Genomic DNA, 56,795 nt, shown 5'->3' with positions numbered 1-56,795 from the left:
CGTGCCGCCCTCCCCGCCTGGCGCCGACAACACCACGGCAAGATCCAGTTCGCCGGCCTTGATCATCGCGCGCAAGTCCAGGTACGTGCCCACGTTCACATCGAGACGCACCGCGGGGAATGCCCGGGCGAAGCGCGACAGCAGTTGCGGCAGCCGCTCGCCCAGGAAGGTTTCCGGCACGCCGAAGCGCACCACGCCGCAAACGGGAGAGGGCTGGAACCGGCGCGACAGAGCATCGAGCGAGGCCAGGATCTGCTCCGCGTGCTGGAGAAAATCGTTGCCGTCCTCGGTCAGGGTCAGGGTGCGCGTCGTACGGTACAGCAACGGCCGGCCCACCTGCTCTTCGAGCCGCCGGATCTGATGGCTGACCGCGGACTGCGTCAGGTGCAGCCGCTGCGCCGCGCGCGTGAAGCCGCCGGTTTCCTTGACGGCGACAAAGGCCCGCAGCAGTGTCGGATCGAAATCCATGGTCCCTTATTTATGATGAATGCTAATGAATTGGAAGAAATTAGATCATTTCTATCATAGCGAGGACTCGCCCACAATGTGCGCCAAGACCGGCGTCGAGCACGACGCCATCCGTTCCCCGCAACCGGATTCGCCTGGAAAGCACCATCGATGCACCTCACTCATTCCCGTAAAAACCAAATGGCATTGGCCGCGGTCTGCCTGGCCGCGCTGATGTTCGGCCTGGAGATCTCCAGTGTGCCGGTCATTTTGCCCACCCTTGAGCACGTCCTGCATGGCGGCTTCGGGGACATGCAATGGATCATGAATGCCTACACCATCGCCTGCACCACGGTGCTGATGGCGGCCGGCACGCTGGCCGACCGCTTTGGCCGCAAGCGCATGTTCATCCTCGGCATTGCCTTGTTCGGCCTCGCCTCCCTGATCTGCGGCCTGGCGCAAAGCGCCGCCGTGCTGATTGCCAGCCGGTTTCTCCAGGGCATGGCCGGCGGCGCGATGCTGATCTGCCTGGTGGCGATCCTGTCGCATCAGTTCCAGGAAGGCAGGGAGCGCAGCAAGGCCTTTGGCGCATGGGGCATCGTGTTCGGGATCGGCCTGGGTTTCGGGCCCATCGTTGGCGGCATGATCGTTGCCGTATCCAGCTGGCAATGGGTGTTCCTGGTTCACGTCCTGCTGGCCATCCTGACCCTGGCGCTGGTCTTCGCGGGCGTGGAAGAGTCCCGCGATCCACAGGCGGGCAAGCTCGATATCGCGGGCATCGTCACGCTGTCGCTGGCCGTTTTCGGCCTGGCATACCTGATCACGCAGGGGCCGGAGGCCGGCGTTTCCCGCGCCGCCGCAATCGGCATGACGGCCGCGACGGTGGCCAGCTTCGTCGCTTTCCTGCTTGCGGAAACATTCAATCCGCATCCGATGTTCGATGTTTCGGTGTTCCGCAGCCGCAACTTCTCGGGCGCGCTGCTTGGCTCCATGGGCATGAACTTCAGCTTCTGGCCGTTCATGATTTACCTGCCGCTTTATTTCCACGGCGGCCTGGGCTACGGCAGCGTGGCCGCCGGTTTGTCCTTGCTGGCTTACACACTGCCCACGCTGTTGTTTCCGCCGCTGGGAGAGCGGCTTGCGCTGCGCTACGGCGCCGGCAGGGTCATTCCCCTGGGCTTGTTCACGATCGGGCTGGGCTTCATGCTGATGAAGCTCGGCAGCGGCCTGGCGCAGGCAAGCTGGCTGACCCTGCTCCCGGGTTCGCTGCTGGCCGGCATCGGCCTGGGCATCACCAACACGCCGGTGACCAACACCACCACCGGCTCGGTCCCCAGCAGCCGCGCGGGCATGGCGTCGGGCATCGACATGAGCGCGCGGATGATCTCGCTGGCGGTCAATATCGCGCTGATGGGATTCATCCTGGTCGCGGGGATCTCTGCGTATCTGAAGCGTGCCTTTCCGGGGGCGTTCGATGCGTTGCAGTTGCGCGCGCTGGCGCAGCGCATTGCCGCGGGCAACCTGGATGCGCCCGGTGACGCCTTCGCGCAACTGCCCGCGCTGGACGCGTCCGGCGCCGCGCTGCATGCGGCGCTGGTCCATGGCTTTGGCTCTGTGATGCTGTATGGCGGGATTGGTGCCTGGGTCCTCGCCTTGCTCAGCCTGATGATGTTCGCCCCCGGCAAACGAGGGCGTCAGGCGGCTGCCGACCCCGCGGGCCGCTGCGCCTAGAAGTCCCCCTGCGGCAGCTACCTGACGCAGGGGGATGCCCGGTACGCTCAGCCGCCTCCCCGGGTCGGCACGCCGGCGATGGCCCAGGCCGACGATTCACGCCGTGCCGGGCATGGAATCGCGCACGCCTTGCGCCCCGCGAACTCGCTGGCCATGCGGGCCAGGTCGATTTCCCAGCCGCGCGCTTCGAGCGCCTTGAGCGTCTTGCGAAAAGCGATCTGCAAGCCGTCCGAGCGCACCGACACTTCCTCCTGCCAGTCGTCGGGCGTGTGCTGGGGGCAAACCCGGGACAGCACGGCATGGTCCTGCTCGAAGATGCGCAGGTTGCCGCGGCGGGTGCGCGCGTCAAGCAGCGCGCTCTTCATGAAGGTACGGCCCATCATCCACAGGGTGCGCGTGCGTTTGGCGTCGACCGGCAGGTGCGCCGAGACGATGCGGATCTCCCAGCCGGGACGGGGCTCGAGCCGCAGCGTGGTGCACGGCCCGGAGAAGTGGTAGCCCGGCGTGGTGTAGACCGGCACCCGGCCACCGTCCGCCCCGCGGGCGAGCCACGCCAGCCAGGAACGGCGCCGTGGGCGGTACATGCGCATGCGCGCTTCGCCCTGCCACTCGCCTGCCTCTACCGTGAAGTCGTCGATCTCGGGATGCGCGGGGTCGCCGAAAGCCGTGCCATGCACGAATGGCGCGTGGGCAAAGTCCAGGCCGTTCTCCATCACGCGGTCCCAGCTGGCATCCCAGTCGAAATGCCCGCGCACCAGCCGGAAACGGGGATCCTCGGCCCAGGACAAATCGGGCAGCGGTGGCCGCTCCGCCGGCGGCAGGTCGCCCAGGAAGGCCCAGACCCAGCCAAAGCGCTCCACCGTCGGGTAAGCGTCCACGCGCGCCCGGGCGGGCACCCGCAGCCCCGGCTGGGCCGGGATATGCGTGCAGATGCCGTTGCCGTCGTAGCGCCAGCCGTGGTACGGGCACGCCACGTCGCCGGCCACCACGCTGCCATGGCTGAGCGAGCCCCCCCGGTGCGCGCAAACGTCGGACAGCACGCAGGCCAGGCCAGCGCTATCGCGAAACAGCACCAGCTTCTGGCCAAGCGCGGTCACCATGACTGGCTCGGCACGCACATCCGTTGAATGGCCCAGCACATACCAGAGATTCTTTAGCATCGGGATTGCCTTGAGAATGGCATTGAGGCTGGCGCCGGGGTCGCGAGATTGCCCTGGCGCCCTGGGAGCCTCGCCGCCGGATCGCGGCGCGCCGCGCCATGGCGGTTCGACCGGATTGGGCGCCGCTGGTTTCGGAAGTGCCGCGACGCAGCATGGATTTGCTGCAGTGCGATAGATACAAACTACCGGAATTCGGGATCGAAAGCCGCTGCTTAATAGGGCGATTCAATTGGCGGGCTTGCGCCTGCGTGCCTAGATTTAGGTTCCAGGCAACAAGACGGCAACGGACGAGGTGACTCATGCGGCGTGATGCAAAGACCCGGTCGGAGTTGATGGCCATCCTGAACCAGTTCCTCAACAACAATCCGGAGTGCGGCGAGTGCGAACTGCATGCCATGCGAGTCCACCAGCCTGACCACACCGGTTGCAACTGGAGCGCGGAAGTCGATTTCCCGCGCGAGGAGGAGGACCATTTGCCAACCCGGCTGGCCGCGGCCAAGTCCATCATCGTCGTGATGCGCGAGCAGTACAACATGCTGCAATAGCGGCAATAGCGGCAACGGGACAGGGCGGGACAGGTTTTCCGGGCCGGCGGAACTGCTTCACAAGCCGGTCAAAAAAACGGGGCTCCAGAGGAGCCCCGTTTTCATTGGGCGGCGGCCGGCGAGCCGGCCGCGCCGCCGGATCAGCGCACCGCGTTGGCTTCGGCCACCGCTACCGCCGTCATGTTGACGATGCGGCGGGTGGTCGCTTGCGGGTTGAGAATGTGCACCGGCTTGGCCGCGCCCAGCAGGATCGGGCCAATGGTGACGCCTTGCCCGCCCGTGATCTTGAGCAGGTTGAAGGCGATATTGGCTGCATCCAGCGTCGGCATGACCAGCAGGTTGGCGCTGCCGGCCAGCTTGGTGCCCGGCAGGAAGTGACGGCGCACGTCCTCGACCAGGGCGGCGTCGCCCTGCATCTCGCCTTCCACTTCCAGGTGCGGCGCCTCGCGGGCCAGGATCTCATGGGCCGCGCGCATCTTCTTGGCCGACGGGCGGTCCGACGAGCCGAACATCGAGTGCGACATCAGCGCCACCTTCGGATGCTGGCCGAAACGCGCGATTTCCTCGGCGGCCAGCTGCGTGATGGCGGCAAGTTCCTCGGCGGTGGGATCGTCGTTGACGAAGGTGTCGGTGATGAACAGCGTGTACTTCTCGAGCATCAGCGCGTTCATCGCGGCGAACACCTTGGCGCCCGGCGCCAGGCCGATCACGTCCCGCACGTGCTCCAGGTGGGCTTCGAAGCGGCCCACGGTGCCGCACAGCATCGCGTCGGCGTCGCCCATATGCATCAGCATGGTGCCGATCAGCGTATTGGAGCGGCGCAGCATCACCTTAGCCACGTCCGGCGTGACGCCGTCGCGGCCGCGCAGGCCGTGGTAGGCCTCGTGGTAGGCACGGTAGCGCGGGTCGTCTTCCGGGTTGATCAGCTCGAAGTCCGTGCCGGCCTTCAGGCGCAGGCCGGCCTTGTCGATGCGCATCTGGATCACGTGCGGGCGGCCGATCAGGATCGGACGGGCCAGGCCTTCGTCCACCACGGTCTGCACCGCGCGCAGCACGCGCTCCTCTTCGCCCTCGGCATAGACCACGCGCTTGGGCGCGGCCTTGGCTGCCGTGAACACCGGCTTCATGATCAGGCCGGTGTGGTAGACGTACTGGGTGAGCTGCTGGCGGTAGGCTTCCAGGTCCTTGATCGGACGGGTGGCCACGCCGGACTCCTCGGCGGCCTTGGCCACCGCCGGCGCGATCTTCTCGATCAGGCGCTGGTCGAACGGCGTCGGGATGATGTAGTCCGGGCCGAACTTCAGTTCCTGGCCACCGTAGGCGGCGGCAACGGCGTCGTTCAGCTCGGCTTCGGCCAGGTCGGCGATGGCCTTGACGCAGGCCAGCTTCATGGCTTCCGTGATCTTGGTGGCGCCGCAATCCAGCGCGCCACGGAAGATGTACGGGAAGCACAGCACGTTATTGACCTGGTTCGGGTAGTCCGAGCGGCCGGTGGCGATGATGCAGTCCGGGCGCGCGGCCTTGGCCACTTCCGGGCGGATTTCCGGCTCGGGGTTGGCCAGCGCCAGGATGATGGGCTTGTCGGCCATGGTCTTGACCATCTCGGCGCTCAGCACGCCGGCGGTCGAGCAGCCCAGGAACACGTCGGCGCCATTGACGATGTCGGCCAGGGTGCGGTTCGAGGTGTCTTGCGCGTAGCGCGCCTTGTTGGGTTCCATGTTGGCGTCGCGGCCCACATAGATCACGCCCTTGGAGTCCACCACCGAGATGTTCGAGCGGGTCACGCCCAGGCTCACCATGGTGTCCAGGCAGGCGATGGCCGCGGCGCCGGCGCCGGAGACCGCCAGCTTGACCTTGGCGATGTCCTTGCCGACCACCTTCAGGCCGTTGAGCAGCGCCGCGCCCGAGATGATGGCGGTGCCGTGCTGGTCATCGTGGAAGACGGGGATGTTCATGCGCTCGCGCAGCTTCTTCTCGATGTAGAAGCACTCGGGCGCCTTGATGTCTTCGAGGTTCACGCCGCCGATCGTCGGCTCCAGCGCGGCCACGATCTCGACGATTTTGTCCGGGTCGTGCGCATCGAGCTCGATGTCGAACACGTCGATGCCGGCGAACTTCTTGAACAGGCAGCCCTTGCCCTCCATCACCGGCTTGCCGGCCAGAGGACCGATATCGCCCATGCCGAGCACGGCGGTACCGTTGGTGATCACTGCCACCAGGTTGCCACGCGAGGTGTACTCGGCGGCCATCGCGGGATCCTTGGCGATCTCCTCGCAGGCGTAGGCCACGCCCGGGGAATAGGCCAGGGACAAGTCGCGCTGGTTGGACAGCGCCTTGGTCGCGTTTACCTGGATCTTGCCCTTGGTCGGGCTGCGGTGGTATTCCAGCGCGGCCAGGCGCAATTGCGCTTCAGGACTGTTGGGGGCATGTTGCGGTGCATCACCGCCGGTCTTGCTGGTCATTATGCTCGTCCAGGAAGTGGCCCTGCCAGTGCCCGCCGAGGCTGCGCCGGTCGTATCCGGCGTGGCTTGCCGGAATCTTCCATTGCAGCTTTCAAAGACGGGCTCCGGCGGCTCGGGCCGAAAAATCGAGCCGTCATTCTAGCTCACCCAAGCCCGGCGCGAAGCCCCTCCCACTGGGGCATCCAGGGATTTGAGGCTTTTCGCCGGGCAATTCAGTTTTTACCGCCGCACAGGCAATGCCTTGCTTGTTGCTTGCTTGTTGCTTGCTTGTTGCTTGCCACCTGCTACTTGTCATTCGGGTCCAGCGGCAATGTCACCCGCCTTGGCCGGCCACTCTCCGCCGGGAACTGCACGAAGGCGCTACGGATCAGGTAAGGCATCGCCGCCTGCAGGGACGACCCCTCCGCGCGGTGGTTCGCCGTGACCTGGTAGACCCGGCGGCCGCTGGCGGCATCCTTGAAAAACACGCGCAGCGTGGACTGGGTGACCGGCACATCGCGCACCGTGGTCACCGGCGGCCAGTAGCCCGGGCCACCCCAGCCATACGGGCCCCAGGGGCGGTAATAAGGCCCCCAGTAAGGGCCGGGATAAAAGCCGGGGCCCCACGGGTCGACGTAGTTGGTCTCCTGGATCCGCACCAGCCGCGAGTTGCTGTCGTACTCCATGCTGACCAGGTAATGCGCCTGCGGCCGGGCCACCTGCTCAAAGCCGATTCCGGAGAGCGCCTGCGCCAGCCACTGCTCATAGGTCTGGTCCTCGAGCTGCGCCTCCTGGCCGCTGGCGCGATCGAAGGCATAGGTGCGCGGCGGATCGTTCTGCCAGTCGCCCTGGCGGAAGGCCGTCACCTCCGTGGTGACGGTGCTGGCGCAGCCGGACAGCAGCGCCACGCCGAGCAGCGCCGCGCTCGCCATCAGGCGGCCGCCGCGCCAGCCTTCGCCGGCTATCCGGCCCCAATCCTTACCAAGCTTCGCCAGCTTCCCGAGCGTTGCCAGCCATCGTTTCGGCATCATGCCCCTCATCGATTCGTTGTCCATTGTGTGACTCAGACCGTGCCGGGACGGCGGAATTCCACCGCGATCCGCCAACGGCGCCGCGCGCCCGAGCCGGGGCGCCCGCGCTTGGCTACAATGGGTTCTTCAGTGCCGTGGCACGCGGCCCGGCAGCGGCTCCCACCCTGCCCGCCTGCCGTGACCATGGCGACCTTGCCGCCCCAAGTGGCCCTCAGAGGACAGGATTCCTTCATGCTGCGCACCGACACGCCCGTTACCGTCCATCGCAAAGACTATACTCCGCCGGCCTTCGCTTTTGAGCACGTCGACCTCACCCTCGAGCTCGACCCGGCGCGCACGGTGGTTACCAATATCCTGCGCTTCACGCGCCAGGCACCCGGCCCGCTGGTGCTGGCCGGCGAGGCACTGGAGCTCGTCGGGGTCCGCCTCGACGGCAAGCCGCTGGAAGGCGCGCAGCAGACGCCCGACAGCCTGACGCTGCCCGAGCTGCCCGCGCAAGGCACGCTGGAAATCGTCACCGCCTGCCAGCCGGCCGCCAACACGTCGCTGTCCGGCCTCTACGTTTCCAACGGCAACTTCTTTACCCAGTGCGAAGCCGAGGGCTTCCGCAAGATTACCTATTACCTGGACCGCCCCGACGTGATGTCGACCTTCCGGGTCACGTTGCGCGCGCAGCGCGCGGCCTACCCGGTGCTACTGTCCAACGGCAACCTGATCAGCGAGCGCGAGCTGCCCGGCGGCCGCTTTGAGGCTGTCTGGGAAGACCCGTTCAAGAAGCCCGCCTACCTGTTCGCACTGGTGGCCGGCAAGCTGGAATGCATCGAGGAGCGGATCCTGTCCGCCTCCGGCAAGGAGAAATTGCTGCAGGTCTGGGTGGAGCCGCAGGACCTGCCCAAGACCCGCCACGCCATGGATTCGCTGATCCACTCGATCCGCTGGGACGAGCAGCGCTTTGGCCTGGAACTGGACCTCGACCGCTTCATGATCGTCGCCGTGGGCGACTTCAACATGGGCGCGATGGAGAACAAGGGACTCAACATCTTCAACACCAAGTACGTGCTGGCCAATGCCCAGACCGCCACCGATGCCGATTTCGGCAATATCGAATCCGTGGTCGGGCATGAGTACTTCCACAACTGGACCGGCAACCGCGTGACCTGCCGCGACTGGTTCCAGCTCTCGCTCAAGGAAGGCCTGACGGTGTTCCGCGACCAGGAATTCTCGGCCGACATGATGGGCTCCGAATCCGGGCGCGCGGTCAAGCGCATCGAGGACGTGCGCATGCTGCGCCAGGTACAGTTCCCCGAGGATGCCGGCCCCATGGCGCATCCGGTGCGCCCCGACAGCTACGAGGAAATCAACAACTTCTACACGGTGACGGTGTACGAGAAAGGCGCCGAGGTCGTGCGCATGTACCAGACCCTGCTAGGCCGCGACGGTTTCCGCAAGGGCATGGACCTGTACTTCCAGCGCCACGACGGCCAGGCCGTGACCTGCGACGACTTCCGCGCCGCCATGGCCGACGCCAATGGCCGCGACCTGACGCAGTTCGGCCGCTGGTACAGCCAGGCCGGCACGCCGGTGGTCGCCGTGCGCACCGCGTGGGATGCGGCCACCGGCACCCTGGCGCTGACGCTGTCGCAGACGTGTCCCAAGGTCGGCATCGAGACGCGCCCCGGCACGCCGGACAAGCTGCCCTTCCATATCCCCTTTGCACTGGGGCTGATCGACGCCAGCGGCGCCGACCTTGCGCTGCAGCTCGAGGGGGAAAGCCAGCCCGGCGCCACCACGCGCGTGCTGGATTTCACCGAGGCCGAGCAGACCTTCCGCTTCATCAACCTGCCGCGCGGCGCCGAGCCGCCGCTGGCGTCGCTGCTGCGCGACTTCTCCGCGCCGGTCATCATCGACGCCGAGTACAGCGAAGCGCAGCTGACCTTCCTGCTCGCGCACGACAGCGATCCGTTCAACCGCTGGGAGGCCGGCCAACGCCTGACCACCCGCGCGCTGCTGCAACTGGTGGCCCAGAGCCAGGCCGGCCACGAGCTCCAGCTCGACCCGGTGCTGGTGGCCGCGCTGCGCACCGTGCTCAACGACCAGCAGCTCAGTCCCGCCTTTCGCGAGCAAGCCTTGACGCTGCCGGCCGAGGCTTACCTCGCCGAGCGCATGGGCGTGGCCGATCCGGCCTCCATCCACCGCGCCCGCCAGTTCATGCGCGAGGCGCTGGCGCGCGCGCTCAAGGCCGACTGGCTGGCCGCGTTCGAGGCCAACGCCACGCCGGGCGCCTACAGCCCCGATGCGGTGTCCGCCGGCAAGCGCGCGCTGCGCAACCTGGCGCTGGGCTACCTGGCCGACAGCGGCGACGCCGCCATGCAGGCGCTGGCCGAAGCGCAATACAATGCGGCCGACAACATGACGGACCGCTTCGCCGCGCTCAGCGCCATGGTCAACACCTTTGCCCCCGGCCGCGAGGCCGCGCTGGCCGATTTCTACCAGCGCTTCGAGCAAGACCCGCTGGTGATCGACAAATGGTTCTCGCTGCAAGGCACGCAGCGCGGCACCGTGGGGCCGCAAAGCGCCGGCCACAAAGGCAAGCACACCATCGACACGGTGCGCGCGCTGATGCAGCACCCCGCCTTCAACCTGCGCAACCCCAACCGCGCGCGCTCGCTGATCTTCAGCTTCTGCGCGGCCAACCCGGCCCAGTTCCATGCCGAGGATGGCTCGGGCTACGCCTTCTGGGCCGAGCAGGTGCTGGCGCTGGACGCCATCAACCCGCAAGTGGCGTCCCGCCTGGCGCGGGTGATGGATCGCTGGCAGAAGTACGCCCTGCCGCTGCGCGACCGCATGCGCGCCGCGCTGGAACAGGTGGCGCAGGCCAGCGAGCTGTCCCGCGATGTGCGCGAGATCGTGAGCAAGGCGCTGGCGCCGTAAGGCTGCGCCGGGCTGGCCTGGGCGCGGCTGGCAGCACCGCGCCCAGGCCGGCCCGACAGTACCCCACAGGCCGGTGGCATTGGCCTGGCGGGCTGGCGCCCATGTAGAATTGCGGCCATTCAAGGAGAATCCCCATGAGTCGCATCAGCCTCACCCGCTACCTGGTCGAGGAGCAGCGCAAGCACAACACGATCGAGCCCGAACTGCGGCTCCTGATCGAAGTCGTGGCGCGCGCCTGCAAGGCCATTTCCAACTCCGTCAGCAAGGGCGCCCTCGCCGGCATCCTCGGCTCGGCCGGCACCGGCAACGTGCAAGGCGAGACCCAGCAAAAGCTGGATGTGATCGCCAACGAAGTCCTGCTCGACGCCAATGAGTGGGGCGGCCACCTCGCCGCCATGGCGTCCGAGGAAATGGACAGCTTCTACGAGATCCCGAACCGCTATCCCAAGGGCGAATACCTGCTGCTGTTCGATCCGCTTGACGGCTCGTCCAACATCGACGTGAACGTGTCGATCGGCACCATCTTCTCGGTACTGCACATGCCCAAGCCGGGCCAGACCGTGACCGAGGCCGACTTCATGCAGCCCGGCAGCCGCCAGGTCGCCGCCGGCTACGCCGTGTACGGCCCGCAGACCACGCTGGTGCTGACGGTCGGCAACGGCGTGCACATGTTCACGCTGGACCGCGAAGCCGGCAGCTTTGTGCTGACGCAATCCGACGTGATGATCCCGGAAGACACCAAGGAATTCGCGATCAACATGTCCAACATGCGCCACTGGGCCCCGCCCGTGCGCCGCTATATCGACGAATGCCTGGCCGGCGACGAAGGCCCGCGCGGCAAGAACTTCAATATGCGCTGGATCGCCTCGATGGTGGCCGACGTACACCGCATCCTCACGCGCGGCGGCATCTTCATGTACCCGTGGGACAAGCGCGAGCCGGAAAAACCCGGCAAGCTGCGCCTGATGTACGAAGCCAATCCCATGGCGATGCTGGTCGAGCAAGCCGGCGGCGCGGCCACCAACGGCCATGAGCGCATTCTCAACATCCAGCCGGAAAAGCTGCACCAGCGCGTGTCGGTGATCCTCGGCTCGAAGAACGAAGTGGAACGCGCAACCCGCTACCACCAGGAAGAGAAAGCGGCCGGCTGATTGCGGGCAGCTTCATCGATCCGACGAAAAAGGGACGCCACGGCGTCCCTTTTTTCATTGCGACTATTACGTCTATTACATCTATTACATCTATTGCATCTATTGCATCTATTGCATCTATTGCGCCCGTGCGGCAACTTTGCGCGATGGCCAGGGCGTAGCGGACGCGCCCAGGACCGGCTTGCCAAGCAGGGGCGTCGACAACGCGTAGGCACCGTTCTCGGTGAAGGCCCAGATGATATTGCGGTCGTACTCCGTGTAGATCGCGAACACGCCTTTGCCGAGCGTGTAATTCGGCAATTCCGTCTCATCCGCCAGCGCAGGCACGAAATAGCCCGCGATCGTCGCCTTTTCCGGATGGCTGACATCAAAGATCTGCACGCCAGCATTGTAGAAAGAATAGGGAACGATGCCTTGACGCCATTGGCCGGGCTGGCCGATGGAGTTCGCGCGCTTCGGGCCGAAATTGCCGCCACGCTGGCAGAAGCTCGTGAATGACGCCCCTTGCGGCACCTTCGGCTGCGGCAGTTTTCCGGCCACCTTCAAGTGCGACGGATCGCGCGCGTCGATGACGAAAATGTCCTTGTATGGCTCATAGCAATCGCGGTTCATCGGATAGCCGCCGGTCAGGACATAGCCCGTGCGCGCGTACTGGCTGACATCGGCGTTGTCATACTCGGTACCAGCGAAGCTGGGCGGCGTATTGACGTTGCCGAGCACCTTTGGCTTTGCCGGGTCGGAAAGGTCGAACGAATAGAGACCGAGGCCACCCATCGCGCCAAAGCCGATCTTGCCACCGTCCTCCAATGGCTTGGGCAGGAAGATTGGAATGCGCGCTCCCATCCACGAGGTACGGTTGCCGGCCCGTTGATTCATCAGGTAAGCCTGCTCATGGGCTTCATTGCCGAGGATCTGCCCCGGCACCGAGATCTGGGAAACAAAGGTCGGATTCGCGGGATCGGACATGTCCCAGACCTGATAACCGGGCGAGTAAAGATAATTGGGATACTCGGTCAGGCCGTACGTGTCATCCGGCGCCGACGCCAGGATCATGTACTTGCCGCCATGGTATTCAGGCGAATCCAGCGACCCGGACCCCTGCTGTTGCCCGATCGGCGCATCGGGGTGCTTGTAGTCGGTGGTGCGGGTTGCCAGCAGCCGCCACTGGCTTGGCAGCGGACCATCCATGGCAAAGACCTTGAACCCTTTCAGCGAATTGTAGCGACGCTGCGCCGCGACCTGGTCCGGCTGCTGGGTCTTGTCAGTCATCAGGCCATAGCGTCCAATCTCAAACGACGCGACGAGCACCGGCTTGCCCAATGTCTTGCTCCAGGCAATGGTCGCGCCGCCCAGGTAGTCGTCGACGTTGCGCGGATCGTATTTCTCGCTCGACCCTTTCGGTCCCCAGACACCGCCCTTGGAATAGACCACCTTGCCATGGGCGGGATCGGTGATGTCCATGATCCGCAGATAGTCCCGGTCATGAATATAGAGGTAACGGCGCCCCTCGAAGTCGGCGATGTTGTTCCAGGCATGGAAGGGTGAGCCAACGGCAGGATAGAAGGCCAGGACCTCCACGTTCTTGGCAAAGCTCTTCTTGTCCCATGTGGTCATTTCACCGGGGAAGCGCTGGCCCTGGTGCACTTCGGGCGTCGCTTTCGGCCAGACGAACTGTCCGGTGGCCGGATCCATCCCGTAGTCGACACCGGGCTTGAGCGGCGCGGGCGAGCGATCGGGTGTCAGCCGCAGCCAGGCGGCGAGATAGGGATCCTGAACATTGGGCGTGCCCGGTGTTGCCGGCGTTCCCTGCGTTGCGGAGGCCCCAGGCGCCGCCGTAGCCGGCACGGTGTCCGCGTTTGCGCAGGCCATCATGAAGATGGCTGCCGAAGCTGTACCTGTTGCCAGGACTGATCTGAACGTTCTGATTCGAAGCATGGCTTCCTCCTTTTGTATCAACAATTTCCTCGCCCGCCGCGGTCTGCGCGCATCGCAGGGCGCACCCCGGCGGACTGCGGCACGGTCCTGGCCACCCTGTCCAGGCCGGGCGCTCAAAACGCGTGGCGAATGCCGATGGCCACGCCGGACGGGTTCTGCTGGCTGGTAGGCGAGGCCGAGAACGTGACCGGATAGCGGATCGGGCTGTCATGCTTGTGCTGCACGTGGGCGTACGTGGCGTAGATCTCGCTGCGCTTGGACAGGCTGTAGATGTAGCCCAGCACGAAGCCGTTGGCGTCCGACAGCTTGGTGTTGTTGTCGTCCTTGCGATGGACGAAGCTGGCGTAGAAACGGTTCGACGGGTTGAGCCTGTAGCGCGCGCCGATCTGGATATCCCAGCCTTTGGACTGGAAGTCCGCATAGGGCGGATACGCGTAGTAGCCGTTGTAGGTGTGGTAAACCAGCGTCGGCTCGAAATCGCCGAACTTGTAGGCCAGCGAGGCGTAGTTGTCGCGCGCCGAAGGCACGCTGCCGGCGTTGTTGATATTGCGCGTGTAGCGCAGGTCGCTGACGAAGCCCGCGTAGAGCTTGTCGTCGCGGTACTCGATGCCGGTACTGAGGTAGCGGCCGGCGCGAGTGGTGTCCTCCAGGCCGGTGGTCACCATGAAGCGCCCCATGAAGCCGTAGAAACGCGGCGTGTTGTACTGGATCGCATTGTCAACGCGGTAGGCCGCGTAGAAGAACTGCATGTTGCTGACCATGCTGTAGTCGGCCGAAAAGCTCGGGTCGGCATAGCCGGCGATCCAGTATGACGGCGTGTTCTGGCGGCCCATGGTCAGCACGCCGAAATTATTGCTGTGCAGCCCGACGAATGACTGGCGCGCCTGCGCCGCCGCCGTGCCGGTATCGGCCGAGAATTGCGGCTCGTAGGTGAAGATGGCCTTCAGGTCGCTGCTGAGCACTTCCTGCCCGCTGAAGTTGATTCGCGACGAGCTCAATTGGCCGCTGGACACGCGATACACCGAGCCCCCCTTGCCCGACTGCGCGAGGCGCTCCACGCTGATGTCGACGAAGCCTGACAGCCGGACCCAGGACTCCTCGGCACAGACCTGCGCGCCCCCCATCGCCAGCGCGCAGGACACCACGGCCCGGGCATACGACACCTTGTCAGCTCTTCTCATTTCCTCTCCTCTTCCTCTTTTGTGGTTGGCCGTCGCGCTGCACTTGCCTATGTGCATGCGTGCATGCGCGCTGGCTGCACCGGCTGGCTCTTGCCGGTGCCCTGGTCATGCGCGACCCGCTTGTTCGGGGCCTTTCTTGCGCAGTGTTCAGCCGCAGTATGGAGAGGGCTGGCATGCGGCGAAAATGAAATATTCCGCCTCCGGGATGCCGTAAATTTATGGCCGGAAACTGCGGAACGAGCGCCTCCGCACCGCCCTCATGCGATGAGAAAACAGCCTCGTTTACGCTGAAAAAACGACGTTACGCCGGCGCACTCCGGCGAGTGCGAATGACACTCGCCCGGGTCCGGCGCAAACGCTGATCTGCCGGCTTGCTCCCCTGCCTGCTTCGCCCTCTCCTTTCTCTTTCCTCTCTTTCTTTTCTCTTCTCACGTGCCACAGCCCTGCCCACAGCCATGCCGCCGTCATCGCGTCGATAGCGCCACGCGCGAACTATGCGCCTCACGGCACACTTTTATCTCTTTTGCACTCACTTTCCACTAAGTGTATACATATATTACGGTATGTTTACAAACGGATAGTATTTGTACCTCAACAATAAGGAGACACCATGACCACGCCCTGCCCTGGCCGGCGCGCCGCGCGCGCCATCTCTCGTTTCGCCGCCCTGCCCGCGCTGGCCGCCCTTGCCGGTGCGTTTCCCGAGCTCGCCCGGGCACAGAGCGACAGCGTGCAGATCTACGGCTTCATCAAGGAAAACGTGGAACAGGTGCGGCTCTCGGGCAACGGCCGTACCGCTTCGGTGTCGCGCCTGTCGAACGATCTGTCAGTGCTGGGTTTTCGCGGCCGCGAGTCGCTCGGCGGCGGGCTGGAGGCCTTCTTCCAGATCGAGACCAACCTGCGCATGGATGGCACCGGCACGTCGCAGATCGGTGACCGCAATACCGGCGTAGGCTTGCGCAGCCCGTGGGGCCAGATCCTGATGGGGCAGTGGGAAATGCCGCTGCGCTACGTCTCCGTGTACAAGGTGGACCCGTTTACCGCGGGCATCTTTGCCTCGAACTCCATCATGGGCAACGGCTTCACCACGGGCGCCAACGGCGCCGCGCCGGAATCGTTCGACCGTCGCCAGAAAAACCTGGTGCAATACAGCACGCCACACTGGGGCGGTGTCTCCGGACGGCTGGCCCTGTCGATGCCCGAGGACCGCACCCCCACCACCAACCCGATCGCCTGGTCCGGCCTGCTGTCCTATGAGGACAAGAGCTGGTATGTGGCGTGGGGGCACGAATATCACGGCGACTACTTCTACAACGGCTCGCGCGACCACGCGGACCGGCTCGGCGTGGTGTACGCCTTTGGCTGCACCAAGCTGCGCGGCGCCTACGAACGGCTCTCCTACGAACCGGCGCCGGGCCAATCCGTGCGGCGCGATGCGTGGCAGGTCGCGGCCACGCATGCCATCGGCGCGCATGAGTTCCGCGCGTCGTACACCTCGGGCGGCAACGCCCACGGCAGCAGCACGGCGGCGGTAGGCGGCATCGGCCTGCCGGGCACGGCTTCCGGCGCCTGGCAGGTTTCGCTGGGCTACGGGTACACGCTGTCGAAGCGGACCGAACTGTGGGCGGCATGGACGCGCCTGGTGAACCACGCGACGGCGCGCTACAACCTCTCCGGCAATTCTGTGCCCGGCCTGAAACCAGGCGACTCCGCCACCGGCGTGGGGCTGGGGATCACGCATAAGTTCTGAGGCAAGGCCGCGCACGGCCGTCTTGCATAAAGAAAGGGCGCACGATGCGGTGCGCCCTTTCTGCTGCCCTTTCTGCTGCCTTTGGTGCTGGCCTGGATGTGCCTAGTTGCGCTTGGCCGCACCGTCGGCGCGCTGCGCCTCGATCAGCTCCATCACATTGAGCGTGAGGCGCGTCGTGTGGCTGCGCATCGCCAGGTAGGCCTCCTCCGGCTGGCCCGCGAGAATCGCCTCGACGATCTTCTGGTGCTCCCGGTGCGAGGTCTCGAAGCGGCGCTCCACGCCGGACTGCGCGGCACGAAACGGTGCCAGCCGGTCGCGCAGGTTCTCGACCGCGGCCATCAGCGTCTCGTTCTGCGTGCCCTGGCAGATCAGTTGGTGGAAGCGGTGGTTGAGCTCCAGGTACGCCTGCACATCGCGGCGCTCGCCCACGGCCTCGGTCTGCTCGTGCAGCAGCTCCAGCTGGCGGCGCTGCATGGCGCTCATGCGCTGCGTGGCGATGCGGCAGCACAGCGACTCCAGCTCGCACAGCGCCTCCAGCATATCGGCCAGCTGCGCGGCGCCCACATTGGCCACCACGCCGCCGCGCCGCGGCACGAGCTCGATCAGCCCGCGCGCGTCCAGCAGGCGCAGCGCCTCGCGCACCGGCGTGCGCGACACCTGGAAGCGCTCCGCCAGCGCGGGTTCCTCGAGCCTCTCGCCGGGGGGCAAGGTGCCAGCGATGATTTCATCGGCAAGCTTCTGGCTGATTTGGGCGGCAATGGTGGTCACTGTTGTCCTTGTGTCCTGGTCCTTGATCGAAGCGTTCGGCATGGCAAGCCCCCGGTTTGGGGCATCGCAAAGCAGCCATTGCCCCGGATATGGGCGCAATTATACGCGGCGCACCCTTCACCTTATCAAGGCGCACCAAAAATGTTCTCGATCACATCTATTGAATACACTTTTCATTGCGTGTATACATATTGACTAACGGCAATGACGCCGTGCCGATAATCAATCGCCAAACGAGGAGCACAAACATGACCAGCAAACTGCGCCACATCGCCCTGTCCGTCCCCGATCCCTGGGCCGCGGCCGAGTTCTACCAAAAGGCATTCGGCTTTCGCAAAGTCGGCGAGACCGACTCCTCGCTCGCGCGCGGCGTCTACCTGACGGACGGGACCATGAGCATTGCGCTGTTGAACTACAAAAGCGACGAGGCGGCCGGAGAGGAGCGCGGCAAGGACTTCATCGGCCTGCACCACATCGGCGTGTGGGTCGACGACATCGCCCAGGCGCGCAAGACCGTGGAAGAAGCGGGCGGCCGCTATTACATGGGCGAAGTGCCGGTCAAGGGCAACATCTTCTACGAGGTGAAGTACCGCGACCCGCATGACATCATTATCGACCTGACCGATCACGGCTGGGGCGGCGCGTCCAAGGAAGGCAGCGGCGGCGACGCCGGCCCGGCGCTGCGCAACCCGGACCTCAAGGCGGATCGCGAAGGCCTGTAAGCGCCTCGCCGCAACCTTCGACGTTTGCGTCCCCGCGCCGCGGGGACGCGTTCAGGCTGACAATGCCACCGGATGTACCGGCTCGCCTCGCAGGAACCATCCATCCAGATTGCCCGCCAGCGCCGTGTGCTGCGCCACCCGTGTTTCGGGGGAGCGGCCGGCCAGGTGCGGCGTCAGAATGACCTGGTCCATCTCACGCAAGGCCGCCGGCACCAATGGCTCCGTCTCGATGACATCGAGCGCGGCACCGGCGATTTCCCCGCGCGCCAGCGCGTCGACCAGCGCTACCGTATCCACCACGCTGCCGCGCGCCACGTTCACCAGCAGGCCGCGCGGCCCCAGCGCGCGCAGCACCGCTGCGTCGACCAGATGATGCGTGGCCGCGCCGCCCGGACAGGTCAGCGCGAGCACATCGCTTGCGGCCGCCAACGCGATCGGATCGGCATACGGCGTGTAGTCCCCTGCGGCCGGCGCGCTGCGCCGCAGGTAGGCCACCTGCATGCCCATGGCCTGCGCCAGCACGGCCAGCTTGCCGCCGATATTGCCCAGCCCGACGATGCCCAGCGTCTTGCCGCGCACGCCCGGGCGCGGCGCGCGCAGGCTTTCCCACTGGCCTGACTTGACGCCACGATCGAGCGCGGCAATCCCGCGCGACAGCGCCAGCATCAGGGTGAGCGCGTGGTCGGCCACTACCTGGCTATTGGTGTCGGGGGCATGGCACACGCGCACGCCGCGCGCCCTTGCCGCGGCCAGGTCGATGTTCTCGTAGCCAGCACCGAAACTCGCCACCAGCTCCAGCGCCGGCAGCGCCGCCAGCTCCGCGGCCGACAAGCCGGTCGAGCCGTTGGTCAGCACGGCGCGCGCGCCGGCACGCGCACCATCGTCGGCCTCGCTCCACGCCATGAAGCGATAGCGCGGCGCCTGCGCCGCCAGCCACGCGGCGTCCAGCGCCAGCCGCGTCAACACCAGTACCTGCTGTTTGCCATGCAATCCGCTAGCCATCTTCCTTTCTCCTCCGTCATCGAATCCGCCTGGAAGCGGTGTTGAACAAAATTATCACGAAGGCGTTGACGTGTATACACATAACACTTAAAGTATTCACATAGACGAAATTGCATGGCAATGAAAAACGATGCATTCCGTCACCCTGAACACAAATGACAAGGAGACAAGGTGAACTGGCACAGCCTCGCAACCTACGAACTCGCCGGCAACAAGCGCGCCGGCCTGGTAGTCGCAGATACCCTGTATGACCTGGCCGCGCTTGGACGTGCGTGCGAGGTCGATCCCGCCAGCCTGCTCGGCGACATGAACCAGGTGTTTGCCCAGTGGGCACAACACGCACCATTGCTGGCCGACATGGCCAGCCGCGCGGCACAACTGGCAACCAGCGGCAAGCTCGCCGCCGTGGATGCGGCCGCCACCTACGCCGTGCCCTACCAGCCGGGCCGCATCTTTGGCGTGGCGTCGAACTTCTACGACCACGCCGACGAGATGGGCACCAAGCTGGCAGCGCGCAGCGAGAGCCAGCCTTATGCCTTCATGAAGGCGGAAACCAGCGTGATCCCCACCGGCGCGACCGTGCTGATGCCGCCGGAAACGGCCAGGCTCGACTGGGAAGTGGAACTTGGCGTGGTGATCGGCCAGCGCTGCCGCCACGTTTCGGTGGAAGACGCGCTATCGGTCATCGCCGGCTATACCGTGTTCAACGACATCAGCGCGCGCGACCTCAACCGCCGCACCGACTATCCCTTCACCCACGACTGGTTCCGCGGCAAGAGCTTCGATACCTTCGGCCCCATGGGCCCGTGGGTGGTGCCGGCGGGCTGCATCGCCGACCCGCAGAACCTGCGCATGTCGCTAACCGTGAACGGTGAAACCATGCAGGACGGCAATACCTCCCAAATGATCTTCTCCGTGGCCGAGCAGATCGCCTACCTGTCACGCATCCTGACGCTGCAGCCGGGTGACCTGATCGCCACCGGCACGCCGGATGGCGTCGGCATGGGGCGCGGCGTGTTCCTGAAACCCGGCGACAACATGGTGGCCTGGGTCGAAGGCATTGGCTCGATCGAGAACGCAGTGGCGCTAGAGGCGCTGGCGGCGCGTTGAACACCACCGCCGTGGCAATGCGCGCGCGGCGCAGGCACACTGCGCCCACACGCATCGCCACGGCGACCTGGAGGAGACTGGCATGAACCCGATACGTACCCGCAAGCTGGGCCACCTGGTGCTGATGGTGCGCGACCTGGAACGATCCACCCGCTTCTATACGGAAGTGATGGGCCTCAAGGTCTCGGACCGCATCGCCGACCAGATGGTGTTCCTGCGCGCCGGCGAGGACCACCACGACTTGGCGCTCTCGCGCCTGCCCGAGGACAGCGCCGAGCGCGACGACCTGCCGCGCTACACGCGCCCGGGCCTGGAGCATTTCTCCTACTACGTGGAGTCCCTGGACGAGATGAAGCGCGCGGTGGACGTGGCGCGCAGCCACGGCGTGGTGATCGAGCGCGGCATCGGCCAGCATGGGCCGGGCGGCAACTGGTTCCTGGTGTTCAAGGACCCGGACGGCAACAACGTCGAGATCTACACCGACATGGAGCGCATCGCCACCGGCACCGAACACGCGCCGCAAACCTGGGAACGCAACCTCGAATCCTTCGACCGCCATCGCCTGGCGCACTTCGTCGTGACCCCACCCGCCGCCATGCTCGCCGCCAAGCATGGCAAGCAACCGGCCAAGGACGAAGAGCAGCCCGCGGACCCGCAAGCCGGGAACGCGCCATGAGCCAGGGTGCCAGCCCGCCGGGTGGCCAGGGCCTGCCAGGCCTGTCGCCCGCGCAGCGCGATGCCATGCGCGCGCTGGGACGTGACTGGGCGCGCGATATCCAGGGCAACCGCAAGCAGGTCTGCGAGATCTATGACGCCGTCCACGCGGCACTGCCCGCCGATAGCGTACGGCGCGTGGACGGCCTGGCCTACGGCAGCGATCCCCGCCAGCAGCTCGATCTTTACCTGCCGCCCGATGCCACGCCGGCCAGCGCGCTGCCCGTGGTGGTGTTCGTGCACGGCGGCGCCTTCCTGCGTGGCAACAAGGACGCCAGCCCCTACATCTACGCCAACGTGCCGCGCCTGTTCGCACGGCTGGGCTATGTCGGCGTGAACCTGGAATACCGGCTTGCGCCGCAGGCGCCCTATCCCGCCGGCGCGCAGGATGTGGTGGCGGCGCTGGCATGGCTGCGCGCGTCGGTGGGCGCCTACGGCGGTGACGCGCGGCGCATCGTGCTAATCGGCCATTCGGCCGGCGGCAGCCACGTGGCCAGCGCATTGAGCGATCCGCTGTTCGATGGCGAGGCCGCGGGCGTAGCTGGCGCGGTGCTGGTCAGCGCGCGCCTGCAGGCCGACACGTTGCCGGACAATCCCAACGCCGGCGGCGTCATCGCCTACTACGGCGCGGACAGCGCGCAGCAACAGCAACGCGCGCCGATGGCGTTTGCGCAGCGGCTCGCGGTGCCGCTGATGGTGGTGTTCGCCGAGCATGAGAACCCCTACCTCGACCTCTACGCCCTGCAATACGCCGCGCGCGTCGCCGAGGCGCAGCGGCGCGCGCCGCGCGTGGTCCAGGTGCCGCACCACAACCATACCTCCGTGGTGGCGCATCTCGGCAGCGCGGATACCGCGCTGGCCGATGCGCTGAGCGACTTCATCGCATCCGTCGTCACGCAACGCGCCGCCTCGAAATAACAAACAGAAATAACAAACAACAAGACAGGAGACTTTCCCATGGCAGCAGACAAACTGCGCGGCGTGTTCGCGCCCGTGGTCACGCCATTCAATGACGATCTCTCGATCAACCTGCCGGCCTTCGTCGCGCACTGCCAGCGCCTTGTGGCCGACGGCGCCGGCGTGGCGATTTCCGGCACCAATAGCGAAGCCTGCTCGGAAACCTTCGAGGAGCGCATGGCGCTGGTCGATGCCGTGATCGATGCCGGCATCCCGGGTGAGCGCGTGCTGGTCGGCACCGGCTGCTGCGCCATTGGCGACGCAGTGGCGTTGACCCGCCATGCCATCGACCGCGGCTGCGCGGGCGTGCTGGTGCTGCCGCCGTTCTTCTTCAAGAACGTGCAGGAGGATGGCGTGTTCGCCTACTACCGCGAACTGATCCAGCGCGTGGACGATCCCGCGCTGCGCGTCGTGCTGTATCACATCCCCGCCATGTCGGGCGTGCCCATCACCTTGTCCTTGATCGAGCGGCTGGTGGCGGCTTTTCCCGCGCAGATCGCCGGCGTGAAGGACAGCAGCGGCGACTGGGACAACGTGGTGGCGATGCTGGAACGCTTCCCCACGCTGTCGATCTTCCCCGCCTCGGAAATCCTGATGCTGCGCAGCCTGGCGCTGGGCGCCGCCGGCTGCATCTCCGCCACCAACAACATCAACGCGCGCGATATCGCGCTGGCCTATGGCTCGGTGACCGAGGCCGCGCGCCTGAACGACAGCATCACCGCGGTGCGCAAGACCGCGGAGCGCTTCCCGATGGTGGCTGCCGTCAAGCACACCTTGTCGCTGCTGGCGGGCGATGCGGGCTGGCGCCATGTGCGCCCGCCGCTGGTGCCGCTCGCCGCCGATGCCGCCCTGCAGCTCTCGCTGGCCATGGCCAGCGCCATGCCGGCACTGCGCGGCATGGCGCAGCCGGCATGAACGCGCCGGTGCGGCAGGATCCGCCACCGCTGGCGCGCTACACGGCCAGCCGCCGCGCCGGGCGGCATGTACATGTCAGCGGCATGAGCGCGCGCACGGCCGATGGCTGCGCCGGCGTCAGCATGGCCGCCGACGGCACGCGCGTGTACGACGTTGCCGCGCAGACGGACTGCGTGCTGGGCAAGATCGAGCGCGCGCTCGCCAGCGAGGGACTGGGCCTGGCCGATTGCGTGGCCATGACCTGCTACCTCATCGACATGGCCGACTACGACACCTTCAACGCCGCCTACGCGCGCCACTTCCCCGCCGCCGTGCCCACGCGCACATGCCTGGCGGTGGCCGCGCTGCCCCACCCCGACATGCGCGTGGAGATCACCGCCACCGCATGGCGCGCAGAGGAGGCCGCATGATCGACACCGCCACGCTCGACACCCTGTTCATGGCGGCCCGCAGCCACAACGGCTGGCTTGAGGGCAACATCGACGACGCCACGCTGGAGCGCCTGTACGCGCTCGTGCGGCAAGGCCCGACCAGCGCCAACTGCTGCCCGATGCGGCTGGTGTTCGCGCGCTCGCCCGAGGCCAAGGCCAAGCTCTTGCCGGCGCTCGCGCCCGCCAATGTGGACAAGGTCATGCAGGCGCCGGTCACCGCCATCGTCGCCTACGACACGCAGTTCCATGCGCTGGCCGAAGCCCTGTTCCCGCACCGCCCGGCGATGTACGAGATGTTCGCCGCCAACGCGGCCTTGTCGCAGGAGACCGCGATGCGCAACAGCTCCATGCAGGGCGGCTACCTGATCCTGGCTGCCCGCGCGCTGGGGCTGGACTGCGGGCCGCTCTCCGGCTTCGACGCCGGGGCCGTCAACCAGGCCTTCTTCCCCGATGGCCGCTGGCGCGTCAACTTCCTGTGCAACCTCGGCCGCGGCGACCCTGCGCGCCTGTTCCCACGGCTGCCCCGGCTCGCGTTTGGGCAGGCCTGCCGCATCGAGTAGATTTCCGAACACAATGCGCGCGGCGCTTCCCCCAGCGAAGAACGCCGGCAACCACCACGGAGGAGACACATGATGAAGACACACAGCGTCCACCGCACATGGACGCAACGGGCAGCAGGCGCGCTGCCAATCGCGCTGCCAATCGCGCCGCCAATCGCGCCGCCAACGCCAACCGCCAGCACGGCGAAAACATGCAAGCGCATCGCAGGCAAACTCGGCGGCCGCCTTGCCGCAAGCCTGGCACTGGCCTTCGCGGCGGCGCTGCCCGCGCTGGTCCACGCGCAGGAGCCCTGGCCCGCGCGTGCGGTCACCATCGTGGTGCCGTTCGCCCCCGGCGGCAATACCGACATGATTGCGCGCTTGCTGGCGGAGCGCCTGGGCAGGACCTTTGGCAAGCCCTTCGTGGTGGACAACCGCGGTGGCGCGGGCGGCCTGATCGCGGCGGAGTATGTCGCGCGTGCGCCGGCCGACGGCTATGTGCTGTTCATGTCGACGATGACGCAGATCGTCACCGCCCCGATGACCAACAAGATCCGCTACGACCCGGTGCGAGACTTCGTGCCTATCGTCAACGTCGGCGGCAACCCCTTCATCCTCGCCGCCAGCACCCGGCACAACTTCAAGACCGTGGCGGACCTGGTGCGCTATGGCAAGGAGAACCCCGGCAAGCTCAACGTAGGCCACGCCGGCAACGGCGGCCTGACCCAGCTCTCCGCGCTGCTGTTCCTGAGCCGCGCCGGCGTGCAGGCCACGATGGTGCCGTACCGCGGCGGCGCGCCGGCGCTGGCCGATGTGCTGGCCGGCCAGATCGACCTGTACAGCGCCAGCGTGTCCGAGGTGATGCCGTACGCGGGCACCGGCAAGCTCAGCCTGCTCGCCGTATCCAGCGACAAGCGCCTGCCGCAGCTGCCGTCGCTGCCCACCATCGCCGAGAGCTATCCCGGCCACCAGGTGGATACGTGGAACGGCCTGGTCGGCCCGTCGAAGATGCCGCCCGATATCGTGGACAAGATCGGCGCCGAGGCGAAGAAGATCATCGCCGAGCCGGAGTTCCGCGCGCACCTGGAGAAGGCCGGCATCATCCCGCTGGGTGAGACGCGCGAGGCATTCGCGCAGCGCATCAAGCGGGACCAGAAGAAGTGGAAGCCGGTGATCGAAGCGGCCGGCATCCAGCCGGAGTAAGCGACCAGCGGCGACAGGCACACCGGCGCGGCCCCGAGCCGCGCCGGCGGTAAACCTCAATATGGCGGCACCGGCGCCCACCCTATAATCGGCGCATGGTCTTCCGCCCCACCAGGCGGTCAAAGCAATGTGCCTCATGTCCAGCCGTCCCACCGTTACCTTGAGCGACGTGATGCTGCGCCGACTCAAGCTCAAGCCCCTGTTGATCTTCGATCGCGTGCTGCAGTCCGGCTCCATCGTGCGGGCAGCGCGTGAGCTGAGCCTGACCCAGCCCGCCGTCACCAAGGCGATCCAGGAACTGGAAGAAGACCTCGAAGTCCCCTTGTTCGAGCGCACCAACCGCGGCGTGGTGCCCACCAGCTACGGCCTGCTGCTGGGCGAGCGCGTGAAGTCGGTCATCGCCGAGCTGCGCTACCTCACCGACGAGCTCAACAGCTTCCGCTCGGGCGACACCGGCAACGTCATCGTCGGCACGCTGATCTCCGCCTCGGCGCGGCTGCTGCCGCGCACCATCGCGCTGATGAAGACGCGCCGCCCTGGCATCCTGGTAACGGTGCGCGAAGCCCCCACCGACCGCCTCTTCCCCGCCCTCGCCACCGGCGAGCTGGATCTGGTCATCGGCCGCCTGCCGGAGAGCGACCTGCCGCTTGCCCGCATGTTCGCGCTCACACACACCGCGCTGTACGACACCGCGATGTGCGTGGTGGTGGCCCGCGACAACCCGCTGGCCACCAGCGCCGGCCTGCGCCTGGCCGAACTGGCCGCGCATCCGTGGATCCTCCCGCTCAACGAATCTCCCGCGCGCCTGGCCGCCGAGCGCATGTTCCTCGACGCCGGCCTGCAGGTGCCCGCCAACCTGGTGGAGTCGCTCTCGCTGCTGACCAATATCGGGCTGATGCAGGATCTCGGTGCCATCGGCCTGATGGCGCGCGACGTGGCCGATCATTTTGTGCGCCTCGGGCTGCTGGCCATCCTCGACCTGGGCGATATCGGGCGCTTTGGCACCATCGGCTATTCGGTGCGCGCGGACCGCGCGCCGGCACCCGCCGCCGCGCATTTCATCGCCTGCCTGCGTGAAGCTGCCGCGCTGTCGCAAGAGCGCTGAGCGCCCCGAAGCCGGCCACCCTGGCCCCTTCCAGACATGCCATTTTGGAATACCTGGGGCCGTCTTCTTCATTATGCAAGGCCGGGGGGCGCTCCATATACTGGTCCTCGCTGCGCACCCTTCCCCCACCCCGCGCAGCACGGAGACCAACCCGTGCCCAAGCAAAACATTCCACTCATCCGGCACTACATCGACGGCGAGTTCGTCGCCAGCGCCGGCACTTTTCCCGACACCTGCCCGGTCGACGGCCACCTTGTCGCCAACGTGTGCGAAGCCGATGCGGCGCTCGTGGACCGCGCCGTGCAAGCCGCGCGGCGCGCGCTGCACGGCCCCTGGGGACAACTCGACGTACAACAGCGCGCCGCGCTGCTGCACCGCATCGCCGACGGCATCGAAGCTCGCTTCGACGCGTTCGTGGCCGCCGAGGTGGAAGACACCGGCCGCCCCGAGCACCAGGCCCGCACGCTGGACGTGGCGCGCGCCGTCACCAACTTCCGCACCTTCGCCGACCTCGCCAAGACCGCCGGCAACGAACTGTACGAGACGCCCACGGCGGATGGCGCGGGCGCGCTCAACTACACCGTGCGCAAGCCCGTGGGCGTGGTCGGCATCATCTCGCCGTGGAACCTGCCGCTGCTGCTGCTGACCTGGAAGGTGGCGCCCGCGCTCGCATGCGGCAACACCGTGGTGGCCAAGCCCTCGGAAGAGACCCCGGCCTCAGCCGCACTGCTGGCCGAGGTCATCCACGAGGCCGGCGTGCCGCCCGGCGTGTTCAACCTGCTGCACGGCTTCGGCGGCGGCTCCACCGGCGAGTTCCTCACCCGCCACGACGGTATCGACGCCATCACGTTCACGGGCGAGTCCAGGACTGGCAGCACCATCATGCGAGCGGTGGCCGACGGCGTGAAGGAAATCTCCTTCGAGCTCGGCGGCAAGAACGCCGCGGTTGTGTTCGCCGACGCCGATTTCGACGCCGCGGTGGCGGGCGTGCTGCGCTCGTCCTTTACCAACGCCGGCCAGGTTTGCCTGTGCTCCGAGCGCGTATTTGTCGAGCGGCCGATCTTCGATGCCTTCGTGGCGGCGCTCAAGGCGCGCACGCAAGCGCTCAAGCTCGGCTACCCCGGCGACGATGGCGTTGACATGGGCCCGTTGATCTCGCGCGGCCACCGCGACAAGGTGGAGTCGTATTTCCGCCTCGCGGTGGAAGAAGGCGCCACCGTGGTCTGCGGCGGCAAGGTGCCGGTGTTCGGCGATGCGCGCGACGAAGGCGCATACGTGACGCCCACCATCTGGACCGGCCTGCCCGACAGCGCGCGCTGCGTCACCGAGGAAATCTTCGGCCCGGTCTGCCATATCGCGCCGTTCGACAGCGAAGCCGAAGTCGTGGCCCGCGTCAACGACAGCGCCTACGGCCTGGCCTGCGCGCTGTGGACCACCAACCTGACGCGCGCCCACCGCGTAGCGCGCCAGGTGCGCGTGGGCCTGACCTGGGTCAACACCTGGTACCTGCGTGACCTGCGCACGCCCTTCGGCGGCGTCGGCCTCTCGGGCCTGGGCCGCGAAGGCGGCCGCCACTCGCTCGACTTCTATTCGGAAGTGGCGAACATCTGCATCAAGCTCTGAGCCATGACGAACGAGACCCGACAACCATCCAACGCCGGCGCCGCCATCCGCACGGCCGCCGACCTGCTGTGGCAGGCGCATGCCGGCCATGCGCCGTGCGCGCCGGTGCGCACGCTGATCGGCGAAACCGATCCGCAGGCCGCCTATCAGGTGCAGGAGATCAACACGCAGCGCTGGCTCGCCGCAGGCCGCCGCCTGGTGGGCCGCAAGATCGGCCTGACCTCGCGCGCCGTGCAACAGCAGCTGGGCGTGGGCGAGCCGGATTTCGGCATGCTGTTCGCCGACATGGCCGTGGCCGAGGGCGAGGAGATCGACCTGCGCCGCGTGCTGCAGCCCAAGATCGAAGCCGAGATCGCGCTGGTGCTGGCGCATCCGCTTGCGCATGAGCGCCACACCATCGCCGACCTGATCCGCGCTACCGCCTACGCCTTGCCCGCTGCGGAGATCGTCGGCAGCCGCGTGGCCAACTGGGATATCCGCCTGGCCGACACGATTGCCGACAACGCATCCAGCGGCCTGTTCGCGCTCGGCTCGCGCCCCGTCAAGCTGGCGGACCTGGACCTCATCGGCTGCGGCATGGTGATGGAGCGCCGTGGCGAACAGGTCTCGCTCGGCACCGGCGCCGCCTGCCTGGGCAATCCGCTGCACGCCGCATTGTGGCTGGCCGACACCATGGTGCGCGTGGGCCGTCCGCTGCAAGCCGGCGACATCGTCATGACCGGCGCGCTGGGCCCCATGGTGCCGGTTGCCGCCGGCGACGTCCTCGACCTGGAGATCGAAGGGCTGGGACGCCTGTCCACCCGCTTCGCCCCGGCCAGCAAGGAGCCCCGCGCATGAGCATGAGCAAGCCATCCCGCACGCGCCTGCGCGCAGCCATCATCGGCTCCGGCAATATCGGCACCGACCTGATGATCAAGATCCTGCGCCACGGCCGGCACCTGGAAGTCGGCGCCATGGTCGGCATCGACGCCGCCTCCGACGGCCTCGCCCGCGCGCAGCGCCTCGGCGTGCCCACCACGCATGAAGGTATCGAAGGGCTGCTTGGCATGCCCGGCTTCGCGGATATCCGCGTGGCCTTCGATGCCACTTCGGCCGGCGCCCATATGCATCACAACGCCGTGCTGCAGAAGCACGGCATCCAGGTAATCGACCTCACCCCGGCGGCAATCGGCCCCTATGTGGTGCCGGTGGTCAACCTGGACGCCCACCTCAACGCGCCCAATATCAATATGGTCACCTGCGGCGGGCAGGCCACGATCCCCATCGTGCGTGCCGTGTCGCAAGTGGCGCCGGTGCGCTACGCCGAAATTGTCGCGTCCATCGCCAGCCGCTCGGCCGGCCCGGGCACGCGTGCCAATATCGACGAGTTCACCGAGACCACCGCCAACGCGATCGTGGAAGTGGGCGGCGCCGCGCACGGCAAGGCCATCATCGTGCTGAACCCGGCGGAGCCGCCGCTGCTGATGCGCGACACGGTGTTCTGCCTGACCGCGGCCGATGCCGACCAGGACGCCGTCCGCGCCTCGGTCGAGCGCATGGTGGCGCAGGTGGCCGCCTATGTGCCCGGTTACCGGCTCAAGCAGCAAGTCCAGTTCGAGCGCGTCGACCCGGCGCGCCCGCTCACGCTGCCGGGCATCGGCCACCTGGCCGGCCTCAAGGTCTCGGTGTTCCTGGAGGTGGAAGGCGCCGCGCACTACCTGCCCGCCTACGCAGGCAATCTCGACATCATGACGTCCGCCGCGCTGGCCGCCGCCGAGCGCGTGGCCGAGCACAAGCTGGCACGTGCGCAAGGAGCAACCCAATGACCGCAGCACCACATCCCGCAGGCAAGGCCGTGAAGAAAGTCCATGTGTCGGACGTGACGCTGCGCGACGGCATGCACGCCATCCGCCATCAATACAGCCTGCCGCAAGCCGTGGCCATCGCCCGCGCGCTGGACGCCGCACGCGTGGACAGCATCGAGGTGGCCCACGGCGACGGCCTTAACGGCTCGAGCTTCAACTACGGCTTTGGCGCGCACACCGATCTCGAATGGATCGCCGCGGTGGCGGCGGAACTCAAGCACGCACGCGTGGCGACGCTGCTGCTGCCCGGCATCGGCACCATACACGACCTGCGCGCGGCCTACGACGCCGGCGCGCGTACCGTGCGCGTCGCCACCCACTGCACCGAGGCCGATATCTCGCGCCAGCATATCGAGTACGCGCGCAAGCTCGGCATGGATACCGTGGGCTTCCTGATGATGTCGCACATGACCACGCCGGCGGCGCTGGCGCAGCAGGCCAGGCTGATGGAATCCTACGGCGCCCAGTGCGTGTACGTGGTGGACTCCGGCGGCGCGCTGTCGATGCGCGACGTGGCCGAGCGCTTCGATGCGTTCAAGCAAGTGCTCGATCCCGCCACCGAGACCGGCATGCACGCTCACCACAACCTGTCGCTTGGCGTGGCCAATTCCATGGTGGCGCTGGAGCACGGCTGCGACCGCGTGGACGCCTCGCTCGCCGGCATGGGCGCGGGTGCGGGCAACGCACCGCTGGAGGTCTTCATCGCGGCGATCGACCGCGCGGGCATTGCGCACGGCACCGACCTCTACGCGCTGATGGACGCGGCGGACGACCTGGTTCGCCCGCTGCAGGACCGCCCCGTGCGCGTCGACCGCGAAACGCTGGCGCTTGGCTATGCCGGTGTGTACTCCAGCTTCCTGCGCCACGCCGAGGCTGCCTCCGCGCGCTACGGCATCGCCACCGTCGACATACTGGTCGAGCTCGGACGCCGCCGCATGGTCGGCGGACAGGAAGACATGATCGTGGACGTAGCGCTGGACCTGTTGCGCCAGCGCGATCCCGCCAATCCCGGCGCCCATCCCGGCGCCGCCCCCACCCACAACCCGATCGCGAGTGCCGCATGATTGCCGATCAGATTACCCAGTACGCCACCCGCCTCGACGACGCCGCGCGCCAGCGTGAAGCCATCGACCCGCTGGGCGGCGCCACGCCCTTTTCCATCGATGACGCCTATGCCATCCAGGCCGGCGCCATCGCGCTGCGCCACGCGCGCGGCGAGCAACCGATCGGCATCAAGCTCGGCTTCACCAGCCGCGCCAAGATGGTCCAGATGGGCGTGGACAGCCTCATCTGGGGCCAGCTCACCGATGCGATGCTGTGCGAGGAAGGCGCCGCGCTCGCGCTCGATGCCTTTATCCATCCGCGCATCGAGCCCGAGGTTTGCTTCCTGACATCACGCGATATCGCCGGCCCGCTCACCTTGCTCGATGCCGGCGGCTACATCGAGGCGGTAGCCCCGGCCATGGAGATCATCGACTCGCGTTATCGCAACTTCAAGTTCTCGCTGGCCGACGTGGTCGCCGACAACTGCTCGTCCGCCGCGCTGGTGGTGGGACCGTGGTCGCGCCCGGACTGCGCGCTGGCCAACCGCGGCGTGCAGCTCGAGATCGACGGCCGCCCGGCGCAGCTGGGCACTACCGCGGCCATCCTCGGCAACCCGCTGCGCGCGCTGGTGCAGGCCTCGCAACTGCTGGCGCGGGCCGGCATGGTGCTGCCGGCCGGCTCGCTGATCATGGCCGGCGCTGCCACCGCGGCCGAGCCGCTGCGTCCCGGCTGCCACGTGCGCACCCGCGTGAGCCGGCTGGGGCAAGTCGAACTGAGCACACGCTGACCACCGGAGACCACGCATGACTACGCTTTCCAAAGTCCTGACCGACAAGGCCACCCCGCGCGGCCGCTTCCCGCACGTGAAGCGGGCCGGCGACTTCCTGTTCGTCTCGGGCACCAGCTCGCGCCGCGCGGACAACAGCTTCGCCGGCGCCTGCGCCGACGCCATGGGCGTGACCGCGCTCGACATCCGCGAGCAGACCCGCGCCGTGATCCTCAATATCCGCGCGATCCTGCAAAGCGTCGACTGCGATCTGTCCGACCTGGTGGAGATCACCACCTTTCTCGTCAACATGAACGATTTCGGCGGCTACAACGAGGTCTACGGCGAGTACTTCGACTACGACGGCCCGACCCGCACCACCGTGGCCGTGCATCAGTTGCCGCACCCGCATCTGCTCATCGAGATCAAGGCCGTGGCCTACCGGCCGCAGCCGCGCTGATGCACTGATGCACTGATGCGCCGGCACGCCCGACATCGCAATCGCAACCTCACCCGCACAAGAGACTCGCGCCATGTTCACCTACGGCATGCCCCTCAACTTCCCGCGCTGGCTGGACGAGCACGCGCACCTGCTCAAGCCGCCTGTGGGCAACCAGCAGGTCTGGCAGGACGCCGACACCATCGTCACGGTGGTGGGCGGGCCCAACCAGCGCACGGATTTCCATGACGATCCGCTCGAAGAGTTCTTCTACCAGTTCAAGGGCAATGCCTGGCTGGACATCATGGACCGCGGCAAGCGCGAGCGAGTGGACCTCAAGGAGGGCGACATTTTCCTGCTGCCCGCGCACGTGCGGCATTCCCCGCAACGCCCCGAGGCCGACAGCCGCTGCCTGGTGATCGAGCGCCAGCGCCCCGAAGGCGTGGTGGACGGCTTCGAGTGGTATTGCCCCGCGTGCAGCGCGCTGGTGCACCGCGTGGAGGTGCAGCTCAAGAGCATCGTCACCGACCTGCCGCCGCTGTTTGCCGGCTTTTACGACAACGCAGCGCTGCGCCGCTGCGGGCAATGCGGCACGGTGCATCCGGGCCGTGCCTCGGCACCGGCCAGCAAGGACCCTAAATGAGCACCAACAGCGTCGTGGATATCCACAGCCACTTCTTCCCGCCCATCACCCGCCAGGAGGCCGCGGCGCTTGACCCCGTCGCCGCGCCCTGGCTGCAGACCAATGGCACGGACACGGCCATGATCATGACCGGCGACCAGCCATTCCGCCCGGTCTACTCCGCGCTGTGGGACCCCGCGCGCCGCATCGAGGAGATGGACCGCTGCGGCGTCGACATCCAGCTGATGTGCGCCACGCCCGTGATGTTCGGCTACCGCTATCCGGCGGACGTCGCGGTGCCCTGGTCGCAGCGCATGAACGACTACGCGCTGGCACTGTGCGCGCACCGGCCCGCGCGGCTCAAGGCGCTGGCCCAGGTGCCGCTGCAGGATATCGACGCCGCCTGCCGCGAAGCCTCGCGCGCCAAGGCCGCAGGCCATGTCGGCGTGCAGATCGGCAACCACCTCGGCGACCGCGACCTCGACGACGAAGGCCTGATCACCTTCCTCATCCACTGCGCCAACGAAGGCATTGCCGTACTGGTGCACCCGTGGGACATGATGGGCGCCCCGCGCATGAAAAAGTGGATGCTGCCGTGGCTGGTGTCGATGCCGGCAGAAACGCAGCTCGGCATCCTGTCGCTGATCCTGTCCGGCGCGTTCGAGCGCATCCCGGCCTCGCTCAAGCTGTGCTTCGCGCATGGCGGCGGCAGCTTCGCCTTCCTGCTTGGCCGCGTCGACAACGCCTGGCGCCATCGCGACATCGTGCGCGAGGACTGCCCGCACCCGCCCTCGTCGTATGTCAACCGCTTCTTCGTGGACTCCGCCGTATTCGACCCGCGCGCGCTCAAGCTGCTGGTCGACGTGATGGGCGAGGACCGCGTGATGCTGGGTTCGGACTATCCCTATCCGCTCGGCGAGCAACAGGTCGGCGCGCTGATCCGCGCGACCGATCTTGCCGACGCGGCGCGCCGCAAGCTGCTGGGCGCCAACGCAGCGGCATTCTTCGGGCTCGGGGATAGCAAGTCATAAACGACGAACAACAAACGACAAGCAACGAACGACAAGCCACAAATGACGCCGCTCGTGCCCGACAAGGCACGGGCGGTGGGCGGGCAAACCAAGGAGGAGACATGGAACAAGGAAACGGGCAACGCCACGCAAGCGGAGGCTTCCAGCAAATCGTCCAGCGCGAGCAAGGCCTGCACCGCAGCCTCAAACCCGCTCAGCTCGCCATGATCGCCATTGGCGGCGCCATCGGCACCGGCCTGTTCATGGGCAGCGGCTTTGCCATCGGCTTCGCCGGCCCCGGCGTGCTGCTCAGCTACGCCATCGGTGCACTGGTCACGCTGCTGCTGATGGGCTGCCTGGCCGAGATGACGGTAGCCCACCCCACCTCCGGCTCCTTCGGCGCCTATGCCGAGCACTATGTCAGCCCGCTCGCCGGCTTCCTGGTGCGCTACGCCTACTGGGCCTCCATCGTGCTGGCGGTCGGCACCGAAGTCACCGCCGTGGCGCTCTACATGGGGTACTGGTTCCCGCAGGTGCCCGCCTGGTTCTGGATCATCTCGTTCTCCGCCGCGCTGATCCTGATCAACCTGGTCGGCGTAGGCATCTTCGGCGCCGTCGAGTACCTGTTCTCGATGGTCAAGATCATCGCCATCGTCGCCTTTATCCTGGTGGCCGCCTACATCGTCTTCGGCGCGCCCGGCAGCACCGGCAGCGGCGCGGCCGGCGCCGGCTTCCACCACTACACGGCGCACGGCGGCTTCCTGCCAAACGGTTTGTGGGGCATGTGGGTCGCGGTGATCGTCTCGATCTTCAGCTACCTCAGCATCGAGATGATCGCGGTCGCCGCCGGCGAAGCCCAGGACCCCGAGCGCGCCGTGCTGCAAGCCTTCCGCTCCACCATGATCCGGCTCGGCCTGTTCTATCTGCTCACGCTCGCGCTGATGCTCGCCATCGTCCCCTGGAACCAGGCCGGCGCGCAGAAAAGCCCCTTCGTCCAGGTGATGGAAGCCATTCACGTGCCGGGCGCCGCCGCCATCATCAACTTCGTCGTGCTGATCGCCGCGCTGTCCGCCATGAACAGCCAGCTCTACATCACCACCCGCACCATGTTCAGCCTGGCGCGCGCCGGGCAGGCGCCGCGCAGCTTCGGCGCAGTCAGCAAGCGCGGCATCCCCGTGCGCGCGCTGCTGCTCTCCAGCATCGGCATCGCACTGGCTACCGGCCTCAACGTGTTCTACCCCGGCGACGCCTTCCTGCTGATGATGGCCATCTCCATGTTCGGCGCCCTCTTCACCTGGTTCATGATCTTTGTCACCCACTACCGCTTCCGTCGCCAATGGGCCGCCGTCGGCAACCGCCCCCTGGCCTTCCGCATGCGCGGCTTCCCCGTGCTCACGCTGCTAGGCGCCGGCATGCTGCTGGCCATCATGCTGACCACCCTGTTTACCGACGCCTTCCGCATGACGCTGCTCACCGGCATCCCCTTCCTGGCAGTGCTCAGCGTGGCCTACCTGCTCCGGTTCCGCCATCGCGCCGAGCCCACGCCACTGCCCGCCAACGACGCCGCCTGAATGACCGCGCCGCCACCCGGCGGCGCGCCTGCGGGGACTCCCGGCAAAAAATTTGCGCCGGGGCTTCCCAGCAAAAAAAAACGCTGCTATGATTGCGGGCTTCATCCAGTTGTTGACGGATGGTGGGCCGAAGTAGCTCAGTCGGTAGAGCAGCTCATTCGTAATGAGAAGGTCGGGGGTTCGATTCCTCTCTTCGGCACCATTAATTAGATCTAAGCCCTTGAATTTCAAGGGCTTTTTTCTTTTCTGGCGTCCACTGCGATTTTGCCGGCGACCCGCGATGCATGGCGCGGCGCAAGCTGCAAGCCAGGCTGCAATCGCGAGACATGCGAAGGCGAGACATGCAGAGAATCGAGCCATGAAGGCCGACGCGGCCTTAGCCTCACGCTCCACGCCTACCTGCCAGGAACAACGATAGCGTGCGCGAATGCTACGACGATAGCGACACCGCAAGCACCCCTCCCCTCACTACCCTCCGCGTTCCCCCACACCGCCCACGTTACGTAACGCGTAACACCGCCGCGCCATCCGCCCGCGCGGCGGCCCACGGTATCCGTCCCGTTCCCCGTCATCGGCAGATCACCCGCAATCCCTTATCTGGCGCGGCTTCCAGCCTGATCCCATCCACCTCGCACCACCACCGCGCCACGTCGGCAAGCGCCGTCGGCCAGATGGCACGGTGATTGCGCTTGTCCTTGTCATTCAAGCGCGAGCGCGCAGCGCCATGCCGCCGCTACTCGGGGAACCCTGTCGCGCGCCGCGCATCGACAGGGACTTGCATGACGGGCCACGAAGAATGAGAGAGCAAATGACATCAGTTTTCAGCAGCGAGGAGTTGGACGCGTATTTCTCTTCGTACGCCGGCATGGAGGGGGGGAACATCGGCGCGGCGGTCTGGATATGCGATAAGGAGCCGCACCTGCTGGCGTCTACGCCGGGTGCCTCGCTGGCGCCGGTGCATGAGCCGCCCGCCTGGGACAGCGCATTCCGCGAGCGCCACCGGCATGACATGCCGCGCTGGCAAACGCACCAGCGCCTCGCCCGCATCATGGCGGCGACGCGCGCGGCAACGCTGCGTGAAACCATGCCGGGGCTGGACTGGCGCGGCTACTTCGACCAGTACCTCTACGCGCCGCGCGGCTGGGAGTTCAAGATCAATCTCTACCCCCTGCCCAAGCCGCAGCAGATGGACCTGTCGCAGATCGAGACCTTTCGCCGCAACCCGTGCCTCAGCCCGAACTGGCGCTATGTGGAGTTCTGCCGCCAGGGCGGGCGCTTCCGCTTTATCGCGGAGCAGCGCCGGCGCATGCGTCCCAAGGTGATTCTCTGCACGGGGCAGGCCGAGGAAGAGGAGTTCCTGCTGGCGTTTGGCTTCCAGGGCGTGCCCTGCTCGGAGCATCATCTGCAGCCGGCGGACCTGGTCAAGACGCTGCGCGTGTATTCGCACGAGGGCACCCACCTGGTTATCTGCCCGAAGGTGGGCGGGCCGACCGGCATCAACTCGGACACGCTGCTCGACGCGATGGGCGCCTTCCTGTCGGTCTGGCTCGACGCAGCGGATTTTCCGGATGTGCGCGCGCAAGCCATGCGTGCGGAGCCGCCCGCCGGCACCGCGCACCTGGCCTGGCGCACGATGACGCACAGCCAGGCTGGTTCCGCCAGCGCGTCTGCCGTATGACCTGACCCAAGCGCGCATCGTCAAACGCGTGTTTGCCTGATTGCGCCATGCCCTGGCGCTGCCGCATGGCAGCCGCCAGCGGCATATCAACCCTCCCCCTGCCTGCCTGCGCAAGCTCGCGGAACGTGCCGTATACCGGAACGTTGACATCCGCTTGCCCTCCAATCCCCTCCATAGGCTTACGGCATTCGATGGATTGAATCCCTCGCGCCGAAGCACCAGACTGGTAACACGATAAATACAAGACCGGCCCGCCGATCCAATTGGCCGCCGGGACTGATGACGAAGCGGCCGCGCAGCACGCGGTACGCGTTCGCACTTGCCACGCAACCGGGGAACATCATGCACACCGCCGCCACCTAGGGCCGCCGGCGCCACGCCGGACTCGCGCAGGATGGCTGCGCCCGCACGCCGATTCGCGTCGCGTCCAGCCAGCTCCCAGCCAAGACAATCGACAAGGAAGCGGCCATGGATGCTTATCCAGTTCCTGGCGCGGCGAGGTATCGCCTTTTTCCGCGCAAGCTCCTGATGGTGTTTGCGCTAGGCGCATCTCTGTGGGCGGCCGCCGCCCGCGCGGATGACAGCACGCCGCCAGACACCCTGGCAGATCCGGCACAGGCTACGCCGGCGCCCGCCTTCAGCCCCCAGGTTTGGCTGAACGCTGGGTTTCTCTCTTACCACTTCAATCATGCGGCGCACTACAACGCGGCCAACTGGGGCATCGGCGCGGATGTCCGCATCACCGAAGATTTCACCTTGTCGGCCGGCGAGTACCGCAACAGCATGCGCTATCACTCCACCTATGCGAGCGTCACCTGGCAGCCTCTGCATCTTGGCCCGGTGCGGATCGGTGCCACGGCGGGCGCGGTGCGCGGATATCCGGATGTCAATCACGGTGGCTGGTCGCCAATGGCGGCGCCCGTCATCAGCATCGAGTATGGGCGCGTGGGAGCGAACCTGATCTACGTGCCGACGATGCGGGGGAAGGTGGATGGCTGCATCTCGCTGCAACTCAAGATCCGGGTCTGGTAGGCGACTCCGTGGTGGGAAGGCAGAGGGAAGGGTAAGGGGACGGCGGAAAAAAAAGGCGCCGCATGCAAGAGCATGCAGCGCCACGGAAGGAGGGCCAAGGGATTAGGCCCTCTCGGGAAAACCACCCCCGGGGAGAGAGCGGTAAGTGACTACTTTAGCGAGCGGAGCCGCATCAACCAATCAGCCACTTCCCAATGCATGCAGAGAAATTTCCGCAAACCCTTCCGTTCCGGCTTATGGCTTATGGCTTATGGCTTGAACGTATCGCCCAGCACCACGCCTTCACGACGCGGATCGGCCCCGCCGACCAGTGCCGTCGACCCGCCCACGGTGGTGCGAATGATGGCGCTCAAGCCGCTGGACTGCGCCGTCACGTTGACCACGTGGCCGAGCCCGCGCAGGCCCTTGACCAGCGGATCGTTGTCGCCGGCCAGGCCGCCGGCCGGCTTGGTGGCATCCACGTTGGGATGCTCGCCGCCGACCATCATGCCGCTGGCGGCGCTGTTTGAGCCACCGAAGTCGATCATCGACACAGCCTGCTGCGCGTCCATCTTCCAGTCCAGCACGCCCACCAGGGTCTTGGCTACGTACTGGATGATGCTGGCGCCGCCCGGCGAACCGGTGGTCATGTAGAAGTCGCCGCGCGAGCCGTCGGCATTGCGCTTGAACACCAGCGTGGGCGCCATCGAGCTGCGCGGGCGCTTGCCCGGCTGCACGCGGTTGGCGATCGGCACGCCGCCGGCATCGGCGGGTGCCGCGTTGAAGTCGGTCAGCTGGTTATTGAGCAGGAAGCCGTTGGTGAAGTGATACGAGCCGAGGCCGGCCTCGATGGTGGTGGTCATCGAGACGACGTTGCCGTACTTGTCGGTCAGCGACAGGTGCGTGGTGCCGTGCTCGTTGATGACCGACGGGGCCAGCGGCACGGCGCCGAGGTCGCCCGCGGCGACCGGCAGCGTCATGGAGCCCACCGTGCTGATCAGGTCCGCCCGCTTGCGCAGGTAAGGCTTGTTCAGCATGCTTTCCCAGGTGCCGCCCGGCAGGCCGATGAAGTCGGTATCCGCCACATACTTGTTGCGGTCGGCATAGGCCAGGTTGCCTGCCTCGGCCATCAGGTGGACGCCGAGCACGTTCGGGCGGCCGCCGTTCTTGTCCATGTTCGACGGCGCATAGCGCGACATCTCGTAGTTCTCGATGATGCCCATGATCTGCGCCACCGCGATGCCGCCGGAGGACGGCGGCGGCATGCCGCAAATCTCGTACTCGCGATACGTCGTGCAAACTGCCGTGCGCTTCTTGGCGACGTAGTTCTCCAGGTCGGCCAGCGTGGTCAGGCCTGGCGTGGCGGTGCCGCCGTAAGTGTTCTGGATCTTGGCGACGATCGCCTGGGCAATCGGGCCGTTCTTGTAGAACGCATCGGCGCCGCCGCTGGCGACCGAGCTGAACACATTGGCCAGCGCCGGGTTCTTGATGATGGTGTTGACCGCGCGCGGGGTGCCATCGGCATTGAGAAAGTATCCGGCCATCTCGGCGTCGCGCTTGATGCTGGGGGCCGTCACCGGGTTGCTGACCGCCGAGGCGATCGCGGCAGCCATGCGCGGCGGAATCGGGAAACCATCGGTCGCCAGCTTGATGGCGGGAGAGAACAGGTCCTTCCAGGCCAGCTTGCCGTGCTCGCCGTGCGCCAGCTCCAGCACGCGCAACGTGCCGGGCGTGCCGATGGAGCGGCCGCTGTGCGTCGCGTTAGGTGCCGGCGTAGTCTGGTCGGCGGCGGACTTCCATTGGATATAGTTGCCGTCGGCGGCGGCCGGCGCCATCTCGCGCCCGTCGTAGGCGGTGACCTGCTTGGTGGCCGCGTCGTAGTACATGATGAAGGAGCCGCCGCCGATGCCGGAGGATTGCGGCTCGACCAGGTTGAGCACCATCTGCGCCGCTACCGCGGCGTCCACTGCCGTGCCGCCGTTCTTCAGCACGTCGCAGGCGGCCTTGGTCGAGACCGGGTTGTTGGTCACCGCCATATAGGTCTTGGCGTAGACCGTATTCTTGGGCGCATAGCCGGTGGCGATCTCCGGCGCGTTGGGGTCGCCCGGCAACACCACGGCTTCGCCGCCGGTGGTGCCGTTCAGTTCGCAGCCCGCGACCACCGTCGGGGTGGTCGAAGCCGGGGTGGCAGCAACGGGATCGTCGCCGCCGCAGGCACCCAGGGTCAGCGCCAAGGAGGCGAGCGCGATGGCGCCCAGCCGGGTCGGCGTGAATCGGGGGCCGGCCGGATCCATAGGCGAGGTCACCGCTTCGTGAGCAGCTTTTGGCATGTTCTTCCTGTCTTATGTTGAGGCTTCAGAAAATCGACGCTTCCCTCGTCGATCGCCGCAACCGCCGCTGATGGGGGAGCGGTTGTGACGAAGGATCAACATAGACCTGCCATTCACGATTCTGAATAGCTACATGTCTGGATTTACAGACATGTGAACGTGGTTCATACTTGGGAGTGCTGCAAGATGCGCATCAGGCTGTCGGTGGCATGGACATGTTGACGCCCTGCCCCCGTGGATTGAAGCGCAGCTCAGGCGGCCAGCACTTCGGCTTCGAGCATGCTGCTGATGGCGGCTTCCAGGGTCACAAGGGCTGCGGTCTTGGGCAGGCAGCAGCAGATGCCGTAGCCCATCTCCGGCGGCGGCATGTGCAGCCACATATTGTCCGACAGCAGCAGCACGCGCTGGGCGGGCAGCATGCTCCGCAGCTTGCGCAGCAGGCGCCAGCCGCTGGTCACGTCCTGCGGCATGCCAAACACCAGCAAGCCGGCCTCGCGGATCGTCGTACCGTGCATGAAGAGATCGTCGGGATCCACGCCGTCCACCTGCTCCACGCCAGGCATGCTCTCCAGCATGCGGGCCAGGCCGAGGCGCAGCAGCGCGCATTCGTCGATCACCACCGCCCTGAGCGGCGCCGTGCCATGCGACGCTAGCGGCAGCCTGGCAACCTGCCGCGCCGACATGGCCGATGGCACGCCCGGCGAGACGCCTCGCGCGGTGATGCTGTCTACGCCTGCCCGGCTGGTGAGTGCCATGTCCATGATTCCTCCTTTTGCTTTTTTCTGGAACGGCGCCAGCGGGGACGCCTGACAGGGTACGGTGCAAGGCACGTGCCAGCCGCCAACGCGGGTTCTCGCGCGCGGCTGGGCAGGCCGCCAGGCCTTACGGCGCAAGGGATTGCCGCTTGCGCGGAAGGCGGGCGGCGCGGCCCGGGCGGGGCCGGGGCATGTTACGCGTCACGTAACGTGTTCCGCATATTGTTCCGCAGGGCACAAGCAAAACCGCCGCGCAAGAGCGCGGCGGCCGGCGTGCGACGGGAAGCGAGGGTGACTCAGACCAGCGCGATGCGGTCCTCCACCAGCCGGATATGGCCGCCCGGCTTGTCCTCCATGATCTTCATCGACTTCTGCCCGATATGCAGGCTGCAACCCCCGTGGATGCGCCGGCTCACCTCGATCACCGCCTCGGGAGACGGGCGAAGCTGCTCGGCAAGCTTGGCGAGCCTGGCGTCGAGCGCTATCGAGTCGCGGGTGAGCTTGAACAGTGTGGCGCGCGCTTTCTCGCGCAGGTCGCCCACCGCTTTCTCGGGATTCTTGGCGAAGAAGCTGACCAGTTGCTGCACCTTGGCCTGCTCCGCCTCCAGCTGGCGGCGCTGGGCCTCGAGCTCGGCCTTCTCGGCTTCGGCGTAGGGATTGGTGCCCACCTGCACGGTGGTGGCGGTGCCCGCGGAGGCGCCAAGGGTGGCGGTGCGCACAGCCAGCTGCGCACGGCAGCGCCCGCCGGTGATGTTGCCCTGGCCCCCCTTGGGACTACCGGCAATGATGCTGCGCCCGGCGCAGACGTCGCTCTGGCGGATGCCGCTTTCCACCTTGACCTCGGTGCCGGCCTCGACCACCGCGCTTTCGATGAAGCGCGCATGCAGCGAGCCCTTGCAGGTCACCCGTGCCAGCGCGACGCCCTCGGCGCCCTGTTGTGTGCCTTGATGCGTGCCCTCGGCCTTGCCGATGATGCCGCCCTTCACCACCACATTGCCGCCCGCCTCCACATGCGCAGCCTCGATGGTGCCGGTGACGATCACATCGCCGGTCACGCGCACGGTCATCCCGGTCCTGATATCGCCGTTGACGCGCAGCGTGCCGTCGAAAGTGACGTTGCCGGAATGCATGTCCACCGCTTCCACATCGACCACCGGGCTCACCGATGCGCCCTGCGCCGACAAGGACGGCGAGCCGGAGATCGCCGCCACCAGCACCTCCGGATCGGCGGGATCCGGCGCCACGCCGCTCAAGCCGTCCGCAAATGGCGGATCGGCGGCCGGCACGGCGGGCACGACCTTGCCGAAGACATCAATGCCGTCGCTGCCCTGGCGTGCCGGGATGCGCCGCATCAGCGGCGTGCCGGGATTGACCAGCAACAGCGTGCCCAGGTCGCGCAGGTCGATGCGGCCGCTTTCGTCCTCGGCCACCAGCGGCTTGGGAGGGGCCAGCAGGCTCTCGAAGCGCGCCGGCATGCCGGGCAGCGGCGCGCGTCCCGTGGCAATCTCGAGCCCGTCGCAATATCCCGCCTCGACCGCGCCACGCAGGGCGGCGCTGTCCGGCTCGGCCTTGATGCCGCGCTCGGCCAGCGCGGCGCGGATCTCGTCCCGTGACACCTCGCGCCCGCCTTGCGGCGGCAGCAGGTTGAGCCGCACGCTCAGGTTGTCGCTGCTGACGCTGAGATCGAAGTAGCCGTCGGTCAGCTCGCCGATCAGCGCTTCCACGGGCGTCCCCTCGGTGGCGCGCTGGCATTGCGCGAGAAAGGTGCCGATTGCGGCGGTGTCCAGTTTCGCCAGCGCCCAGCCGCCCCTGGCCAGCGCCTCTTGCAGCACGGCGCGGTCCGGCGCCATGCGGCCCGGCATGGCGGCATACGCCGCGCGCAGCTGCCGCGCGCTGTCGTCCAGGCTAACCCGTAAGCCGCCGTCCCCTGTGTCTTGTCCCCGGTTTTCCATTCGGTTGTTCCATTGATGGATCATGTCCGGACGGCTCCGCCCCGTCCTCGGGGTCGTCCGCAATCCCGGCCTCGGCAGTGCCGCGCCGCCGCTGCGCCATGGCGCGGCCGCCCGGTGCCCATGGCCTGCAAGGCAGGCCCTTGAAGCCGGGGATGTCATTGATGCGCCGCTGGATCTTGGTCCCTTCCGACGCACACAACACCATCGGCCGTTTCGCCGAAAACTTGAGCCGCGCCGCAGCCCGCACCCCACCGCCCGAGGCGAAAAATGTACACTTCTGCCCATCGACGGAACGCCGTGCCGCAATGCCAGGGGATCACAGATGATTGTGCGAGACCGCCCATCGGGACCGAGGTTGTTCCTGGTCCTGCGAGGCTCGATCCTGTCGCGCATCTGGCGCGTGCTGCTGGTGAACTTGCTGGTAGCGGTTGCCGTCACGCTCAGCCACGGCGCGTTCTTCGCGCACAAGATCACGCTCACGGCCATCCCCTTCACGCTGATCGGCCTGCCGCTGGCCATCTTCCTGGGCTTTCGCAATACCGCCGCCTACGATCGCTTCTGGGAAGGGCGCAAGCTGTGGGGAGAGCTGGTGGTGCGCAGCCACAACCTGGCACGGCAATGCCTCAGCCTGATCGCGGACAACGTGCCGGACAGCGCCGGCCATAAACCAGCGGGCCTGAACGACGCGCGCGTGCGCATGATCTCCCGCACGATTGCCTACGCGTACGCGCTGCGCAACCGTTTGCGCGGCGCCAGCGCCGCCACCAGCCTGGACCCCGCGTGGCTGCGCCCGGCGGAGCTCGCCGACGTGCAGCGCACCACCAATGCGCCCGCGTTGCTGATGATGCGCATGGGCGAAGACCTGGGCCAGTGCGTGCGGCAGCACCGCGTCGAGCCCTGCCTCGCCGCCGGCATCGACGACACCTTGTCGGCCATGATGGCCACGGCGGTGGCATGCGACCGCATCCACAACACGCCCATCCCGTTCTCGTACACGCTGCTGCTGCACCGTACCGCCTACCTGTATTGTTTTTTGCTGCCGTTCGGGCTGGTGGATACCATCGGCTTCGTCACGCCCGTGGTAGTGGCCATCGTGGCCTACACCTTCTTCGGCCTGGATGCGCTGGGCGATGAGCTGGAAGAGCCGTTCGGCACCAGCGCCAACGACCTGCCGCTCGATGCGCTCTGCCGCGCCATCGAAATCGGCATGAAGGAAGCGCTGGGCGAGACCGAGCTGCCGCCTCCGCTCGTGCCGGTGGATTACTGCCTGCTATAGCGGGCCTGTTCAGGGGGCTTGTTTAGGGGGCCTCTTCAGGGGGGCCGGCAAGGCGGCGCCGGCATGCGCCGGTTGCACCACTCGCCCGGGCAAGCGCGACTTTCGGTAAACTGCCGCTGTACCGGCGCAGCGTCGTCCGGCTTTGGCGCACGCCTCACCGCTTTTCCCCAGGTTCCAGACATCCCAGATGGCCCAGAAGTCCCCGGCGTCCAAGACGCCCGCCGCACCGGCGCCCAGCCCCCACGAAATCCGTCCCGGCCAGTCCATCGAACTGCTCAAGGCGCTGCATATCCTCACGCGCGATGGCAAGATGAACCAGGACAGCCGCCGCAAGCTCAAGCAGGTCTACCACCTGTTCCAGTTCATCGAGCCGCTGCTGCAAGACCTCAAGCAGGATCACCCGGACGTGACGCTGGTCGACCACGGCGCCGGCAAGTCCTACCTCGGCTTCATCCTGTATGACCTGTTCTTCAAGGCGCAGCTCGACCAGTCGCACATCTACGGCATCGAGACGCGCGAAGAGCTGGTGCGCAGCTCGCAGGAACTCGCCAGCCGGCTGGGCTTCAAGGGCATGTCGTTCCTGAACCTGTCGGTAGCGGATTCGATCACCTCCGATCAGCTTCCGCCCACCATCGACATCGTCACCGCGCTGCACGCCTGCAACACAGCCACGGACGATGCGATCCGTTTCGCGCTGGAAAAGCGCGCCAAGTACATCGTGGTGGTGCCGTGCTGCCAGGCCGAGGTGGCGGGCGTGCTGCGCAAGAACAAGGGCAAGCTGCTGGCCGGCAATCCGCTGACCGAGATCTGGCGCCACCCGCTGCATACGCGCGAATTCGGCAGCCAGGTGACCAACGTGCTGCGTTGCCTGCAGCTGGAGGCGCATGGCTACCAGGTCAGCGTGACCGAGCTGGTGGGCTGGGAACACTCGATGAAGAACGAGCTCATCATCGCGCAGTACAAGGACCTGCCGCGCCGCCGCCCGGCCGAGCGGCTGAACGAAGTGCTGCGCACGCTGGGACTGGAAGAGATGGAAGCGCGCTTCTATACGCAGGAGCCGGCTGCTGCCGGCTGAAGCTGGCTCGCGCCAAGCCAATGGCGCGCTGCTGTGCGCAAGCTCAAACGCGCCGCGTCAACGCGCGTCAACGGCGCGTTTTTTATGTTCCGCTGGCTTCGGTCATCAGCTTGCGCCAGCCATCGTGGCCGAGCCGGCGCATGGTTTCCTGGTTGCGCTCATAGATCTCCGACGCATCGGGAAAAGCCGCCACGGCGCGCGCGATGCTGTCCTCGCGCAGCAGGTGCAGGATGGGGTAAGGCGCGCGGTTGGTGTAGTTCTCGATGTCGTCCGGCTCGCTGCCGCCGAACTCGTAGTGCGGATGGAAGCTGGCGATCTGCAGGATGCCCGCCAGGCGCAGGCTCTTGAGCAAGCGCTCGGCGAAATAGAGGAAATCGTTGTAGTCGAGAAACTCGGCCAGCGCGTGCGGCACGATCAGCAGGGTCGTGTCGATCTCGGCAGGGTCGGCATCGGCGAGCGTGCGCAACTCGGTTTCGAGATCGGCGAGCACGCCCTCGGTATCGGTGGCATCGCTCACCGTGTAGCGGATCTGCCGCTTCACGTGCACGGCCTTGGCGAAGGGGCACAGGTTGAGGCCGATCACTGCGCGTTCCAGCCATTGCTGGGTGGTGTCTACGATGAACTGGCTGGATGGCGAAGCGATGGGCATGGCGATGCGTGACGCAGGGAACGGCGCTAAACGCGCCAAACCGCTATTTTAGCCTCCCGCCCAAGCAGGCAAAGGCGCTCAGCGCCGCGGCCCGTAGATCTGCCTGGCCAGCGCGTCCGCCTGGCGCATGGCCGCATCGCGCTCTGCCGTGCTCAGCTTTGCGCAGACGTACTCCAGGTTGGCGGAGTCCAGGTCGGTGACATGGCGCTCGCCAGACAGCACGATCACCTTGCGCCACATGCAGGCCTTGACGCGGTCACGCTCGAGCCCGAGGCACCCGGACTGCAGGCAGTACGAGAGGTTGCGCTGGGACAGGAAATCGCCTTTCATCGCCTTTTCCTGCAACCCCTGCGCGGTTTCCTGCGCGAGCGCGGGGTGCATGCCGGCTACAAGACCCAGCAAGCCCAGCAAGACCGGCACGAAGGCCCGCGCGGCGGGAAGAGGCAACGACAAGCGGAACGGCAAGGGCATGGAAGGCGCGGGAGACCCGTGGCACGAGGGAAGGCGCGATATTAGCAGTTGCCCCTGCCCTATATAATCCGATCCGCCGCACCCTGCCTTGCGCCCCTTTGCGCGATCGACCGCCTTGCCCCGGATCCAACCCATGTCTGCACCCACCGCCTCCCTCCCTGCCGCCAGCATCGCCGTGATCGGCGGCGGCCCCGCGGGCCTGATGGCGGCGGAGGTGCTGGCCGCGCGCGGCTTTCGCGTGGACGTGTATGACGCCATGCCCTCGGTTGGCCGGAAGTTCCTGATGGCCGGGCGCGGCGGCATGAACCTCACGCATTCCGAAGCGGCGCAGCCCTTCCTCGGGCGCTATGGCAAGCGCAGCGCGCAAATCGCGCCGCTGCTGGCGGGCTTCGATCCGCAAGCGCTGCGCGGCTGGGTGCACGGCCTGGGCATCGAGACCTTCGTCGGCAGCTCGGGCCGCGTCTTCCCCACCGACATGAAAGCCGCGCCGATGCTGCGTGCGTGGCTGCACCGCCTGCGCGAGGCCGGCGTGCGGTTCCATATGCGCCATCGCTGGCTGGGCTGGGACGATGCATCGGGCCAGCTGCGCTTTGCCACGCCGGATGGCGAGCAGCTGGTCCGGCCCGATGCCACGGTGCTGGCGCTTGGCGGCGGCAGTTGGGCACGCCTGGGTTCCGACGGCGCATGGGTGCCGCTGCTGGCCGCGCGCGGCGTGGACATCGCCCCTTTGCGCCCCGCCAACTGCGGCTTCGACGTAGCCTGGAGCGAACACTTCCGCACGCGTTTCGCTGGCCACCCGCTGAAGGCCGTGGCCATCGGGCTGCGCGATCGCGATGGCGTGGAGCACTATCGCCAGGGCGAGTTCGTCATCACGGCCGGCGGCATCGAGGGGAGCCTGGTCTATGCGCTGAGCGCGCCAATGCGCGACCTGCTCGAGGCCACGGAAGAGGCCACGATCCATCTCGACCTTGCGCCGGGCCTGCCGGCCGAACGCGTGGCCGAAGCGGTGCAGCGCCCGCGCGGCGCGCGCTCGCTATCGAGCCACCTGCAGAGCAAGCTGGGCATCACCGGCGTCAAGGCCGGATTGCTGCGCGAGTGCTTGTCAAAGGAAGAATTTGCCGACCCCGCGCGGCTGGCGGCGGCGCTCAAGGCGCTGCCCGTGCGCTTGCTGCGCGCGCGCCCGATCGATGAAGTGATCAGCAGCGCCGGCGGCGTCGCGTTCGAGGCGATGGACGCGCAATTGATGCTGCGCGCCGTGCCGGGCGTGTTCTGCGCCGGCGAGATGCTGGACTGGGAAGCGCCCACCGGCGGCTACCTGCTGACCGCCTGCTTTGCCAGCGGGCGCGCGGCCGGGCTGGGCGCCTCGGCCTGGCTGGAAGCGGCCGGGGCTGCCGGGCGCTAAGCCAGCCTGGGCTCGCTCAGGCCGCCTTGCCGTTGACGATGCTCAACGCCACGGCCTCGGCCACTTCGATGCCATCGATGGCCGCGGAGTAAATGCCGCCCGCATAGCCGGCGCCTTCGCCGGCCGGGTACAGCCCTTCCACGTTCATGCTCTGGTAGTTGTCCTTGCGGCGGATGCGCAGCGGCGACGACGTGCGCGTTTCCACGCCGGTCAGCACCGCGTCATGCATGGCAAAGCCGGCGATCTTCTTGTCCAGTTCCGGCAGCGCTTCGCGGATGGCTTCGATGATGTAGTCGGGCAGCGCGGTGGACAGGTCCGTCGGCGTGACACCCGGCTTGTAGGAGGGCTCGACCGCGCCCATCGCCGTGGACGGCCGGCGCGCGATGAAGTCGCCCACCAACTGCGCCGGCGCGTTGTAGTTGCGCCCGCCAAGTTCGAAGGCGCGCTCTTCCCAATGGCGCTGGAAGGCGATGCCGGCCAGCGGGCCGCCGGGGAAATCCTCCGGCGTGATGCCCACCACGATGCCGGCATTGGCATTACGCTCGGCGCGGATGTACTGGCTCATGCCGTTGGTCACCACGCGGCCCGGCTCCGAGGCCGCGGCCACCACCGTGCCGCCCGGGCACATGCAGAAGCTGTAGACCGCGCGCCCGTTGCTGGCGTGGTGCACCACCTTGTAGTCCGCCGCGCCCAGCAGCTTGTTGCCGGCGAACTTGCCAAAGCGGCTGCTGTTGATCATGCCCTGCGGATGCTCGATGCGAAAACCCAGCGAGAACGGCTTGGCCTCCATGAACACGCCACGCTCATGCAGCATCTCGAAGGTGTCGCGCGCGCTGTGGCCCACCGCCAGGATAACGTGGTCGGCCTGCAGGTACTCGCCGTTGGACAGCTTTAGGCCGCGCATCTTGCCGCCCTCGATATCCACGTCCTCGACGCGGGTCTCGAAGCGGACCTCGCCACCCAGCGCGAAAATCTCGGCGCGCATCTTCTCCACCATGCTGACCAGGCGGAAGGTGCCGATGTGCGGGCGCGCGAGGTAGAGGATGTCCTCCGGCGCGCCGGCCTTGACGAACTCGTCGAGCACCTTGCGGCCGTAGTGCTTCGGGTCCTTGATCTGGCTGTAGAGCTTGCCGTCGGAGAACGTGCCCGCCCCGCCCTCGCCGAACTGCACGTTCGACTCGGGGTTCAGCACGCTCTTGCGCCACAGGCCGAAGGTGTCCTTGGTGCGCTCGCGCACTTCCTTGCCGCGCTCCAGGATGATGGGCTTGAAGCCCATCTGCGCCAGGATCAGGCCGGCGAGCAAACCGCACGGGCCCATGCCGATCACCACCGGGCGCAGCGAGGTGCCCGATGCGCTCGCCTGGGCGACGAACCGGTAGGCCATGTCCGGCGTCACGCTCCAGTTCGGCTTGCCGGCCATGCGCTGGATCGCCGCGGCTTCGTCCTTCACCGCGATATCGAGGATGTAGGTGAGCTTGATATCGGAGCGCTTGCGGGCATCGTGCGCGCGGCGGTACACGGTGAACCCGGTCAGGCCATCGGCCTTGACGCCGAGCTCGGCGAGGCGGGCGAGGACCACGGCCTTGAGATCGCTCTCGGCGTGGTCGAGCGGGAGTTTGACTTCACTTAGACGTAGCATGGGAACCTGGAATTCTGCGGCCGGTGGGTCGGCGCCGGAAGGGGCGCGGACTGCACTCTGGTTGAGCGTCGGGCTGGCCGGACCGCAATTTTATCGTTTTTAGCGCCAGGGTCCGCATTCTCTGCCACGAGCGTGCGAAATTGTGAGATCTTCCGCACCCCGGCAAGATAACCAGCAAGGAAGAAAGATGATCGATGCACTAGTCAGCGGCCGGCTCCACGGCCACGCCAGCGAACGTTCCGGCCAGGGCGGCAGCCAGTACGTGACCGCCAAGCTCAAGGCAGCGATCAACGATGGCGACACCGTCATCGTCAATGTGATCGCGTTTGCCGACAAGGTGCGCGCAGGGCTGCTGGCGCTGGAGGACGGCGAATCGGTCGCGCTGTCAGGCAGCCTCACGCCCAAGGTCTGGACCGACAAGAACGGCGACACGCGGCCCGCCCTGGACCTGGTGGCCCATGCCATGCTGAGCGCGCACGGCCAGCAGGACTGACCGCCCCAGGGCGGCCGTCCCGGCCAAGTGCGCGCCAGGCCTTCGCCGGCTCATCCCCTTCGTTGCGCTCCCGCTATTCATGCCTGCGCCAGCCGCAGCCAGCGAGTCCACCACGGCCCGGCCGCCGGCGCCTGCAATCGCAGCGTGGCCGCCTGCCGGGCCAGCACTTCCACCCAGCCGGGCGACAGCGCCACCACGCTGCCGGCAGGCAGACGGCGCGGCTGCCGCCACACGGCGCCGGCCAGCCAGCGCGGCGCCTCGGTGAGTTCGATTTCGCCTTCCAGCACGCACAGGGTGGTGCCGGCCATGGCATGGAAACGCAGCACGCGGCTGCTTTCGAGGTCGATTGCCTGCGCTTGCGGCTCGGCGCCAGCCGGCATGGCTGGCGTGGGCTGCACGGGCTGGACAGTGGGGATGATCGGGTCTGAACGATAGCTTTGCATGATGCCGGCTCCCTGGCTTTGACAGGATTCCAGACTACCCATGCGGGCCGGACCAAAACAGGCACACGCCCGTGGCTTGTGAACCGTAACAGAGGCATAACAGAGCATCTGTTACGATACAGAAGACCCCGATCTGTATCTGTTGCGCCGGCCGCCGCCGCGCCACCATGCCGCATGGAATCCGCCCCCCTCTACCGCCAGATTGCCCAGCACTACCTGCACGCCATTGAGACGGGCGTTTTGAAGCCGGGGGACCGCGTGCCCTCCGTGCGCACGCTGATGGAGCTGCACGGAGTGAGCGTGTCGACCGCGCTGCAAGCCTGCCGGCAGATGGAAAGCGATGGCCTGCTCGAGGCCAGGCCGCGCTCGGGCTACTTCGTGCGGCACCGCCGGCACAAGCCGCTGGCGCCGATCGAAGAGCCTGCCGCCACGCTGCCGGACCCCGCCCAATATGTGGGCATCCATGAGCGCATCTCCGCCATCACCGCGCGCGGGCGCCAGCAACCGGTCGCGGTGAACTTTGCCGGCGCCTGCGCCGCGCCCGCGCTGTATCCGGCGCAGGGCCTGCGCAGTGCGGCGGCGCGCGCGCTGCGCCTGCACCCGCAGGTGTTCGGCAGCGCGGCCGATTCCGGCGGCCATCCAGCCTTTCGCGCCGTGCTGGCGCGCAACGCGCTGCTCTCGCGCGTCACGGTTGCGCCGGAAGAGATCCTGGTGACCCACGGCTGCACCGAGGCGCTCAACCTCGCCCTGCGCGCGGTGGCACAGCCCGGCGACGTGATTGCCGTGGAGTCGCCCACCTACTACGGCCTGCTGCAGATACTGGAGAGCCTGGGCATGCGCGCGCTGGAGATTCCCAGCAGCCCGCAGACCGGCATCTCGCTCGATGCGCTGGAACTGGCGGCGCAGACCTACGACAACATCCGCGCGGTGGTGGTGGTGCCGAACCTGCAGAATCCGCTGGGCAGCATCATGCCGGATGCCAACAAGGCGCAGCTGGTGGCCTGGTGCGATGCGCGCGCCATCGCGCTGATCGAGGACGATTGCTTCTCCGCCCTGGCGGACGGGGACGCGCCGCTGGCCGCCCTCAAGGCCTGGGACCGCAGCGGCGGCGTGATCCATTGCGCCTCGCTGCACAAGATCCTTGCTCCCGGCATGCGGCTGGGATGGATCGCCGCGGGCAAGTGGCAGGCACGCGTGGAAATGCTCAAGTACAGCCAGTCGCGGCCCAACGAGTTGCTGGCGCAGATGGCGGCGGCCGAGTTCATGGGTTCCGGCGCGTTCGAGCGGCACCTGCGGCGCCTGCGCGAGCAATTGCGCGGCCAGCGCGCGCAGGTGGCGCAGGCGATTGCCGCCGAATTTCCCGCCGGCACGCGTGCCTCCAACCCGAACGGCGGCCTGCACCTGTGGGTCGAGCTGCCGGGATCGGTCCCGTCCGAGGCCGTGTTCGACCAGGCCATGGCGGCCGGCATCCGGGTCGTGCCCGGGGTGATGTTCTCCAACTCCAACCGCTTCGACCATTTCCTGCGGCTCAATTGCGGCACGCCGTTCACGCTGGAGATCGAGCGCGCGTTGCGCACGCTCGCCGCGGTGGTGGCGCGCCTGGCGGACAAGCCGTAGCAGCCGATGGCGGATGGCAGGCGACGGGCATGGCGCGCCACATCCGTCGCTTCGCGCCACCATTCGCTCCTGGCATCGTGCCGTTCATCGCAGCGCGCTAGGCGGCGCCGGACCGGCCCGGCATCCTTGCGAACATTGCCGAAACCGGCAGGCCGCGCTCCCAAGGAGAACCAGATGCCGCACCCCTCCCTTCCGCCCGCCCTCGAGACCGCGGGCTCCGCCCTGCGCCTTTGCACCGCCCGCCGCGCCGACCCGGCGCATCGCCCGGCCCGCGCCGATGCCCGGGCTGGCCAGGACGCAAAAGACAACGCCGCGCGCACGGAGCATGACCAGGGACAAAGCAGGCCCCCCTGGCTTGCCGATACCATCGGCCGGGTTCCTGTCCAGACATTGACTGAGATGACTCATGCCAACTCCGCTGCCAGTGGCAAGCTCGATGAACTGCGCACCCTGGCCTCGCACCTGACCGCCGGATCGCTACTGCAGGCGGCCACGCTGCAATTGATCGCCGAGCAAGAGAACACGCAGCACCGGTACGCTCCCGCGCGCATCGCCGAGCTGTCCCGCCAGGGCTGACGCGCCGGCGGGCGCCATGTGTGGGTTTTTACGCCACACACTACCCATTCCCTCCCCTGCTGCCCTATGCTATCGCTCGTAGCGAGCATGGCGGCGGCCCCGGCAGATCCGAGGCGGCGCAACGCCAGCCGTGCCACACGCGTGCCAGCGCTGGCCCGCGCCGAACGGGATTGGGATGGGGATCGGGATTGGGAAAAGACGCATTGATAGCAACGACCGAAACGTCGCGGAGCGACAACGAGTACAAGGCCTTGTTCCAGCTGGCGCCAGTTTCGCTATGGCTGGAAGACTTCAGCGCCGTGCGCGAGCACTTCCAGGCCTTGCGCGCGCAGGGCGTGACCGACCTGCGCAGCCACCTGCGCGCCAATCCCGAGGAAGTCGCGCATTGCTCGGCACGGATCCGCGTGCTGGACGTGAACCAGCGCACGCTGGACCTCTTCCGCGCCGCCGACCTCGCCGACCTCGTCAATAACCTCGACACCGTCTTTCGCGACGAAATGTTCGACCAGCACGTCGAGGAACTCGGCCAGCTGTGGGACGGCGGATTGCGCTTTTCAAGCCAGACCGTCAACTACACGCTGGAAGGCAAGCGGCTGGACATCCGCCTGGATGCCACCGTCATGCCCGGCCATGAGGCCACCTGGGAACGCGTGCTTCTGTCGATCGAGGACATCACAGCGCGCGTGGCCACCGAACGCGAGCTGCGCCGCAGCGAGCAATACGCGCTGGGCCTGTTCGAGCATTCGCCGGTCTCGCTGTGGGTCGAGGATTTCAGCGCGGTCAAGGTGCTGCTCGATGAAGTCCGCGGCGCGGGCATCTCGGATTTCCGCACCTTCCTCAACGTGCATCCGGATTTCATTTCGCGCTGCATGCAGGAGATCCGCGTGCTCGACGTCAACCAGCAAACCCTGCTGATGTTCAGCGCGTCGACCAAGGAAGAGCTGCTCTCGCGCCTGGGCGACGTGTTCCGCGACAATATGCGCATCCAGTTCGCCGAGCAGCTGATCGACCTCTGGAACGAGAAACTCTGGCAGCAGCGCGAAGTCATCAACTACGCGCTGGATGGCCGGGCCGTGGACGTGTTCATGCAGTGGTCGGTGTTCCCCGGCCGCGAGGCGGAATGGGACCAGGTGCTGGTGTCGCTGACCGACATCACCGCGCGCAAGAAGGCCGAGGCCTATGTCGAATTCCTCGGCAAGCACGACGTGCTGACCAAGCTCTACAACCGCGCCTACTACGAAGACGAACTCGCGCGGCTGGGCCGCAAGGGCCCGTGGCCGGTCAGCGTGATCGCGGTCGACCTGAACGGCCTGAAGCAGGTCAACGACCAGCTCGGCCACGGTGACGGCGATGCGCTCCTGCGCCGCACCGGCGAGGCGCTGAAAAAGGCCGTGGGCGACCAGGCCTGCGTGGCGCGGGTCGGGGGCGACGAGTTCATGGTGCTGCTGCCGGCGCGCGACGAACGCGGCGCGGCCACGGTGGTCGAGCAGATCCACCAGGTGGTGGAGCTCAACAACCAGTTCTATCCGGGCACCGCGCTCAGCCTGTCGATCGGCACCGCAAGCTGCAGCGCAACGGACCGCCTGAGCGACGCCGTCAAGCTGGCCGACGCCCGCATGTACCAGGCCAAGCGCGCCCACTACGAGGCGCTCGATGACGAGCGCGAGCGGCGGCGCCGATAGGCCATCGCCGATGGGCAAAAGAAAGGGCCGGCATCAGCCGGCCCTTTCTTCTTGCGCATTCATGCTTTTCAGCTTTCGCGCTTTCGAGCGTTACAGGTACACGATCAGCGCCACGCCGGCGGCGATCAGGCCAAACTTGACCACGTAGTAGGCCGGCCGGCTCCACGCCTTGAAACGCCGGCGATACTGGCCGCAAATCCAGACAAAGCGGAACAGGCGGTTGATCATGCCGGTCTGGTCGGACTCTTCGTTGGGCGAGCTCGCCGCGGTCATGACCTTGCGGCCCAGCCAGCGGTTGATCTTGCCGGCCCAGCCGAAACGCATCGGACGCTCGATGTCGCAGAACAGGATCAGCCGGTTGCTGTCGCTCTTGTTCTCCGCCCAGTGCAGGTAGGTCTCGTCGAACACCACGCCCTCGCCGTCACGCCAGCTATGGCGCTCGCCGTCGACCTCGATAAAGCAGCGGTCGTCGTTTGGCGTGGCCAGTCCCAGGTGATAGCGCAGCGAACCCGCGAACGGGTCACGGTGCGGGTTCAGCTTGCCGCCCGGCGGCAGCTCGGCGAACATCGCCGCCTTCACGCTCGGCAGGCTGCGCAGCAGCTCCACCGTGCGCGGGCACAGGACCTCGGCCGACGGATGGCGGGCTTCATACCATTTCAGGTAGAAACGCTTCCAGCCGTACTTGAAGAATGAGTTGAAACCGGCATCGTTGTTCTTGTCGGCGGCCTTGATCTTGCGCATGGCTGCCAGGGCCAGGCCTTCGTCTCGAATCTCCGGCCACGCAGCGCGGATCTTCTCCAGCTCGGGAAAACGCTCGACTGGGATGTAGGGCGTGCGCGGCACGCCGGAAAATATGTACATGAAGCAGTTGACCGGGGCCACCAGGGCCGAATGGTCGAGCAACTGGCGCCAGATGCGCAGCCTCACCTTGCCGCGGAAATGCACGTACAGGATCGCTCCCAGGTACGCCGCGACGATTATCCACTTGATCACCCGAAATCCTCCCTATCAGCAGTACCGCGCGCAGTTGCATACGCGTAGCAACGCGACGGTGTCGGGGGCGAAAACCCGTAGTGTATCGAAATGGGACGCGCCCTGCTGGATGATAGCGATACGCCACACGCCGATCCATCGCTCAGGATCGGCGGCGCAAGCGGGCCAAGTGGCCCAAGTGGCCGGAGGGCCTCGCCTCAGGGCGTGCCGCGGGATTGCCGGGCGATGCGCTCGATCAGCGCGTTGGCGTCGCCCGGCATCCCCTGCAGCGTCAGCAAGCGCGCGTTGAGTACCATATTCTCCAGCACCAGCTTGGCGGTGGAAGCCCACATGGTCGCCAGCAACGCGTCCACCGGCATGCCGGCCGTCTCCATGGCGCTGGAGCGCTGCGCCACCAGGCGGCACACCAGCGCGCGCAGCGTAGCGTCGTCGAAGGGCAGGTCGGCATAGTCGATGGGGTCTTCCTTCTCGACTTCCACCATCAGTTGCAGCAGCATGTCTTCGGTCATCGGCAAGCTCCCAGGAAGCCTTCAAGGGTCGGATGGTCCTGTTGATGACGCTAATCCTCGGCCCTTGCCTTGTCAATGTGGTGGCCGACCCGCACTAGCGCATTGACGCAATGACAACAGGCACCGGGCCCGGCACCCGCCGCAGGGACATGGACAGGGACAGGGACAGGGAAAGGAAAGGGACATCCGATGACTCAGGGTAAGCGATAGACAGGTCCCATCAATCAGCACTGAACAAAGCGTGTAAGCTCCGGTCTGATCTTTACTTCCAACCAAACACCAGAGTTCATGACCGAGCGTTTGTTGTCAGCCATGCGTCAATACGCATGGTTCAGTGGTGTCAAGCACCACGTGGTCCAAGGTGTCGAAGCGCTGGCCACCTTGCTCAAATCTCCCGCAGTCGCAGCCCGCGCAGTGGCTGCCATCGTTGCAGAAACCGAACAGGGCGTGCAGGTGTGGGTGTCCTACTTCGGCAAGCCGATGGATCCGCATACCCAATACGTTTTCTGGCCAATGCAGCGCGCGCTCAAGCCCGCGCGACGACGCGTAGCCATGGTCCCGTTACCGCCGCAGCACCGGGATCGCCGTTAGCCTCGTTGCACCATGCATCGCGAATGGCTGGCCGATGCCGGCGATTCGCGAGTATCAAACCGATGCATCAAGCCAAAGCATCAACCAAAGCATCAAGCCGAAGCATCCCCTCCTCCGCTTCGCTCCCTCCCCCGTTCCCTCATTTCCCACGCCGCCGCTCAGGCGTCGGCCCAGCGCCGCAGCAGGTTGTGATACACGCCGGTCAGCCCCACCACGGCCGCGTCCTTGTGCCCCAGAGCCTGGCCGACCCGCTGGATCTGCGTGTCGAGTTCAAACAGTACCGAGCGCTGGCCCTCGTCGCGCACCATGCTTTGAATCCAGAAGAATGACGATACGCGCGCGCCGCGCGTAACCGGGCTGACGTGGTGCAGGCTGGTGGCCGGGTACAGCACCATATGCCCCGCTGGCAGCTTCACGCGTTGCTGCCCGTAGGTATCCTCCACCACCAGCTCGCCGCCGTCGTAGTCTTCCGGCTCCGTCAGGAACAGCGTTGCCGAGAGGTCGCTGCGCACGCGGAAGTTGGTGCCGCGCAGGTGGCGGATCGCGTTGTCGATATGGTTGTCGAACGCGTGCCCGCCCTCGTAGCGGTTGAACAAGGGCGGATAGACCTTGAGCGGCAGCGCGGCCGAGATAAAGAGCGGATTGGCGCCCAGCGCATCCTGGATCAGGTCGCCTACCTGGCGCGCTACCGGAGAGCCTTCAGGCAGCTGGAGGTTGCGCTTGGCCAATGCCGACTGATGCCCGGAAGTGGCGTTGCCGTCGGTCCACTCCGTTGCGTCCATCCACGCGCGGCATTGGGCAACCTGCGCCTTTGTCAGCACATCCGGGATCTGCAGCATCATGATTTCAATTACCTCGGAAAGACGGTTGGCCCGGGCACCTTGCCGTGCCCCCGGACGAGCGCCGATTGTAAGAGAAAGCCACTTATCATACAAATGGGAATCATTATCAGTATCCGCCGGCCT

51 protein-coding genes and 1 tRNA gene (1 of these 52 running past the window's edge) are annotated in these 56,795 nt (G+C 66.8%); 34 read left to right on the top strand and 18 right to left on the bottom strand.

Annotated features, from left to right (window positions below; all coding sequences use genetic code 11):
• Nucleotides 1–468 carry the 5' portion of a LysR family transcriptional regulator gene (locus A9975_RS31275; protein WP_183036122.1) on the bottom strand. 414 nt of this gene lie to the left of the window's left edge, so only the first 468 of its 882 coding nucleotides appear in the window; it begins with the start codon at nt 466–468; its stop codon lies off the left edge, out of view.
• 150 nt (nt 469–618) lie between these two features.
• Between A9975_RS31275 and A9975_RS31270 the strand changes: the two genes are divergently transcribed.
• The gene (locus tag A9975_RS31270) at nt 619–2,178 is read left to right on the top strand and encodes an MFS transporter (RefSeq protein ID WP_183036121.1); all 1,560 of its coding nucleotides are present in this window, start codon (nt 619–621) and stop codon (nt 2,176–2,178) included.
• A gap of 47 nt (nt 2,179–2,225) precedes the next feature.
• On the opposite strand, the gene A9975_RS31265 is transcribed toward A9975_RS31270, so the two are convergent.
• The gene (locus A9975_RS31265; protein ID WP_183036120.1) at nt 2,226–3,338 is read right to left on the bottom strand and encodes an aromatic ring-hydroxylating dioxygenase subunit alpha; all 1,113 of its coding nucleotides are present in this window, start codon (nt 3,336–3,338) and stop codon (nt 2,226–2,228) included.
• A gap of 299 nt (nt 3,339–3,637) precedes the next feature.
• On the opposite strand from A9975_RS31265, the gene A9975_RS31260 reads away from it, so the two are divergent.
• Nucleotides 3,638–3,883, top strand: coding sequence for a hypothetical protein (locus tag A9975_RS31260; RefSeq protein WP_043344643.1), 246 nt, complete (start codon nt 3,638–3,640; stop codon nt 3,881–3,883).
• A gap of 140 nt (nt 3,884–4,023) precedes the next feature.
• Here A9975_RS31260 and A9975_RS31255 read toward each other — a convergent pair whose 3' ends face one another.
• The gene (locus A9975_RS31255; protein WP_183036119.1) at nt 4,024–6,345 is read right to left on the bottom strand and encodes an NADP-dependent malic enzyme; all 2,322 of its coding nucleotides are present in this window, start codon (nt 6,343–6,345) and stop codon (nt 4,024–4,026) included.
• Between the two features lie 284 nt (nt 6,346–6,629).
• Nucleotides 6,630–7,256, bottom strand: a complete 627-nt coding sequence (locus A9975_RS31250; RefSeq protein WP_255504133.1) for a DUF4136 domain-containing protein — start codon at nt 7,254–7,256, stop codon at nt 6,630–6,632.
• 330 nt (nt 7,257–7,586) lie between these two features.
• Between A9975_RS31250 and pepN the strand changes: the two genes are divergently transcribed.
• Nucleotides 7,587–10,286 carry an aminopeptidase N gene (gene pepN / locus A9975_RS31245; RefSeq protein ID WP_183036117.1) on the top strand — a complete coding sequence of 900 codons (2,700 nt, stop codon included), beginning with the start codon at nt 7,587–7,589 and terminating at the stop codon, nt 10,284–10,286.
• 134 nt (nt 10,287–10,420) lie between these two features.
• Entirely contained in the window at nt 10,421–11,437 is a 1,017-nt protein-coding gene (locus A9975_RS31240) for a class 1 fructose-bisphosphatase (RefSeq protein WP_183036116.1), read from the top strand.
• Between the two features lie 117 nt (nt 11,438–11,554).
• Here the strand turns inward: A9975_RS31240 and A9975_RS31235 are convergent, their stop codons facing one another.
• Nucleotides 11,555–13,372, bottom strand: a complete 1,818-nt coding sequence (locus A9975_RS31235; protein ID WP_183036115.1) for a hypothetical protein — start codon at nt 13,370–13,372, stop codon at nt 11,555–11,557.
• Nucleotides 13,373–13,485: 113 nt separating this feature from the next.
• Nucleotides 13,486–14,553, bottom strand: a complete 1,068-nt coding sequence (locus A9975_RS31230; protein ID WP_255504131.1) for a porin — start codon at nt 14,551–14,553, stop codon at nt 13,486–13,488.
• A gap of 610 nt (nt 14,554–15,163) precedes the next feature.
• Between A9975_RS31230 and A9975_RS31225 the strand changes: the two genes are divergently transcribed.
• Nucleotides 15,164–16,303, top strand: a complete 1,140-nt coding sequence (locus tag A9975_RS31225) for a porin (protein WP_183036114.1) — start codon at nt 15,164–15,166, stop codon at nt 16,301–16,303.
• A 102-nt stretch (nt 16,304–16,405) separates the two neighbouring features.
• Here A9975_RS31225 and A9975_RS31220 read toward each other — a convergent pair whose 3' ends face one another.
• Complete coding sequence (locus A9975_RS31220) at nt 16,406–17,113, bottom strand: GntR family transcriptional regulator (RefSeq protein WP_220810954.1); 708 nt, start codon at nt 17,111–17,113, stop codon at nt 16,406–16,408.
• A 206-nt stretch (nt 17,114–17,319) separates the two neighbouring features.
• On the opposite strand from A9975_RS31220, the gene A9975_RS31215 reads away from it, so the two are divergent.
• The gene (locus A9975_RS31215; RefSeq protein ID WP_183036113.1) at nt 17,320–17,793 is read left to right on the top strand and encodes a VOC family protein; all 474 of its coding nucleotides are present in this window, start codon (nt 17,320–17,322) and stop codon (nt 17,791–17,793) included.
• 51 nt (nt 17,794–17,844) lie between these two features.
• Here A9975_RS31215 and A9975_RS31210 read toward each other — a convergent pair whose 3' ends face one another.
• Nucleotides 17,845–18,795 carry an NAD(P)-dependent oxidoreductase gene (locus A9975_RS31210; RefSeq protein ID WP_183036112.1) on the bottom strand — a complete coding sequence of 317 codons (951 nt, stop codon included), beginning with the start codon at nt 18,793–18,795 and terminating at the stop codon, nt 17,845–17,847.
• Nucleotides 18,796–18,966: 171 nt separating this feature from the next.
• Between A9975_RS31210 and A9975_RS31205 the strand changes: the two genes are divergently transcribed.
• The 20 genes from A9975_RS31205 (at nt 18,967) to A9975_RS31110 (ending at nt 37,398) form a co-directional block, all read left to right on the top strand.
• The gene (locus tag A9975_RS31205) at nt 18,967–19,905 is read left to right on the top strand and encodes a fumarylacetoacetate hydrolase family protein (RefSeq protein ID WP_183036111.1); all 939 of its coding nucleotides are present in this window, start codon (nt 18,967–18,969) and stop codon (nt 19,903–19,905) included.
• An 82-nt stretch (nt 19,906–19,987) separates the two neighbouring features.
• Nucleotides 19,988–20,581, top strand: a complete 594-nt coding sequence (locus tag A9975_RS31200; RefSeq protein ID WP_183036110.1) for a VOC family protein — start codon at nt 19,988–19,990, stop codon at nt 20,579–20,581.
• The gene (locus A9975_RS31195; protein ID WP_183036109.1) at nt 20,578–21,537 is read left to right on the top strand and encodes an alpha/beta hydrolase; all 960 of its coding nucleotides are present in this window, start codon (nt 20,578–20,580) and stop codon (nt 21,535–21,537) included. The genes A9975_RS31200 and A9975_RS31195 overlap by 4 nt, the downstream gene beginning before the upstream one ends.
• Before the next feature lie 39 nt (nt 21,538–21,576).
• Nucleotides 21,577–22,491: a dihydrodipicolinate synthase family protein gene (locus A9975_RS31190; protein ID WP_183036108.1), complete on the top strand. Its 915-nt coding sequence runs from the start codon at nt 21,577–21,579 to the stop codon at nt 22,489–22,491.
• On the top strand, nt 22,488–22,901 hold the full coding sequence (locus tag A9975_RS31185) for a RidA family protein (RefSeq protein WP_183036107.1): 414 nt from the start codon (nt 22,488–22,490) through the stop codon (nt 22,899–22,901). Before A9975_RS31190 ends, A9975_RS31185 begins: the two co-directional genes overlap by 4 nt.
• Nucleotides 22,898–23,482, top strand: coding sequence for a malonic semialdehyde reductase (locus A9975_RS31180; protein WP_183036106.1), 585 nt, complete (start codon nt 22,898–22,900; stop codon nt 23,480–23,482). The genes A9975_RS31185 and A9975_RS31180 overlap by 4 nt, the downstream gene beginning before the upstream one ends.
• 69 nt (nt 23,483–23,551) lie before the next feature.
• Nucleotides 23,552–24,664, top strand: a complete 1,113-nt coding sequence (locus tag A9975_RS31175) for a tripartite tricarboxylate transporter substrate binding protein (RefSeq protein WP_255504130.1) — start codon at nt 23,552–23,554, stop codon at nt 24,662–24,664.
• A gap of 136 nt (nt 24,665–24,800) precedes the next feature.
• A complete protein-coding gene (locus A9975_RS31170; protein WP_183036105.1) occupies nt 24,801–25,769 on the top strand; it encodes a LysR substrate-binding domain-containing protein in 969 nt (322 codons plus the stop codon).
• A 153-nt stretch (nt 25,770–25,922) separates the two neighbouring features.
• Nucleotides 25,923–27,392 (top strand): 2-hydroxymuconic semialdehyde dehydrogenase, encoded by a 1,470-nt coding sequence (locus A9975_RS31165; protein WP_150986244.1) that lies wholly within the window; start codon nt 25,923–25,925, stop codon nt 27,390–27,392.
• A 3-nt stretch (nt 27,393–27,395) separates the two neighbouring features.
• Nucleotides 27,396–28,229, top strand: a complete 834-nt coding sequence (locus tag A9975_RS31160; RefSeq protein WP_183036104.1) for a 2-keto-4-pentenoate hydratase — start codon at nt 27,396–27,398, stop codon at nt 28,227–28,229.
• Between the two features lie 2 nt (nt 28,230–28,231).
• A complete protein-coding gene (locus tag A9975_RS31155) occupies nt 28,232–29,197 on the top strand; it encodes an acetaldehyde dehydrogenase (acetylating) (protein WP_183036136.1) in 966 nt (321 codons plus the stop codon).
• Entirely contained in the window at nt 29,194–30,300 is a 1,107-nt protein-coding gene (gene dmpG, locus A9975_RS31150; RefSeq protein WP_183036103.1) for a 4-hydroxy-2-oxovalerate aldolase, read from the top strand. Before A9975_RS31155 ends, dmpG begins: the two co-directional genes overlap by 4 nt.
• A complete protein-coding gene (locus A9975_RS31145) occupies nt 30,297–31,067 on the top strand; it encodes a 2-keto-4-pentenoate hydratase (protein WP_183036102.1) in 771 nt (256 codons plus the stop codon). The genes dmpG and A9975_RS31145 overlap by 4 nt, the downstream gene beginning before the upstream one ends.
• A 16-nt stretch (nt 31,068–31,083) precedes the next feature.
• On the top strand, nt 31,084–31,506 hold the full coding sequence (locus A9975_RS31140) for a RidA family protein (RefSeq protein ID WP_183036101.1): 423 nt from the start codon (nt 31,084–31,086) through the stop codon (nt 31,504–31,506).
• Between the two features lie 73 nt (nt 31,507–31,579).
• Nucleotides 31,580–32,128: a 3-hydroxyanthranilate 3,4-dioxygenase gene (locus A9975_RS31135; RefSeq protein ID WP_183036100.1), complete on the top strand. Its 549-nt coding sequence runs from the start codon at nt 31,580–31,582 to the stop codon at nt 32,126–32,128.
• Nucleotides 32,125–33,138, top strand: coding sequence for an amidohydrolase family protein (locus tag A9975_RS31130; protein ID WP_183036099.1), 1,014 nt, complete (start codon nt 32,125–32,127; stop codon nt 33,136–33,138). Before A9975_RS31135 ends, A9975_RS31130 begins: the two co-directional genes overlap by 4 nt.
• Before the next feature lie 101 nt (nt 33,139–33,239).
• Nucleotides 33,240–34,688, top strand: coding sequence for an amino acid permease (locus A9975_RS31125; RefSeq protein ID WP_183036098.1), 1,449 nt, complete (start codon nt 33,240–33,242; stop codon nt 34,686–34,688).
• Between the two features lie 126 nt (nt 34,689–34,814).
• Nucleotides 34,815–34,890 (top strand) — tRNA-Thr (locus tag A9975_RS31120).
• Nucleotides 34,891–35,496: 606 nt separating this feature from the next.
• Nucleotides 35,497–36,366, top strand: a complete 870-nt coding sequence (locus A9975_RS31115) for a transcriptional regulator (RefSeq protein ID WP_183036097.1) — start codon at nt 35,497–35,499, stop codon at nt 36,364–36,366.
• A gap of 468 nt (nt 36,367–36,834) precedes the next feature.
• Nucleotides 36,835–37,398 (top strand): hypothetical protein, encoded by a 564-nt coding sequence (locus A9975_RS31110; RefSeq protein ID WP_183036096.1) that lies wholly within the window; start codon nt 36,835–36,837, stop codon nt 37,396–37,398.
• A gap of 248 nt (nt 37,399–37,646) precedes the next feature.
• Here A9975_RS31110 and A9975_RS31105 read toward each other — a convergent pair whose 3' ends face one another.
• The 3 genes from A9975_RS31105 to A9975_RS31095 form a co-directional block, all read right to left on the bottom strand.
• Entirely contained in the window at nt 37,647–39,707 is a 2,061-nt protein-coding gene (locus tag A9975_RS31105) for a gamma-glutamyltransferase family protein (protein WP_183036095.1), read from the bottom strand.
• 251 nt (nt 39,708–39,958) lie between these two features.
• Complete coding sequence (locus tag A9975_RS31100; RefSeq protein ID WP_255504129.1) at nt 39,959–40,468, bottom strand: DNA-binding response regulator; 510 nt, start codon at nt 40,466–40,468, stop codon at nt 39,959–39,961.
• A gap of 290 nt (nt 40,469–40,758) precedes the next feature.
• Entirely contained in the window at nt 40,759–42,438 is a 1,680-nt protein-coding gene (locus A9975_RS31095; protein WP_255504127.1) for a DUF342 domain-containing protein, read from the bottom strand.
• Nucleotides 42,439–42,736: 298 nt separating this feature from the next.
• On the opposite strand from A9975_RS31095, the gene A9975_RS31090 reads away from it, so the two are divergent.
• Both A9975_RS31090 and A9975_RS31085 read left to right on the top strand, forming a co-directional pair.
• On the top strand, nt 42,737–43,690 hold the full coding sequence (locus A9975_RS31090; protein ID WP_183036094.1) for a bestrophin family protein: 954 nt from the start codon (nt 42,737–42,739) through the stop codon (nt 43,688–43,690).
• Between the two features lie 187 nt (nt 43,691–43,877).
• Nucleotides 43,878–44,765, top strand: coding sequence for an SAM-dependent methyltransferase (locus tag A9975_RS31085; protein WP_150986257.1), 888 nt, complete (start codon nt 43,878–43,880; stop codon nt 44,763–44,765).
• An 82-nt stretch (nt 44,766–44,847) separates the two neighbouring features.
• On the opposite strand, the gene A9975_RS31080 is transcribed toward A9975_RS31085, so the two are convergent.
• Both A9975_RS31080 and A9975_RS31075 read right to left on the bottom strand, forming a co-directional pair.
• Nucleotides 44,848–45,414, bottom strand: a complete 567-nt coding sequence (locus A9975_RS31080; protein ID WP_183036093.1) for a DUF1415 domain-containing protein — start codon at nt 45,412–45,414, stop codon at nt 44,848–44,850.
• Between the two features lie 78 nt (nt 45,415–45,492).
• Nucleotides 45,493–45,885, bottom strand: coding sequence for a hypothetical protein (locus A9975_RS31075; RefSeq protein WP_183036092.1), 393 nt, complete (start codon nt 45,883–45,885; stop codon nt 45,493–45,495).
• 133 nt (nt 45,886–46,018) lie between these two features.
• Between A9975_RS31075 and A9975_RS31070 the strand changes: the two genes are divergently transcribed.
• Entirely contained in the window at nt 46,019–47,287 is a 1,269-nt protein-coding gene (locus A9975_RS31070) for a TIGR03862 family flavoprotein (RefSeq protein WP_183036091.1), read from the top strand.
• A gap of 16 nt (nt 47,288–47,303) precedes the next feature.
• On the opposite strand, the gene A9975_RS31065 is transcribed toward A9975_RS31070, so the two are convergent.
• Complete coding sequence (locus A9975_RS31065) at nt 47,304–48,926, bottom strand: NAD(P)/FAD-dependent oxidoreductase (protein WP_183036090.1); 1,623 nt, start codon at nt 48,924–48,926, stop codon at nt 47,304–47,306.
• Nucleotides 48,927–49,113: 187 nt separating this feature from the next.
• Here A9975_RS31065 and A9975_RS31060 point away from each other — a divergent pair, with 187 nt between their 5' ends.
• Nucleotides 49,114–49,419: a single-stranded DNA-binding protein gene (locus tag A9975_RS31060; protein WP_150986262.1), complete on the top strand. Its 306-nt coding sequence runs from the start codon at nt 49,114–49,116 to the stop codon at nt 49,417–49,419.
• 77 nt (nt 49,420–49,496) lie between these two features.
• On the opposite strand, the gene A9975_RS31055 is transcribed toward A9975_RS31060, so the two are convergent.
• A complete protein-coding gene (locus A9975_RS31055; protein WP_183036089.1) occupies nt 49,497–49,862 on the bottom strand; it encodes a hypothetical protein in 366 nt (121 codons plus the stop codon).
• 174 nt (nt 49,863–50,036) lie between these two features.
• Between A9975_RS31055 and A9975_RS31050 the strand changes: the two genes are divergently transcribed.
• The 3 genes from A9975_RS31050 to A9975_RS31040 all read left to right on the top strand — a co-directional run bounded on the left by A9975_RS31050 (nt 50,037) and on the right by A9975_RS31040 (nt 53,737).
• Complete coding sequence (locus A9975_RS31050; protein WP_183036088.1) at nt 50,037–51,479, top strand: PLP-dependent aminotransferase family protein; 1,443 nt, start codon at nt 50,037–50,039, stop codon at nt 51,477–51,479.
• Nucleotides 51,480–51,653: 174 nt separating this feature from the next.
• The gene (locus A9975_RS31045; protein WP_183036087.1) at nt 51,654–52,055 is read left to right on the top strand and encodes a hypothetical protein; all 402 of its coding nucleotides are present in this window, start codon (nt 51,654–51,656) and stop codon (nt 52,053–52,055) included.
• A gap of 206 nt (nt 52,056–52,261) precedes the next feature.
• Entirely contained in the window at nt 52,262–53,737 is a 1,476-nt protein-coding gene (locus A9975_RS31040) for a GGDEF domain-containing protein (RefSeq protein ID WP_183036133.1), read from the top strand.
• Between the two features lie 90 nt (nt 53,738–53,827).
• On the opposite strand, the gene lpxO is transcribed toward A9975_RS31040, so the two are convergent.
• Both lpxO and A9975_RS31030 read right to left on the bottom strand, forming a co-directional pair.
• Nucleotides 53,828–54,730 carry a lipid A hydroxylase LpxO gene (gene lpxO, locus A9975_RS31035; RefSeq protein WP_183036086.1) on the bottom strand — a complete coding sequence of 301 codons (903 nt, stop codon included), beginning with the start codon at nt 54,728–54,730 and terminating at the stop codon, nt 53,828–53,830.
• Between the two features lie 197 nt (nt 54,731–54,927).
• Nucleotides 54,928–55,239: a hypothetical protein gene (locus A9975_RS31030; RefSeq protein ID WP_183036085.1), complete on the bottom strand. Its 312-nt coding sequence runs from the start codon at nt 55,237–55,239 to the stop codon at nt 54,928–54,930.
• Nucleotides 55,240–55,527: 288 nt separating this feature from the next.
• Here A9975_RS31030 and A9975_RS31025 point away from each other — a divergent pair, with 288 nt between their 5' ends.
• On the top strand, nt 55,528–55,830 hold the full coding sequence (locus A9975_RS31025) for a hypothetical protein (RefSeq protein ID WP_082054800.1): 303 nt from the start codon (nt 55,528–55,530) through the stop codon (nt 55,828–55,830).
• 158 nt (nt 55,831–55,988) lie between these two features.
• Here the strand turns inward: A9975_RS31025 and A9975_RS31020 are convergent, their stop codons facing one another.
• On the bottom strand, nt 55,989–56,672 hold the full coding sequence (locus A9975_RS31020) for a Fe2+-dependent dioxygenase (RefSeq protein ID WP_183036084.1): 684 nt from the start codon (nt 56,670–56,672) through the stop codon (nt 55,989–55,991).
• Nucleotides 56,673–56,795 lie beyond the last annotated feature (123 nt).

Source organism: Cupriavidus sp. UME77 (assembly GCF_014170355.1).
Classification (GTDB): domain Bacteria; phylum Pseudomonadota; class Gammaproteobacteria; order Burkholderiales; family Burkholderiaceae; genus Cupriavidus; species Cupriavidus basilensis.
Note: the sequence above shows the minus strand (reverse complement) of the source record. Positions and strands in the feature narration are given on the sequence as shown.

Bases quoted from the DNA above. Each gene is read 5' to 3' on its own strand.
- A9975_RS31270 (WP_183036121.1), top strand. From the start codon at position 619: ATGCACCTCACTCATTCCCGTAAAAACCAAATGGCATTGGCCGCGGTC.
- A9975_RS31265 (WP_183036120.1), bottom strand. From the start codon at position 3,338: ATGCTAAAGAATCTCTGGTATGTGCTGGGCCATTCAACGGATGTGCGT.
- A9975_RS31260 (WP_043344643.1), top strand. From the start codon at position 3,638: ATGCGGCGTGATGCAAAGACCCGGTCGGAGTTGATGGCCATCCTGAAC.
- A9975_RS31255 (WP_183036119.1), bottom strand. From the start codon at position 6,345: ATGACCAGCAAGACCGGCGGTGATGCACCGCAACATGCCCCCAACAGT.
- A9975_RS31250 (WP_255504133.1), bottom strand. From the start codon at position 7,256: ATGGCGAGCGCGGCGCTGCTCGGCGTGGCGCTGCTGTCCGGCTGCGCC.
- pepN (WP_183036117.1), top strand. From the start codon at position 7,587: ATGCTGCGCACCGACACGCCCGTTACCGTCCATCGCAAAGACTATACT.
- A9975_RS31240 (WP_183036116.1), top strand. From the start codon at position 10,421: ATGAGTCGCATCAGCCTCACCCGCTACCTGGTCGAGGAGCAGCGCAAG.
- A9975_RS31235 (WP_183036115.1), bottom strand. From the start codon at position 13,372: ATGCTTCGAATCAGAACGTTCAGATCAGTCCTGGCAACAGGTACAGCT.
- A9975_RS31230 (WP_255504131.1), bottom strand. From the start codon at position 14,553: ATGAGAAGAGCTGACAAGGTGTCGTATGCCCGGGCCGTGGTGTCCTGC.
- A9975_RS31225 (WP_183036114.1), top strand. From the start codon at position 15,164: ATGACCACGCCCTGCCCTGGCCGGCGCGCCGCGCGCGCCATCTCTCGT.
- A9975_RS31220 (WP_220810954.1), bottom strand. From the start codon at position 17,113: ATGCCGAACGCTTCGATCAAGGACCAGGACACAAGGACAACAGTGACC.
- A9975_RS31215 (WP_183036113.1), top strand. From the start codon at position 17,320: ATGACCAGCAAACTGCGCCACATCGCCCTGTCCGTCCCCGATCCCTGG.
- A9975_RS31210 (WP_183036112.1), bottom strand. From the start codon at position 18,795: ATGGCTAGCGGATTGCATGGCAAACAGCAGGTACTGGTGTTGACGCGG.
- A9975_RS31200 (WP_183036110.1), top strand. From the start codon at position 19,988: ATGAACCCGATACGTACCCGCAAGCTGGGCCACCTGGTGCTGATGGTG.
- A9975_RS31195 (WP_183036109.1), top strand. From the start codon at position 20,578: ATGAGCCAGGGTGCCAGCCCGCCGGGTGGCCAGGGCCTGCCAGGCCTG.
- A9975_RS31190 (WP_183036108.1), top strand. From the start codon at position 21,577: ATGGCAGCAGACAAACTGCGCGGCGTGTTCGCGCCCGTGGTCACGCCA.
- A9975_RS31185 (WP_183036107.1), top strand. From the start codon at position 22,488: ATGAACGCGCCGGTGCGGCAGGATCCGCCACCGCTGGCGCGCTACACG.
- A9975_RS31180 (WP_183036106.1), top strand. From the start codon at position 22,898: ATGATCGACACCGCCACGCTCGACACCCTGTTCATGGCGGCCCGCAGC.
- A9975_RS31175 (WP_255504130.1), top strand. From the start codon at position 23,552: ATGATGAAGACACACAGCGTCCACCGCACATGGACGCAACGGGCAGCA.
- A9975_RS31170 (WP_183036105.1), top strand. From the start codon at position 24,801: ATGTCCAGCCGTCCCACCGTTACCTTGAGCGACGTGATGCTGCGCCGA.
- A9975_RS31160 (WP_183036104.1), top strand. From the start codon at position 27,396: ATGACGAACGAGACCCGACAACCATCCAACGCCGGCGCCGCCATCCGC.
- A9975_RS31155 (WP_183036136.1), top strand. From the start codon at position 28,232: ATGAGCAAGCCATCCCGCACGCGCCTGCGCGCAGCCATCATCGGCTCC.
- dmpG (WP_183036103.1), top strand. From the start codon at position 29,194: ATGACCGCAGCACCACATCCCGCAGGCAAGGCCGTGAAGAAAGTCCAT.
- A9975_RS31145 (WP_183036102.1), top strand. From the start codon at position 30,297: ATGATTGCCGATCAGATTACCCAGTACGCCACCCGCCTCGACGACGCC.
- A9975_RS31140 (WP_183036101.1), top strand. From the start codon at position 31,084: ATGACTACGCTTTCCAAAGTCCTGACCGACAAGGCCACCCCGCGCGGC.
- A9975_RS31135 (WP_183036100.1), top strand. From the start codon at position 31,580: ATGTTCACCTACGGCATGCCCCTCAACTTCCCGCGCTGGCTGGACGAG.
- A9975_RS31130 (WP_183036099.1), top strand. From the start codon at position 32,125: ATGAGCACCAACAGCGTCGTGGATATCCACAGCCACTTCTTCCCGCCC.
- A9975_RS31125 (WP_183036098.1), top strand. From the start codon at position 33,240: ATGGAACAAGGAAACGGGCAACGCCACGCAAGCGGAGGCTTCCAGCAA.
- A9975_RS31115 (WP_183036097.1), top strand. From the start codon at position 35,497: ATGACATCAGTTTTCAGCAGCGAGGAGTTGGACGCGTATTTCTCTTCG.
- A9975_RS31110 (WP_183036096.1), top strand. From the start codon at position 36,835: ATGGATGCTTATCCAGTTCCTGGCGCGGCGAGGTATCGCCTTTTTCCG.
- A9975_RS31105 (WP_183036095.1), bottom strand. From the start codon at position 39,707: ATGCCAAAAGCTGCTCACGAAGCGGTGACCTCGCCTATGGATCCGGCC.
- A9975_RS31100 (WP_255504129.1), bottom strand. From the start codon at position 40,468: ATGGACATGGCACTCACCAGCCGGGCAGGCGTAGACAGCATCACCGCG.
- A9975_RS31095 (WP_255504127.1), bottom strand. From the start codon at position 42,438: ATGATCCATCAATGGAACAACCGAATGGAAAACCGGGGACAAGACACA.
- A9975_RS31090 (WP_183036094.1), top strand. From the start codon at position 42,737: ATGATTGTGCGAGACCGCCCATCGGGACCGAGGTTGTTCCTGGTCCTG.
- A9975_RS31085 (WP_150986257.1), top strand. From the start codon at position 43,878: ATGGCCCAGAAGTCCCCGGCGTCCAAGACGCCCGCCGCACCGGCGCCC.
- A9975_RS31080 (WP_183036093.1), bottom strand. From the start codon at position 45,414: ATGCCCATCGCTTCGCCATCCAGCCAGTTCATCGTAGACACCACCCAG.
- A9975_RS31075 (WP_183036092.1), bottom strand. From the start codon at position 45,885: ATGCCCTTGCCGTTCCGCTTGTCGTTGCCTCTTCCCGCCGCGCGGGCC.
- A9975_RS31070 (WP_183036091.1), top strand. From the start codon at position 46,019: ATGTCTGCACCCACCGCCTCCCTCCCTGCCGCCAGCATCGCCGTGATC.
- A9975_RS31065 (WP_183036090.1), bottom strand. From the start codon at position 48,926: ATGCTACGTCTAAGTGAAGTCAAACTCCCGCTCGACCACGCCGAGAGC.
- A9975_RS31060 (WP_150986262.1), top strand. From the start codon at position 49,114: ATGATCGATGCACTAGTCAGCGGCCGGCTCCACGGCCACGCCAGCGAA.
- A9975_RS31055 (WP_183036089.1), bottom strand. From the start codon at position 49,862: ATGCAAAGCTATCGTTCAGACCCGATCATCCCCACTGTCCAGCCCGTG.
- A9975_RS31050 (WP_183036088.1), top strand. From the start codon at position 50,037: ATGGAATCCGCCCCCCTCTACCGCCAGATTGCCCAGCACTACCTGCAC.
- A9975_RS31045 (WP_183036087.1), top strand. From the start codon at position 51,654: ATGCCGCACCCCTCCCTTCCGCCCGCCCTCGAGACCGCGGGCTCCGCC.
- A9975_RS31030 (WP_183036085.1), bottom strand. From the start codon at position 55,239: ATGACCGAAGACATGCTGCTGCAACTGATGGTGGAAGTCGAGAAGGAA.
- A9975_RS31025 (WP_082054800.1), top strand. From the start codon at position 55,528: ATGACCGAGCGTTTGTTGTCAGCCATGCGTCAATACGCATGGTTCAGT.
- A9975_RS31020 (WP_183036084.1), bottom strand. From the start codon at position 56,672: ATGATGCTGCAGATCCCGGATGTGCTGACAAAGGCGCAGGTTGCCCAA.